This is a genomic window from Mycobacterium sp. NPDC004974, from assembly GCF_053600815.1.
Window position 1 is genome coordinate 1 of the sequence record NZ_JBSGAQ010000008.1, and the last position, 56,328, is coordinate 56,328.

The following is a 56,328-nucleotide window of genomic DNA, read 5'->3' on the forward strand; positions in this document are numbered from 1 at the left end:
GCCGACCTCCAACGGGTCCAAGACAAACTCAACAGCCGGCCCCGACCCACCCTGGACCTCGACACCCCAGCCCAACGCCTCGCCACCCTCCTCAACCAAGCTGCGTAGCCACGTTGCACTAGCCACTTGACTTTGAGCCGCGTTTCACCGCCACCACGTTACGAACGCGGATCTTGTCGGACTGTTATGCCGCAGACGGGCTGCGCTGAGCCCACCACTGAGTGTGCAGGCGCTGGCATACCGGCAGGCGCAGCGCGTCGGCACCGGCGAAGTCGGGCCGCACCGCAACCGCCGCGTATGAACCGGCACCGGCGTCGGGGTCGATGAGGACGCTGGCCATCCCGGCGCCGTTGGCGGCACGCAGGCCCGCTGCCGAGCCCACCATGGCCAACGCATCGTGGCCCGCCACCCCCAGTTCGGCCAGGGCGTGCCGGTACAGCTCGGCCCCGGTTGCGCTCACGTCATCGGTGGTGACGACGGTCTCCACCACGCCGTCGCCGACGAGCTGGCGCACCAGGGGTTCGGCCCAGCGCCGACGGCCTCCGGCAACCACCGCGACCGGCAGGTCGGCCAGGAACGCGTCGTTCACCAGATCCTCCAGACCTGGCCGTGCTGTCAGGCCGGCGTCGAGGATCATCTCGTCGAACATCATGTCCTTGGTCATGCAGATTTCGTCGGCGAGCACTTCAGTGAGCACATCGCACTCCGGGCCGACGCACTGCTTGCGCAGTTCGGCGGTGACCCGCTGGCGTTCGTCGTGCAGTGCGAGGAGCTGCTGATAACGGTCGACGCTCCATTGGATCGGCAGACCGTGCGCAGCGAAGGCGGCGTTGAAGACGACGCGATGCCCCTCCAGGTCGAGGTCCGACAGCGCATCGAGGTCGAAGACCACCGCACGCAGCGGACGGGCACTGACTTCGGTCTGCGGACAGTCCCACCAGAACCGTCCGGCACGCCATGACTTCTCTTGTAGTGAGGGCACCACATGACAGTGGCCCACGTCACATCCGTCGCGCGTCCCCCGTAGGGGGGATTAGAAGAGTTGATGTTGATCTGCTCCGGCCCTCGGTACCCGTCACCACCTCTAGGGTGATGCCATGGCGCCCTCCAATCCGGTGCGCCTTGTGCTGGTCGATGACCATGAGATGGTCATCGAGGGTCTCAAGGCCATGCTTGCTGCGTTCAACGACCGGGTCGAGGTGGTCGGCCAGGCCGTCGGCGCCGAACGGGCACTGAACGTGATCGAGACGCTCAACCCCGACATCGTCTTGTGCGACGTGCGCATGGAGGGCTCCAGCGGGCTGGATCTGTGCCGGGTGCTGCGCGAGCGCGACCCGGACCGCAAGGTGGTGATGTTGTCGGTCTACGACGACGAGCAGTACCTGTTCCAGGCGCTACGCGTGGGAGCCGCCGGGTATCTGCTCAAGAGCATCAGCAGTGACGAGCTCGTACGTCAGCTCGAATTCGCCCACAGCGGCCAGACCGCGATCGATCCGGGTATGGCGGCCCGCGCGGCAGGCACCGCGGCCCGGCTGCAGCGCGACGAGTTCTGGCCCGGCGTACGGCAAGGGCTGACCCAACGCGAAAGCGAGATCCTGTCCTTCGTGGTCACGGGCCTGTCCAACCGCGGGATCGCCAACAAACTGGTGATCGGCGAGGAAACGGTGAAGACCCATCTGCGCTCCATCTACCGCAAGCTCGGGGTCAGCGACCGGGCCGGCGCGGTGGCCACGGCACTACGTGAAGGTATCTACCAGTGACCGCCGGGAAGCCCGAGCGCGAACTCGGCCCCATCGACCTCACCGCCGACCGTGAACTGGCCCTGCTGCGCGAGCTCATCCGGGCGGCGTCGAGCGGCCCGGGTGTGGAGCCGCTGGCCGCCGCGGCGGCCCGGATGATCACCGAGGCCACCGCCACTGACGTGTGCTTCGTGCACGTGCTCGACGATTCGGAACGCGCCCTGACGCTGGCGGGCGCCACGCCGCCCTTCGATGCCGAGATCGGCAAGATCCGGCTGCCGCTCGGGCAGGGCATCTCCGGTTGGGTGGCCAGCCACCGCCAGCCCGTCGTGATCAGCCACGACAAGGAATCCGATCCCCGCTACAAGCCCTTCGAATCGCTGCGCGGGCGCGACTTCACCTCGATGGTGTCGGTCCCGATGGAGACCGGGCCGGGCGGGCTGGTCGGCGTGCTCAACGTGCACACGGTCGATCGCCGCGAGTTCACACCCCGTGACGTGGAGTTGCTGTTGGTGATCGGCCGGCTGATCGCCGGCGCGCTGCACCAGGCCCGGCTGCACCGCCAGCTGGTGGCACGCGAGCGGGCACACGAGAACTTCGTCGAGCAGGTGATCCAGGCGCAGGAGATCGAGCGGCGCCGGTTGGCCGGAGATATTCACGACGGCATCTCCCAGCGGTTGGTGACGCTGTCGTACCGGCTCGACGCCGCCGCCCGCGCGGTCGAGCCTGACATGGTCGCCGAGCAACTGGCGGCCGCACGGGAACTGGTCGCACTGACGCTGCAGGAAGCGCGGGCCGCGATCAGCGGGCTGCGCCCGCCGGTCCTCGACGACCTCGGCTTGTCGGGCGGGCTGGCCAGCCTGGCCCGCTCGATCCCGCGGATCCCGATCGACGTCGACCTCGCCGAGACCCGGGTGCCCGACCATATCGAGCTGGCGCTGTACCGCATCGCCCAGGAATGCCTGCAGAACGTGGTCAAACACGCCGAGGCGGACCGGGCCCGGCTCACCTTCGCCGTCGACGACGGCGTAGCCCGGCTCGAAATCGTCGATGACGGAAAGGGTTTCGACACGTTCGAGCATCCGCTGGGCAGTGACGAGATGGGTGGCTACGGGTTGCTGTCGATGGCGGAGCGGGCCGAGATCGTCGGCGGCCGGCTACACATCCGGTCGCGCCCGGGTGCGGGCACCACGGTGACCGCAACCATCCCGCTACCGGCTGTGATGGAGTAGCCGTCAGCCGTCCTCGCCGAGGTGCACGCGCACGGCGGGCACCGCGCGGGCGATCAGCTCCTCGGTCGATCGCGATGCGATCGGCTCGATCCGCAGGATGTGGCGCAGGTAGGCGATGCCGAGCAGTTGACCCATGGCCAGGTCCACCCGCAGTTCGGCGTCGGCGCCAGTGAGCGCGGTGGCGATCTGCGGGTAGAGCCGCTGCTCGATGAACTGGCGGACCAGTGCGGCCGATTCCTCGTGGGTGGCTGCGCCGCGCAGGATCGCCAACAGGGGCGGACGGGTGTCGGGATGTTCCCACAGCTCGAAGAAGGCCCGGGTGAGGCGTTCGGCCAGGCCGGTGCGACCGTCGTCGAGAATTCGCCCGCTGAACTGCTCGGGGTCGAACGGCCAGCCGACGGTGGCCCGGAACAGCTCGGCCTTGCTGCCGAAATAGTGCCGGATCAGGGCTGGATCCACGGCCGCGGCGGCGGCGATGTCGCGCAGGGAGGTCTTGTCGTAGCCGCCCTCGGCGAACATCCGCCGGGCGGTGGCGACCAGCTCCTCACGGGTGCCGGGCTGACCCGGCCGTCGTCCACGGGGCGGCATAGTCCAGAAATTCTACAGTCGTTGACTTCTTTATCGGGCCAGGTCTACGCTCGAATCATTAATTCCACACCTGAGGAGTTATCTGATGCCCGCTCCGCGATGGGTCGCCTACGCCAACAAGATCGGCCTGAATCAGCTCACCCGGTTCATCGCCCCATGGGCGCCGGGCTGGGCAGTCGTCATCCACCGGGGCCGCAAGTCCGGCCGGACCTTCCGGACACCGTTGTGGGCCTTTCGACGACCGAACGGCTACGTCATCGCCCTGACCTACGGCTCGCAGGCAGACTGGGTGCGCAATGTGCTGGCCGCCGACGGGTGCGAATTGGAGGCCCGCCGCCATCGGTACCGGCTGACCGCGCCCGAGGTCTACCGGGACGAGAACGCCACAGACATGCCCGCGTTCATCAGGTTCATGCTGCGCCGGGTGATCAAGCCCCCCGAGTTCCTCAGCCTGCAGATCGCGGACTAACCGCCGAGCTTCCCGGCGAGCTCGGGGCACTCGTACTTGATCGCCACGGTCACGATCGTCATGAGCGCGGGGGGTGAGATCCTGCTGCCCATCTGGATCAGCGTGTTGACGACATCCTGCTTTGTCTTGTTGAAACTGCTCTCGCCCATGATGCAGGCGAGCATCAGCTGATCACGGATCGCCGAATCGGAACCCTGCAGGCCGCCCGCCCGCACCTCCGCATAGGCCTCAGGTGGCAGTGCCCCCGAACCACCGCCAGGGGTCGCGCTCGGCTTGGGACTCTTTGTGGCAGTTCGCGCGGGTGCCCTCGACGCCGACGTGAACGGTGTGACGTCATCGGGGGCGGTGGCCACCCCGGTAGTCGTGTTACTGCAGGCCGCCATCAACACGACCGCGACGGCACCCAGTGCCGCGCCCACCCGCTTGGCGTTCATCCGCCGCTCCCATCAACTGTGTTCGAGGGTAGTGGGTTCGCACCGGGTGGCCGGGAAACCGGGAGTCAGAAATCCCCGGAGTGTCGGCGCAGCGTCTCGATCGACGCCACCAGGGCCTGGGACTGCTCATCCGACATCCCGACATCGGCGAACACCTGCTCGTTCAGTGTCACCGTGGCGTCCTCGACCGTCGAACGCCCGAGTTTGGTGATCTGCACCAAGGTGGTGCGCCCATCGGTCGGGTGCGGGATGCGCTCCACCAGACCGTTGGCTTCCAGGCGCCGGATGGCGTGCGTGACGCTGGTGACATGCACCTGGAGGCGATCGGAAGCCTTGGTGATCGGCAGTGCACCGGCCCGGCTGAACGCCAGCAGTCGCAACAGCTCGAACCGAGAGAAGCTCAGATCGTACGGCCGCAGTGCAGACTCCACCCGGGCCAGCAGGATCTGGTGGGCGCGCATCACCGACGTCACCGCGACCATGCCGCCGGCCACGTCGCCCCATCCGGCTGCCTCCCAGTTCGCGCGAGCCTGCGCGATGGGGTCACGTTTGTCTGGTGGTGAGGGCACGCCTCTTCTTACCGCATCACCGTGCAGGCGCCGCGCATTCTGCGCCCATCCGGGCGCGCATCGTGGCCTTCAGGCGGCCGCTGTCACCGCACCCAGCACGGCGCAGGTGGATTGCCTCGATCCGATCGTGATCCGCACCCCGCCGTCGGCGTAATGGCGGAGCTGAAGTCCGGTGCCGTCGAACACCTCCGGCCACGACAGGGACCCGCCGGGTAGGTACAGGAAGTTCGCCTGAGCGTCGGTGCTGTAGACCCCGAGCGCGCGCAACCGCGTCTGCAGGTAGCGCCGTTCCGCTGCGATCATCCGGATACGTTGGCGCAACTGATTTTCCGCATCGTATGAGGCGGCGACAGCCACCTGGGCACTGAGCCCGATTCCGAACGGCAACTGCATCTGCCACAGCTGCCGGCCCAGATCGGGGGCACAGAACCCGTAGCCGATCCGCAGCCCGGCCAGGCCGTAGGCCTTCGAAAAGGTGCGCACCACCACGACATTGCCGAACCGGGCCACCAGGCTCGGCCCGTCGATCCGGTGTTCGGCGGTCAAGAACTCCGCATATGCCTCGTCGAGCAGCACGACGGTGTTCTCGGGAAGCCGGGTCAGGAGGCGCTCGATCTCGATGGCCGGTTCGACGGTGCCCGTCGGGTTGTGCGGCCGGCAGACCGCCACGACCCTCGCGTCCTTCCCGGCCTCGGCCATCGCATCCAGATCGTGATGGCCGTGCGCATCGAGCGGAATCGTCACCGTCCGCAACCGCGCCATCTGCGCGAAGATGGGATACCCGTCGAACGTGGGCCCCGCCATCACCATGGTGTCGCCGGGACTGGTCACCGCCTGCAGCACCTGCATGATGACCCCGGTGGCTCCGGCCCCGACGATCACCTGCTCCTCGGCCACTCCGTCGTGATCGGCGATCAGCGATCGCAACCGTTGCGGCAGGAATTCCGGATACCGGTTGGCGGCCTCATCGCACGCGCGCAGCGCTGAGCGAACCGCGGGCAGTGGCGGAAACGGGCATTCGTTGAGCGACAACGCCAACGGGTTGACCGCCTGCGGCAGCGCGCCGACCACGTCGGACAGTGCGGTGCGCGGTGCCACCATCACCCGTTCCCCAGGTCGCCGCCGTTGCCGGCCCGCCCGCCCCACCGCACTGCGGCGGCTCCGGCGAAGTCACCGGCGTGGGCGAAGGCGGCCATCAGCACGGTGTCGCCGGCCTTCACCCGACCGCCGGTGACGGCCCGGTCCAGATTGACGGGAATGCCTGCGGCGAAGAGGTTTCCACATTCGTCAAAGGTGTCGACGTGGCGTTCGGGCGGCAACTCGAGCGCATCGCGCCAGTTGCGGAGGAACACCCGGTTGGGCTGATTCGTGACGAGCAGGTCGATGTCCTTGGGCTGCACACCGATCCGATCGCAGACCGCATACGACACCTCGGGAACCTGTCGGTTGCCGCGGGCCAGCACCTTGGTGATCTTGCTCTCGGTGAAGCCGATGGAGGCCTCTCCCGTGCGGGCCTGCCACCATTTGGCCGGCGGGTCGATTGCCAGGGTCATATCACCCGCGTACTCGCCGTACGTGCGGCATTCGATGTCGAGGATGGGCGAGGAGTCCGACAGCGTCACGAGCGCAACCGCCGCGCCGTCACCGGGGACCGAGGCCTGGGCTTTGCGCCGGACGGTCGGCTGGTCGAACACCGTGCCCGCGGCGTTCTGGGCGATCGCGATCACCGCGGTCCGGCCCTCCCCCGCGCTCAGCAGCGTACGGGCCACCTTGAGCCCGAGCACGAATGCCGCGCAGCCGCCGTTGTGCAGGTCGATCACCCAGTCGGGCTTCATCCCCAGCCGGTGTGCCATGCCGCCGCCGCCACCGTAGAACGGCATGTCGGGCAGCTGGGTGTGGGTTATCAGCACATCAGCCCCGGTGATGACGTCGGAACCGTGCCGCTCGATCAACCCGGCGGCGGCCCGCTCGACCATGTCGATCGCGGTTTCCTCGGGCGCCACATGATGACGGAACCGCGGCGCACGGAACATCACGTTCTCGGCCAGCTCATCGGTTTCGGCGAACCCGGCGTAGTAGTCGGCGCCGAGCGGGTCACCGGGCAGGTAGGTGGACAGATCGATGAGGCTGACGGGAGCTTTCTCAGACATGGCCGGGCCTCACTTCATCCAGGCCGGGGTGACCGGCAGGCCGTTGCGGTGCCGGTATTCGGCGATCGCCTTGAGGTTTCGCAATTCCAGCAGGTGGCCGGGGCCGAACATGTCCCAGAAGTCGCCCACCCAGACCGGTCGCGCCTGCGGCGCGGTCTCCGGGTAGGGGTTCTCGTCGTAGAACGGATGATGGCAATTCGTCCACAGCACAACCGATCCCGGCTTGTCCAAGACCACCTGCGCATCGACGATCCGCATCAGGTAGATCATCCACAGGTGCTTGCCCTGATCCCAGGCGCAGTGGTAGTCCACGGTGAGCGCGTCGCGGTTGGCCACCGTGCGGGTGTAGATCGCGCTGCCCGGGCCCGACGGCCCGGCACCGAGCCGATCATGGGCCAGCCACAACCCGGGCTCCTCGGTCGGGGTGAAACCACGCAGGCTGTACGTCCACTCTTCCAGGCAGCGGGTGTCGGACATGTAGTCGAACAACTCGTCGGGTGGGCACTCGATGTAGTCGTTGACCGTGCAGTACTGACCGAACACCTGGTCATGCGGGTAGACCGACCGCATCATGTCCATGATGATCGGGGTGGCCTGCTCCTTGGGTGAGGTCTCGATCCGGATCAGTCCGTCGAGCGGGGTGCGGGTGGCCCGATGGGCCGTGATGTCTTCAAGCGCGGGCAGTGACATGGGTCCTGTTCTCCTCTGACGTGGAAGGTGTGCTGTCGTTGGGGGTGAGAAATGCTGCGAACGGCGGGATTTCGTCGGCTGAGCATTCGATGCTCAGCACCGATGGGCCGTCGGTGTCCAGTGCCATGCCGAGTGCCTGGGGCAGTTGACGGATCTCGGTGACGTCGTATGCGGGCAGGCCGGGGAACATCGCCGCCAGCCCGGCACCCAGCCGGCTCGGGCCGAACCTGTTGTAGGAGTAGCGATCGTCGTAGAACAGCTGTTCGCGGGTGACGCACATGGCGTGGGCATGGTTGTCGAACAGCACGAACGTGATCGGCAGCCGGTACTGCACCGCAGTGTGAATCTCCATGCCGTGCATGAAGAATGAGCCGTCACCGGCGATCACCGCGGTGCGCCGGTTGGTCACAGCGCCGACCGCAGTGGCCCGGTGGAACGTCATCCCGATGCCCGCGCCGAAGCTGTAGCCCATCCCGCCCATGCCCAGCGCCACCATGAAGCGGCCGTCGCGCCGGGCCGGCAGATAGTGGATGGCCGAGGCCCCGACGTTGCCCGCGTCGACGACGATGTCGGTGCCGTCGGGCAGGGCCTCGTCGAGCACGGCCATCGCGTCGCGGTACCGGATGCCCGGACCGCCATGGGCCGGTGGGCGCAATTCGGTCCGCGGGGCCATGTCCGCCACCCGAAGCTGGGCGGGTCGGCCGGGACCGGACAGCGCCCGGGCCAGCAGCGTCAGCGATACCCGCAGATCATCTGAATGGAGGTGGGTACACGAGAGGTGGGGCACCTGGGCGCCGATCGAGTAGGTCGGTACCGAACCCAGCGCGCCGTCGAGGCCCGTCCGGGCGGTCACCGTCATGCGGGTGCCGACCAGCAGGCACAGTGCGCTCCGCGCTGCGGCAACGGACACCCCGGGATGGCCCATCACGCCGGCCACCCCCAACGAGGAGGACGAGCCGAGCCCGGGGATGCCCGCCACGTCTTTGGCGTCGGGCACCGTGGCCACCTGCGCCCGCAGCGTGGCCCGCAGCCGTTCCAGTTCGGCGCGGGCGTCGTTTCTCGCCACCTGTTCACCGGCGATGATCGTGATCGGGCCGTCGACGCCGCGCAGGGCCTGTTCGAGCACGCCGAGATCGGAATGGCGTGCGGTCGTCCCGGTGGCGCCGGCCCGTCCGTTGCCGGCACCGAGCTCCCCCAGCTCGGCCTGCTGAATGTTCTTGGGCAGTAACAACACCGCGGGTCCACCGGCGCGGGCGGCAGCCAGAGCTTCGGGCAACGCGGTGACGATGTCAGCGGGCGTCAGCACCCTGCGGCAGTACACCGAGACCGCCGAGAACAAGGCGTGCCCGTCCAGGCTGCCGTTGTCCCCACTGGTGTCCTGGAAGGCACCGTGGCCGTCGAGCGTCGTCGGCGCCTGCCCGATCAGGGCCAGCACGGGAACCCGGCTGGCCAGCGATTCCGCCAGCCCGGGCACGGTGTTCAGGCAGCCGCCGCCGGAAGTCGCCGCCACCACGCCGATCCCGGCGCCGCTGCGGCTGTATCCGTCTGCCATTGTGGCAGCGGAGAATTCGTGTTTGGCCAGCACCGCGGTGATGTCGTCACGGAAGTACGCCGCGTCGTAGAGGTCCTCGATGTTGGCACCGTCCACGCCGAAGATGTGTGAGACCCCATTCGCGGCCAGATGGCTGACGATGTGGTCCACCACCCTGTGCGTCTCGACCATGTGTCACCTACTTCCGTGCTCTGCCAGTGACACGACGCGTGGACGGCGTCGGTTCACCGCGAGACGGGATTTGTGCAAACTCCCCGCGATATCGCAGGACATCCCAAGGTGGTAGCCACGCCGAACGTCACGCTGGAGTGTCCCTCGGGTCCGAGGGCCACTCCAGCGTGACGAAGCTGCGCCTGATCCGGTCGGCAGGGCCGGAAGCTCAGAGCTGCTTTTCCAGCAGTACCTTGCCTTCGGGGGACGTAACCAGTTGCACCGCAGCGATATCCGTCATCGGCATCTGGGTATTGCCGCTGGGCAGTGCGGTGGCGCCGGACAGCCCCAGCCACGTCGCGATCTCGTTGTGGCTGCCGTCCCGGCCGATCACCACCATGCCCAGGTTCTGCGGAGGCGTATCCTGCTTGCCCCAGCTGCCGTAACTGCAGGCCATGTCGATCCGGGTGCCCCACGAATAGCTGGTCATCGCGATGCTGGCGTTGATGGGAGTGTCGGAGACCTTGCTCATGGCCAGCATCTGCGAGGTCTGCTGTTCGGTGCCGCTATGCAGGCCGAACACCTCGGGACGGATACCGATCACCACACCGACCGCCAGCAGCGCCGCGGCCAGGCCCACGGCCGCCGTGGTCACCCACCGCGAGCGCCGCCGCCCCCAGCTCACCTTGGCCAGCACGGACTGCAGCACCTCGGGCCGCAGCGGCGGATCGGGCTGTTCTGATTCGAGGGCGAGCACGTCGTCAAGGTCGAGCATGGCCAGCAGCGCGGGCATACCACTCAACTCGGCCACCGAGGAACGGCACCGCCCGCAGCCCTCCAGATGGGCCTCATACTCGCGGCGCTCGCTGCTTTCCAGCGATCCCAGCACGTAGGCCGCATCCCAGGTCCGGTAACGATCGGATTCCACCGGATCAGGAATGTGGGGTACACCGAACTGTGTCATCGTGTCACCCCCATCTCCTGCAAGTTCAGTCGTAACGCGCGTACCGCATAGTGCAGCCGTGATTTCACGGTGCCCTCGGGTATATGCAGATCGTCGGCAATCTGCCCGGTGGTCCAGCCCTGGTAGTACGCCCGGCGGACCACTGCCCGGTGTTCGTCGGACAGTTGGCTCAGCGCTGTGGTCAGCAGTATTCGATCCAAGGCGTTGTCCACTTGGTCGGGGGTCGCAACAGTCCCGGCATGGTCTGCCACCTGTTCCGGGTCGGGCACACCGGTTTCATTCCGAAACCGGGCACTCCGACGCTCATCGATGATCATATTGCGCGCCACGGTGAACAACCAGGCACGTGCTGATCGATCGGTATCGGCGGTGACGTCAGGGTGACGCCACGCACGCAGCAGCGTCTCCTGCACCACGTCCTCGGCCCGGGCACGGTCACCCGTGAGCCGAAGTGCGTAGCGCCATAGCGCGGCAGCATGCTCGTCGTAGAGCACCCGCATCATGGCGGCCTCCGGATCATCCATTCCCTACCTCCGCCTGTGATACGACGTTGGTGGCGATCCGGTTCAATTACTACCTTTGCGCGCGGGCATACACCAGCGCAGGCGCCCGATTCGGGTAGTGATTGCTGGCGCTGATTACCGGGTGAGGATTCGGGGGCCGTCTTCGGTGACGGCGACGGTGTGCTCCCAGTGCGCCGCGCGGGTCCCGTCGGCGGTGACGACAGTCCACTCGTCGTCGAGAATCTTGGTCTCGGTGGTACCCAGGGTGAGCATGGGTTCGATGGCCAGTACCGAGCCGGGCTCCAGGTACGGGCCGCGCCCCGGTGAGCCCTCGTTGGGCAGGAACGGGTCCATGTGCATCTGCCGGCCGATGCCGTGGCCGCCGTAGCCGTCGACGATGCCGTACTTGCGGTCGTGGCGAGCCTCGGCGGCGTGGGTCTCGACCTCGATCGCGTGCGAGACGTCGGTCAGCCGATTTCCTGGCAGCATCGCGGCGATGCCGGCCTCCATGGCCGATTTCGTTGCGGCAGAAAGGGCTTCGTCGGCCGCGATGAGCGCGCCGATTCCGAAGGTGACCGCCGAGTCGCCGTGCCACCCGTCGACGATCGCGCCGCAGTCGATGGACACCAGATCTCCGGCGGCCAGTTTCTCTCCGGCCGACGGAATGCCGTGCACCACACGGTCATTGACGGATGCGCAAATACTGGCCGGGAATCCGTGATAGCCGAGGAACGACGGGGTGCCGCCACCGTCACGGATGACGGACTCGGCGATCTGGTCCAGCTCGAGAGTGGACACGCCCGGGGCGGCGGCAGCGCGGACCGCGCGCAGCGCCGAGGCGACCAGCGCCCCGGCCACGGCCATCGCGTCCAACTCTCCGGCGCTACGCTGCGCAACGACCTTGCGCTTACGCAACCCCGGCAATCTGATCACTTACCCAGTGCGTGCAACGCGCGGGCGAACACCTCGTCGAGGGCACCCACCGCATCCACGGTCTTCAGGTCGTCGCGGTAGTACTCCAGCAGCGGCTCGGTCTCGTCGCGGTAGACCTTCATCCGGTTGCGGATGACCTCGTCGGTGTCGTCGGCGCGACCACGGCCCTTGAGCCGGGTCAGCAGCTCGTCCTCGGACACCTGGAACTCCACCACCGCATCGAGCTTGGTGTTGCGCGCGGCAAGCATGTCCTTGAGCGCACCGGCCTGCTCGACCGATCGGGGGTAGCCGTCGAGGATGAATCCGTCAGCGGCGTCGGCCTGATCGATGCGGTCCTCGACCAGACGGTTGGTCAGCTCAGCGGGCACCAGGTCGCCGGCGTCCAGGTAGCCCTTGGCCTCCAGCCCGAGCGGGGTGCCCTCACCGATGTTCTTGCGGAACAGGTCCCCGGTGGAGATTTGCGGGATGCCGAGCTTCTCGGACAGCTTCTCTGCCTGCGTGCCTTTGCCCGCGCCGGGCGGTCCGAGTAGGACGACTCTCACTTCAGGAACCCTTCGTAGTTACGTTGCATGAGCTGGCTCTCGATCTGTTTGACGGTATCCAAACCGACACCGATCATGATGAGAACCGCGGTTCCGCCGAACGGCAGATTCTGTACCGAGCCGGTGTTTCCGATCTGCAGGAACAGGTTGGGCAGAACGGCGATCGTACCGAGGTAGATCGAGCCGGGCAGGGTGATCCGGCTGAGCACGTACCGCAGGTAGTCCGCGGTCGGCTTTCCGGGCCGGATGCCCGGGATGAATCCGCCGAACTTCTTCATCTCGTCGGCGCGCTCGTCGGGGTTGAAGGTGATCGACACGTAGAAGTACGTGAAGAAGATGATCAGGCCGAAGTAGAGCGCGATGTACACCGGATCCGCCGGGTTGGTCAGATAGTCGGCGACGAACTTGTCCCACCATCCGGTGCCCGGGTTGGAGCTGCCGCTCTGGATCAGCTGCGTGATCAGGTGCGGGATGTAGATCAGCGACGACGCGAAGATCACCGGGATGACACCGGCCTGGTTGACCTTGAGCGGCAGGTAGGTGGAGGTGCCGCCGTACATCTTGCGGCCCACCATGCGCTTGGCGTACTGGACCGGGATGCGGCGCTGGCCCTGCTCGACGAACACCACGCCGACGATGATGGCCAGAGTCGCGGCGACGACGGCGGTGAACACCAGTCCGCCGCGACTCTCCAGGATGGTCTGGCCTTCGGCCGGGATCCGGGCCGCGATGCCGGCGAAGATCAGCAGGGACATGCCGTTGCCGATACCGCGTTCGGTGATCAGCTCGCCCATCCACATCACCAGCGCCGCGCCTGCGGTCAGCACCAGCACGATGACGATCAGACCGAAAATCGAGGTGTCCTGGATGATATCGAGGCTGCAGCCCTGCAACAGCCCGCCGTTGGCGGCGAGCGCCACGATGCTGGTGGCCTGCAGGACGGCCAGCGCGATCGACAGATAACGCGTGTACTGCGTCATCTTGGCCTGACCGGCCTGGCCTTCCTTCTGCAGCTGCTCGAAGCGCGGGATCACCACGACCAACAGCTGCACGATGATGCTCGCGGTGATGTAGGGCATGACGCCCACCGCGAAGACGGTCAGCTGCAGCAGTGCGCCGCCGGAGAACAAGTTGATCAATGAGTAGATCTGCGCCGAATCTCCGCCGCTGACCTGCTCGATGCACTTTTGGACGTTCGGGTAGTTAACCCCCGGAGACGGGATCGACGCGCCGGCCCGGTACAGGATCACCAGGCCCAACGTGAACAGGATCTTGCGTCTGAGGTCGGCCGTCCGCAGTGATGAGATGAAAGCCGAAAGCACTCTTCCTCCTGCGCAGCCGACTTCTCAGCGCGGCGTGCCAAATGGGGCTGGTGGAGCCAGCGTCAATGGTCAAGTCATGTCCGGCCGCCCTGCAGGCGCGCAGCCTGCGAACTCAGCCGTCAAATCAGTCTACGAGAGTAACAGTTGCCTCGGAGACCACCCTGCATGCACCCGCGGCAGCCCACTGCGGCCCGCCCGATCCGTCCGAGATTCCGCCCAACGACGGAGCAGAGCATCTCTTCAGAATCGGAGCGTACAGTCGGCGACAGCTCATTACATCACCTAACTAACACGTTGATTTTCACTGAACAAAAGGGGGATCCATGGCCCGGACTGCTGACGATTCGTGGGATCTGGCGTCGAGCGTTGGAGCCACGGCGACCATGGTCGCAGCAGCGCGTGCGATGGCCACCAATGCCGATGATCCGGTGATCGACGACCCCTTCGCCGCTCCCCTGGTTCGCGCCGTCGGGATGGACTTCTTCTCCCAACTCGCCGACGAGAACTTCACCACCGAGGGACTCGACGAAGAGGCGGCGACCGGCCTGGTCCGGTTCGCCAACGGCATGGCTGCCCGCACCCGCTTCTTCGACGACTTCTTCCTGAGCGCGTGCCGCGCGGGTATCCGGCAAGCAGTGATCCTGGCCGCCGGGCTGGATTCCCGGGCCTACCGGCTGCCATGGCCGGACGGCACCGTCGTGTACGAGGTCGACCAGCCCGAGGTGATCGAGTTCAAGAGCGCCACCCTGGCAGGCCTGGGCGCGGTGCCGACGACCGAGCGCCGGACGGTGGCCATCGACCTTCGCTTCGACTGGCCCTCGGCACTGGCCGAGGCGGGGTTCGACCCGTCGGTGCCGACGGCGTGGATCGCCGAGGGGTTGCTGGGTTACCTGCCGGGCGATGCCCAGGACCGTTTGCTCGACCAGATCACCGCGCTGAGCGCGCCGGGCAGCCGCTTCGGTGTCGAGGGCGTGCCGGCGACCGAGACCAACGACGAGGAGACCATCCGGGCCCGGATGCAGGAGTTCACCGACCGCTGGCGGGCACACGGCCTCGATATGGACCTCAACGAGCTGATCTTCCTCGGCGACCGTGCCGACGTGACGACGTATCTGGAAGGCCACGCGTGGCGGACCACCGGCATCTCGTCGAACGATCTGCTGGTCCGTACCGGCCTGCCACCGGTCGAGGATGAGGCCCACGCGGCATCGGTTCTCTACATCAGCGCCGAGAAGTGAGGTAGGGCAAGCAATGGCACGGTCTGACACCGACAGCTGGGATCTGGCCTCCAGTGTGGGCGCGACGGCGACAATGGTCGCCGCGGCCCGTGCGATCGCCAGCGCCGAACCCGATCCGCTGATCAACGACCCGTACGCCGCGGACCTGGTCCGTGCTGTCGGGGTGGAGTTCTTCACCAAGCTCGTCGACGGCGAGATCGCGCTCGACGGTGAGCTGGCCGCCGGCGCCGAGTTGATGATCGGGATCATGGCGGTGCGAACGAAGTTCTTCGACGACTTCTTCACCGAAGCCGTCGCCGAGGCCGGTATCCGCCAGGCCGTCATCCTGGCCTCGGGTCTGGACTCGCGCGCGTACCGACTGCCCTGGCCGGACGGCACCGTCGTCTACGAGATCGACCAGCCCGAGGTGATCGGCGCGAAGACGGCCACCATGGCCCAGATCGGGGCCACGCCCACAGCCGAACGCCGCACCGTCGCGGTCGACCTACGCGAAGACTGGCCCGCCGCACTGCAGGCGGCCGGCTTCGATCCGGCGGCGCCCAGTGCGTGGAGCGCCGAGGGCCTGCTGGCTTACCTTCCGCCGGAAGCTCAGGACCGGTTGTTCGACAACATCACCGCGCTCAGCGCCCCGGGCAGCAGGTTGGCAACCGAGTTCCATCCCGACATCGCGGCCAACCTGCGCGAGCGTGGCAACGCGATGAGCGAGCAGTGGCGTCAACACGGCCTCGACCTCGACCTGGCCAACCTCTGGTACGACGGCGAGCGCAATTCGGTCGTCGACTACCTCACCGGCAGCGGATGGTCGGTGACCGCACGGCGGCGGCCCGAGTTGTTCGCCGAATACGGGCGCGCCTTCCCTGACGGAGAAGCCGCAGCGCCGCAACGCAATTCACAGGCCATCATCGCGATACGAGGTTAGGACCACCATGACACGCACCGAAGGCGACACCTGGGATCTCGCCACCAGCGTCGGGGCGACTGCTACCGGGGTGGCGGCGTCCCGCGCCCTGGCCACCAAACAACCCGACCCCCTCATCAATGATCCGTACGCCGACGCCCTGGTGCGTGCGGTGGGTCTCGAACACAGCATCCGGCTCGCCGACGGCGAGGCGTGCGTCGAGGGCGATCTGATGCTGGACCGGCAGCGGATGTGCGAGCAGATCGCCGTTCGCACCCGGTTCTTCGATGACTTCTTTCTTGCGGCCGCTGACGCCGGCGTCCGCCAGGCGGTGATCCTGGCCTCCGGGCTGGACACCCGCGCCTACCGGCTGGCCTGGCCTGCCGGCAGCGTGGTGTTCGAGGTGGATCAGCCCGCGGTGCTGGAGTTCAAGTCCCGCACCCTGACCGGACTCGGGGCCGAGCCGGCCGCCGAATTGCACACCGTGCCGGTCGATCTGCGCGACGACTGGCCGAAAGCCCTGCGTGACAACGGCTTCGATCCGCGGATCCCGACCGCCTGGATTGCCGAGGGGCTGCTGATCTATCTTCCCCCCGAAGCCCAGGACCGGCTGCTCGAGAACATCACCGCGCTCAGCGCCCCGGGCAGCCGCCTGGCCACCGAACACATGGACGCCGCCTCGCTCACCGAGAAGTGGTCCGAGCGGGTGACCCAATGGTCCAAGAAGGTCGGGTCCGATGTCGATCTGATGGACCTGTTCTATTCGGGTGAGCGCACCTCGGCCCGCGACCACCTGACCACGCTGGGATGGGACGTCACGGTGCAGCCCACCCGGGCAGCCTACGAGTCCCACGGTTTCGCCTATCCCGAGGAGCTTGCCGATCTGGCCGGTGATTCTGGTTATCTGTCAGCAACACTGAAGACATCGCACTAGACGACCAGGAGGCGCAAGATGGCACGCACCGATGGCGACAGCTGGGATCTGGCCTCCAGCGTCGGCGCAACGGCAACGTTGGTGGCAACCGGGCGGGCGATCGCCAGCCGGGATTCCCATGGGCTGATCGACGATCCGTTCGCCGCTCCATTGGTCCGCGCTGTGGGCATCGAGGTGTTCACCAAGATGGTCGATGGCGAGCTGAGTCTGGATGCGCTGGCCCAGCTCGCGCCGGAGGCCGCCGAGCGGGCCCGGTCCAACATCGACGAAATGGCCGTGCGTACCCGGTTCTTCGACGACTATTTCCTCGCGGCCGGTAAGGCGGGTGTCCGGCAGGCGGTGATCCTGGCCTCCGGTCTGGATTCGCGTGCGTACCGGCTGCCTTGGCCAGCGGGCACCATCGTCTACGAGATCGACCAGCCCGAGGTGATCGAGTTCAAGACCCGCACTCTGGCGGATCTGGGCGCGGAACCGACGGCAGAACGACGCACCGTACCGATCGACCTGCGCGACGACTGGCCGGCCGCCCTGCGGGCAGCGGGATTCGATCCGGCCAAGCCCACGGCGTGGTGTGCCGAGGGGCTTTTGATCTACCTGCCGCCGGAGGCGCAGGACCGGCTGTTCGACAACATCGCCGAACTCAGCGCACCCGGCAGTGCGGTGGCCACCGAGTTCGTGCCCGGGCTCAAGGATTTCGACCCGGAGACGGCCCGTGCCGCCACCGCGACGTTCAGCCAGATCGGTTTGAACATGGACATGCCGTCGCTCATCTACCACGGCGAAAGGCATTCGGCCGCCGACTACCTGACCGCCAAGGGCTGGAAGATGACCGGGGTGGGCCGTTCGGAGCTGTTCGGCCGCCACGGTCTGGCGGTTCCCGACCGTGACCTGAACGACCCGATGGGCGAGATCGTCTACATCAGCGGCACTCTGGACTGAGGAGCGGTCAGACGGCCCGGCCGGCTGCGGTGTACGGCTCCGTGATTGATTCGGCGTCATAACCGACAGGCGGCGGGGCCTCCGGCGTGCCGGGAATCTCGGTGCCGCTGATCGGACACCGCGCGGTCTCGGGGATTCTCACCAGCGCCACCGCACCGATCACGCAGGCCACCATCATGTAGTAGGCCGGTACCAGGTTCTCGCCGGTGAGGCTCACCAGCCAGTCGTTGACCGCGGGCGCGGTGCCCCCGAATATCGACGTCGACACGTTGTAGGCGATCGCGAAGCCCGCGTATCGGACCTGAGTGGGGAACATCGCCGGGAAGGTCGCCGAGATGGTGGCCAGCTGCGGCACGTACAACAGCCCCAGCACCGCGAAACCGATCACCGCACCGACCACGCCGGTGCCCATCAGCAGGAACATCGGCACCCCCGCCACGAACAGCCCGATCAGCGAGAACCACCACATCGGTTTACGCCCAACATGATCGGAGATGTGGCCGGCGAACGGCACGAAGATCATCATCGCCAGCATGCCGATGATGGGCACGACCAGCGACATGTCGGTGGACAGGCCGATGGTGCTCTTCAGGTAGGTGGGCATGTATGTCAACAGGGTGTAGTTGACCACGTTGAGTGCCACCACCAGTCCGCCCAGCCGCAGCACCGGTCCCCAGTACCGCAGCAGCAGATCCTTGAGTTCGGTGGAAGGTTGCGGCTCCCCCTCCCCCGCCTCGGAGAGTTCGCGGAACACCGGGGTCTCAGACAGCCGGGTACGCAGATAGACACCGATCAGCCCCAGTGGAGCGGCGACCAGGAACGGCAATCGCCAACCCCACGAACCCATCTGGTCCTCGGTGAGGATCACCGAGAAGCCCAGCATCATCAACGCGCCCAGCGAGAACCCGGCCAGCGTGCCGAACTCGAGGAAGCTGCCGAGGAATCCGCGTCGACGAGACGGAGCGTACTCGGCCATGAATGTCGCTGCGCCGCCGTACTCCCCGCCGGTGGAGAAGCCCTGGATCATCCGCAGCAGCACCATCAGCACCGGCGCCCAGACACCGATCGCGGCATACGTCGGGACCAAACCGACACACAGGGTGGAACCCGCCATCAACAGAATTGTTATGGCCAGCACCTGTTTTCGGCCGATCCGGTCTCCCAGGGGGCCCCAGACGAATCCGCCGAGTGGACGGACCAGGAAGGACACCGCGAAGGTCATGAGCGCCAGCAGTGTCGCTTGCTTCCCATCGCCGGGAAAGATCGCCGCGGATATGTAGGTCACGCCGTAGGCGTAGATACCGTAGTCGAACCATTCGGTGGCGTTACCGATCGCCGATGCGGCGACGGCACGCCGCTGAACTTCGGGAGGCGTCTCCTCCACGGTGGCCGGTTCTGCCGTTTCCGGCGAATCTGACGTCTTGCCCGTACTGCTCGTGCTGTCCGAGTGCGCGGTGCCCACGGGAACCCTCCTCGTGCCTGACGACACTGCTCCCGTCGGATCACATCTTCGACGTCGGCTGATTCAGATCAACACCGCAGGGCCAGACCGTAGTTTGATTGGCTACCTTCTGCTCCGGAGCCGACGTTACCGCGCCACGCGCCGCGATGCGAATCACCTACCGTCATCGGCGGGTCCGCATCAGAACCGGTAGTCCCCCAGCCATAGCGCGTTGGAACCGGTCACCGTGCGCCCAGCCTGGTCCAGCAAGCCGAGCACCGACTGGCCGAGGAGGTTACCGACGGCCTGCGGCAGCGAGGCCGCGGCAGGTTGCGAGGAAGGCTTGGGCCGCAACATGTCCAGCCAGGACGAACCGGGGTAGTTCAGCACTCGTACCTTGGTGTCCGGATCCAGTCCGGCCAGGACCTTGGCCCGGGTGACCGCGGCACGCAGCCCGCCGAGTTCGTCGACGAGACCGCGCTCCAGGGCATCGGCACCGGTCCATATCCGGCCTCGGGCCACCTCGTCGACCTGCTCCACCGACAGCTTCCGTCCATCTGCCACCCGCGTGATGAAATCGGTGTAGAACAGCTCGGTCTCGGCTTCGACGTGGGCGTGCTGCTCGTCGGTGAACGGCGCGTTGGAAGACCAGGCGTCGGCATTGAGGTTGGTGCGTAAGGAATCCGATCCGACCCCGAGCTTGTCCTTGAGCTCGCGCGAGACCAGCTTGCCGGTGATCACGCCGATGGATCCGGTGATGGTGCCTGCGTTGGCCACAATCTCGTCGGCCGCCATCGATACGTAGTAGCCGCCCGACGCGGCGACCGCACCCATCGAGGCGACGATGGGCTTGCCGCGCTCGCGGGTCCGAACCACCTCGCGCCAAATCGTTTCCGATGCGGTGACCGAGCCGCCGGGGCTGTCCACCCGCAGCACGATCGCCGATACGTCGTCGTCGGCGGCGGCCTCACGAAGGGCCGCGGCGATGGTGTCTCCGCCGGCGCTGGATTTACCAAGCGGCAGCACCTGCGACCCGCCGCGCCCGCTCACGATGGGACCGTGCAGTGTCACCACCGCGATGGCGGGCTTGGACTTGCGGCCCGGTATCTGCGGCGCAGGCACCTTCGGCGACGTCCGCGCATAACGCGAAAGATAAAGTCGCGGTAGGGCATCCGGGTGATTGTCGGCGTCCGCCCCGGCCTCGGTCGGGCCTCCGGAAAGTTCACCGATCCGCGAATAGGCCTCGTCACGGAACCCGATCCGGTCGATCAGGCCGGCGGTGACCGCCTCATCACGCAGCACCGGCGCCGCGTCGGCCAGCGTGTTGATTCTCTCCACGGCCAGCTGCCGTGATTCGGCGATGGCCTGCCACACCTGCGACTGCAGGTTCTCGATCATCCGGCCGTCAGCCTCGCGTTGCGCGTCGGTGTAGCCGGCTTGCGTGAAAATGTTTGCGGCGGACTTGTATTCACCGCGCGCAACGAACTGTGCCTCGATACCTACCTTGTCGAGCGCATCGCGCAGGAACATCGCGTTGGTGGCGAAACCAACCAGGCCGACCGTGCCCGACGGCTGCATCCACACCTCGCGGAACGCCGATGCCAGGTAGTAGGACAGCGTGCCGGGGTAGGTCTCAGCCCAGGCCAACGTGGGCTTGACGGCGCTGAATGCCGCGATGGCGGCACGCAGCTCCTGCACGGGGCCGGGGGCGGCGGCGGGCAGCTGGACGCGCGCGATCAGCCCGGCCACCCGATCGTCCTCGGCGGCACGGTGGATCGCCGCGACGGCCTGCCGCAGAACAAGCGGCCGGCCGCCGCCCGAGATCACGGCCAGCGGGTCGAAACCGGTGGTCTCCGGCGGCATCGACTGCAGGTCCAACTCCAGCACACACCCGTTGGGCACTCCGTTGTGCCGAGCGGTGTCGACGCGCCGGACCAACGTCTTGAGATCGTCCTGGCCGGGCAGCCCTGGGAGAAAAGCGAACATGAACCGAGCCTACCGATCCGCGGATTCTGCGCGCGTCGACGAGAAGTCGCCGGCCACCGGGTCCACCGTCGTACCGTGAGACAGGTGACGTTCTCCATCTCGCTCCCGCAGCTCGATCACGACGGCTTCGACGACACGGGTTTCAAGGCATATCTGGCTCGCGCCGAGGAACTCGGGTTCGAGGGCGGTTGGACGATCGAGCAGACCGTCGGCCCCGCACCGACGATCGCCCCGCTGGAGCTGCTGTCGTATGCCGCGGCGGTCACGACGACGCTGCGGTTGGGCGTGGCGGTCCTGATCACTTCGCTACACGACCCGCTGCAGTTGGCTTCCGCGATCACCGCGGTGGACCGGCTCAGCCACGGCCGCCTCGACGTCGGGGTCGCACCCGGCGGCAGCTTCCGGCAGTTCCCGGCCTTCGGGGTCGACTCCTCGACGTTCATCTCCAGCTTCACCGAGGGCCTGGAGCTGATGAAGGCTGCCTGGTCGGATGAACCCCGGATCACTTTTCACGGCCGGTTCCGTGACGTCGACGACCTGGCCATCAGCCCCAAACCCGTCCAGCGTCCGCACCCGCCGATCTGGTTCGGCGCCAACGCGCCGGCGGCACTGGCGCGGGCGGTGCGCCACGGCGATGCGTTTCTCGGGGCCGGTTCCTCGACCACCGCGGCCTTCGCCGAGGCAGTACGCACGGTGCGCCGGGAGATCGACGAGCAGGGCAAGGATGCGGCGGCCTTCCGGATCGGCAAGCGGGTGTACCTGATCGTCGACGACGACACGGCCCGGGCGCGGGATCGGGTGGACGCGGGCCTGCGGCGGATCTACGGGGACACGTCCTGGCTGGCAGATGTGGCCGTGGCCGGCACCGCGGACGACGTGGTGCGGGGCCTACGCGAGGTTCTCGATGCGGGCGCGCAGACCATCGTGCTCAACCCCACGGGCGCAAGCGTCGCCGAGGACCGCGAGCAGATGGAACGCCTGGCCGCAGATGTGATCCCGCAGCTCACCTAGATCCGTCCACCCCACCGCGAGCGTGGATCATCTGCGAGATTTCGCGGCTTTTCTCGCAGAGGTTCCACGCTCGCCGAACCCATGGCGCTCAACGCAAAAAGCCCCCGCCGAAGCGGGGGCTTTTGTGTCTGCTCGCGCAGAGAAACTACAGTTCGGTGGCCGAACCGCCGGCAGCGGTGATGGCCTCACGGGCGCTACCGCTGAACTTGTTGGCGGTCATGTCGACCTTGACGGCCAGCTTGCCGTCGCCGAGCACCTTCACCAGGCTGTTCTTGCGAACGAGGCCCTTGGCAACCAGCTCGTCGACACCGATGGTGCCGCCCTGCGGGAAGGCCTTGGTGATGTCGCCGACGTTGACGACCTCGTACTCGGTCCGGAAGCGGTTCTTGAAGCCCTTGAGCTTCGGCAGCCGCATGTGGATCGGCATTTGGCCACCCTCGAACGTCGCGGGGACGTTCTTGCGGGCCTTGGTTCCCTTGGTACCACGACCGGCGGTCTTACCCTTGGAGCCTTCACCACGACCCACGCGGGTCTTGGCCTTCTTCTCCCCGGGGGCGGGCCTCAGGTCGTGCAACTTAATGACGCTCATTTGACTTCCTCCACCTCGATGAGGTGATGAACGGCCTTGATCAGACCGCGGGTCTGCGCGTTGTCCTCACGAACCACCGACTGACGAATCTTCTTCAGTCCCAGGGTCCGCAGGCTTTCACGCTGCTTCCAGCGTGCGCCGATGGTTCCGCGCACCTGGGTGATCTTCAGCTCTGCCATGGTTATGCCGATCCCTCACGCGCTGCTGCGGCAGCCAGCGCTTCGCTCTCGCGCCGGGCCTTCAGCATGCCGGCCGGCGCAACGTCCTCGAGGGGCAGACCGCGACGGGCCGCCACCTCTTCGGGACGCTGGATCATCTTCAGCGCGGCAACGGTGGCGTGCACCACGTTGATCGCGTTGTCGCTGCCCAGCGACTTGGCCAGGATGTCGTGCACGCCGGCGCATTCCAGCACCGCGCGAGCCGCACCACCGGCGATCACACCGGTACCGGGGCTGGCGGGGCGCAGCATGACCACACCCGCGGCCGCCTCACCCTGGACCGGGTGGACGATGGTGCCACCGATCAGCGGGACACGGAAGAAGTTCTTGCGAGCTTCCTCGACACCCTTGGCGATGGCGGCCGGAACTTCCTTGGCCTTGCCGTAGCCGACGCCGACCATGCCCTTGCCGTCACCGACGATGACCAGAGCGGTGAAGCTGAAGCGCCGACCACCCTTGACCACCTTGGAGACGCGGTTGATGGTCACCACGCGCTCGATGTAGTTGCTCTTCTCACCGCTGTCGCGGCCACCACGGCCACCGCGGTCGTCGCGGCGGCCGCGGCCACCACGGTTGTCGGAAGCGCCTGGGCCGCCGGCACCAGTTGCCTGCTCGGCCATCATGCAGTCCTCTCGTTGACAGTCATCAGAATTTCAGCCCGCCCTCGCGCGCGGCATCCGCCAGCGCGGCGATCCGGCCGCCATAGGTGTAGCCACCACGGTCGAACACCACGGTGTCGACGCCGGCAGCCTTGGCGCGCTCGGCGATCAGCTGACCGACCCGAACGCTGTGCGCCTTCTTGTCACCCTCGACGGCGCGAACGTCGGCCTCGATCGACGAGGCAGCCGCCAGCGTGACGCCTTCCAGGTCGTCGATGAGCTGGACGTGGATGTGCCGTGCCGAGCGGTTGACCACCAGACGCGGGGTCGCGGCGGTGCCGGAGACCTTCTTGCGGAGCCGGGCGTGCCGACGCAGCCGTGAGTTGCGGCGGGTCTCAGAGATGTTCTGCCCCACCGGCTTGCGGACGGCGGCAGCTTCAGTCTTTGCAGCCATGGTTACTTACCTGTCTTTCCGACCTTGCGGCGGATCTGCTCACCCTCGTAACGCACGCCCTTGCCCTTGTACGGGTCGGGGCGGCGCAGGCGGCGGATGACCGCGGAGATCTGACCGACCTTCTGCTTGTCGATACCTGTGATCGAGAACTTGGTGGGCGTCTCGACGGCGAAGGTGATGCCCTCGGGCGCCTCGATCACCACGGGGTGGCTGTAACCGAGCGCGAACTCCAGGTTGGAACCCTTGAGTGCGACGCGGTAGCCGACGCCGAAGATCTCCATCTTGCGGGTGTAGCCCTCGGTGACACCGGTGACCAGGTTGGCCACCAGGGTGCGGGACAACCCGTGCAGGGAGCGGCTGCGCCGCTCGTCATCGGGACGGCTGACCACGATGGCGCCGTCTTCGTTGCGCTCGACGGTGATCGGCTCGGCGACGTCCAGGGTCAGCGTGCCCTTGGGGCCCTTGACCGAGACGTTGCGGCCGTCAATCGTCACATCGACCCCGGCGGGAACCAGGACCGGCTGCTTACCAATACGCGACATGTCTTCTATCCCCTCACCACACGTAGGCGAGGACTTCGCCGCCCACGCCGCTTCGTGCCGCCTGACGGTCGGTGAGCAGACCCGAGGACGTGGAGATGATCGCCACGCCCAGGCCGCCGAGCACCCGAGGCAGATTGGTGGATTTTGCGTAAACCCGCAGACCGGGCTTGCTCACGCGGCGGAGGCCGGCGATGCTGCGCTCACGGCTGGGGCCGTACTTGAGCGAGACCACCAGGGACTTGCCGACGCGGGCGTCCTCAGTGCGGTAATCGGAGATGTAGCCCTCTTTCTTGAGGATCTCGGCGATGTTCGCCTTGATCTTCGAGTGGGGCAGAGTCACCTCATCGTGGTACGCCGAATTGGCGTTGCGCAGACGTGTCAAAAAGTCTGCGATCGGGTCAGTCATCGTCATGACAACCGGCTCACCTTCCTCGCGGCGGTTCCCTCTTCAGGGCCTTCCGCAACCTGTTTGGATTGGTCTGTGGTCTGCTGCGCTCGCGCGCGGTGCCTGCTGGGTGTTACCAGCTGGACTTCTGCACGCCGGGCAGCTCACCCGCGTGCGCCATCTCGCGCAGGCAGATACGGCACAGCCCGAACTTGCGGTAAACCGAGTGCGGGCGACCGCACTTGTTGCACCGCGTGTACGCGCGAACCGCGAACTTGGGCTTCTTGTTGGCCTTGTAGATCAACGCCTTCTTTGCCATGTGCTCAGTTCTCCTTGAAGGGGAAGCCCAGCGCCTTCAGCAGCGCACGGCCTTCGTCGTCGTTGGTCGCCGAGGTGACCACGGTGATGTCCATGCCGCGGGGACGGTCGATGGAATCGACGTCGATCTCATGGAACATCGACTGCTCGTTGAGGCCGAAGGTGTAGTTACCGGTGCCGTCGAACTGCTTGCCGTTCAGGCCGCGGAAGTCGCGGATACGGGGCAGGGCGATGGAGATCAGCCGGTCCAGGAACTCCCACATCCGGTCGCCGCGCAGCGTGACGCGCGCGCCGATGGGCATGCCCTCACGCAGCTTGAACTGTGCAATGGACTTGCGGGCCTTGCGGATCTCCGGCTTCTGGCCGGTGATCAGGGCCAGATCGGCAACCGCGCCGTTGATCAGCTTGGCGTCGCGGGCGGCGTCGCCGACGCCCATGTTGACGACAACCTTGACGACGCCCGGGATCTGCATGACGTTGTCGAACTCGAACTGCTTGTTCAGCGACTCACGGATCTCTTCGCGGTAGCGCTGCTTGAGCCGAGGCTGAACCTTCTCAGGTGCGGTCATCAGATGTCCTTGCCATTGGTCTTGGCGATGCGGACCTTCTTGCCGGTCTCTTCATCGACGCGGTAACCCACACGAGTCGGCTTGCCGTCGGAATCGACGACCATCACGTTGGACACGTGGATCGCGGCTTCCTGGGTGACGATGCCGCCCGACGATGCGCCGCGCTCGTTCTGTGACTGCGCGGTGTGCTTCTTGATCCGGTTGACGCCCTCGACCAGGATCTTGTCGCGGGTCGGGTAGGCCTCGATGACCTTGCCCTTCGCGCCCTTGTCCTTACCCGAGACCACCAGCACGGTGTCGCCCTTGTGGACCTTCATTTACAAAACCTCCGGAGCCAGCGAGACGATCTTCATGAACTTCTTCTCGCGCAGTTCGCGACCGACCGGCCCGAAGATGCGGGTGCCGCGGGGGTCGTTGTCGGCCTTGATGATGACGGCGGCGTTCTCGTCGAACTTGATGTAGCTGCCGTCGGCGCGGCGGCGCTCCTTGACGGTGCGCACCACGACGGCCTTGACGACATCGCCACGCTTGACGTTGCCGCCCGGGATGGCGTCCTTGACGGTCGCGACGATGATGTCGCCGATACCGGCATAGCGTCGCGATGAGCCACCGAGCACGCGGATGCACAAGATTTCCTTGGCGCCCGTGTTGTCGGCGACCTTCAACCGCGATTCCTGCTGAATCACTCGATCTCCTGACCTGGATTTGTATGCACGCCAGATACCGACCTGGACGTGCGCGGTCTTTGTTTCCGAAGGGCACGCAGAGCTGACTCAAAACAGCAGTCAACCGAGGTCTGCCCAAGGCAACCCCTACATAGTAGGTGAGCACGGCGAATGCGCCAAATCGCGGCACTTTACCCGTCGAGCGTGGGTCCTGGCCTCAGCTCACCACGCAGCGAAACCCGATGTGCGTCGTCGAGCTGTCCTGCGACTGCGGTGACCGCGCTGCTGGACGGTACCGGTGACAGTACTCCGGTGCACATAGGTGCGAACCACCCTTGAGCACCTGGTTAACGGTCGGATCCGCCACCAACTCCGGCGTCGCCGGCCGGGCGGATCCCGCAGGTGGGCAGCACGCCGGGGCGTCGGCCGCCAACCGGTGCTGCCCCATGAACCGCGTCGTGGTCCACTCCCACACGTTGCCGATCATGTCGAGAAGGCCGAATGCGTTCGCCGGGAAGCTGCCGACCGGCGACGTGCCGTGCCAGCCGAGCGCGCCGTCGTTGCGATACGGGAACCGGCCCTGCCACGTATTGGCCATGAGCGTTCCACCGGGAGTCACCTCGTCGCCCCAGGCGTAGATCCCCTCGACTCCCCCACGCGCCGCGTACTCCCACTCCGCCTCGGTGGGGAGCCGGCGCCCGGCCCAGGCCGCGTAGGCCGCGGCGTCGGGATAGGCCACCTGGACGACGGGGTGCTCGGGGGCGGCAGCGTCGCGATCGGGCCCGAACGGGTGGCGCCAGTCGGCGCCGGGCGCCCAGTCCCACCACTGCCGCCAGTCCCGCAGGTCGACGGGGCCATCGGCAGGCCTGAACACCAGCGCCCCGGGCACCAGATCGGCCTCGTCCACCCCGGGATACAGCGCCGGGTCCATCGGCCGTTCGGCGATCGTGACGTACCCGGTGGCCTCGACGAACGCGCCGAACTGGGCGGTGGTGACCGGACACTTCTCGATGGCGAATGCCCCGACGGTCACGGAGTGGACCGGGGCCTCCTCGGGGTAGAACGCCGTCGAACCCATCTGGAAGGCCCCGCCCGGCAGTTCGATGAGTTCGGTGACCACGGCACCGAGGCTAGTCGGGCCCGGCATCGGCCGATTCAGCCAGGCATCGTGATTCCGAAGTCGGCCAGCATCGCCGTCCTGGCTTCGTCGAATCCCGGCGTTTCACTCGGGGCTTCGAGGCGCACGACGGCCAGGAAAGCCCCCTGATTGGTCCACACGTGAACGATCCGGTCGGCGTATTCGATGCCCTTTCCGGGCCGCTCCGCCAGGGTGCCCATCAGCTTCTGCCCGCTGTACCCGCACAGGTCACCGGGGAGCACGCTGACACTGTTGATCGGGTACTTCGCGACGCGGTCGCCGGCGTACTGCTCAAAATCTGCCCGGGCGGTCCGCGTCGTCGGGGTGAGCGTGATCTCGGCGGTCATCCCTGCCGGGCCGGTCAGCCGTACCGCTGCCGCATGCGGTGTCACCTCGGTGAACCCTTCGGGCACGGCGACGGTGAGCGTCGGCGAGCCGGGCGCCTGGCTCCCGGCGGTGAGGGTCGGGCCGGCCGGGGGCGGGCAGGTGACCTCGCCGGCGGCCAGCACCCTTGTGGTGGTCGGCTCGACGCCGTAAGCAGGCACGGCGAACTCCGACGGCCGTTCCCGCTGAGGTGTTGTCACGGGAAGCGTCGTGACAGGCCCCGCCGAGGTCGTGGTGGGAGCGAGCGGATCCGCGATGTCGACGCCGCCCCCGCAGCCCGACAATGCCAGCAGCGTCAACGCACCGGCGCCCACTCTGATCGCGTTCACTCTCATCGACAGCCCTCAGTCCTTGGAGAACGCGACGGCGAGTTCCCGCTCGAGGTCCTGATATGGCTCGCCCGACAAGTCCACGGTGACCTGCCCGATGGTGCCGCCGGTGAAGGCGAACGGAGCCCGGTATTGCTGCGACACCGCCGATCCCGTGTTGCGGCCGATGCAGATACCGCCCCCGGCGAGCGCGAACATGCCGGGGTGCGTTTGCATTCCGTCCAGCGTGGCCACCGCGGCATCGTCGACGTACAGGGTGGTGTCCCCGAGTGGGGTATGGCTGCCCTCGACGGTGCCGGTGCGCTGGTACTGCACACCGAAGATGTGCCGTCCCAATGGGATCGGATCCGGCGAGACCAGTGACTGCTCGTGCTCACCGAGGAAGTTGTAGACGTAGTGCAACCGCCCGTCGGCGAGGAACAGCACGTGACCGCCGTGTGCGCCGCCCTGCTTGAACAAGACGCCTTGCGCGTCGGCGCCGTCCGCGGTGACATCGGCGAGCACGGTGAACGACTGCCCGCGCAGTTCGGCGGCCGCGCCCAGGCCGACTTCCGCGGTGTTCGGGTAGTAGGTGTAGCGCGACCGCTCGCCGACCAGGTAGGGCCGCCACCGGGTCATCGTCTCGAGGATGTTCAGGTCGGCCAGCGGCAGCCCGTTGTACTTGTCAGCTTCGCTGAACCACAGCTCCTTGAGTTCGGCGAGTTTATCCGGATGTTCAGCGGCCAGATCGTGGCATTGACTCCGGTCGGCTTCGATGTGGAAGAGCTCCCAGCGGTCGGCATCGAAGTGGGACCAGCCCGACGGGGTGGCCGCATGGACGGTGTTGGCGAACCAGCCTCTGTGCCAGATTCCGCGGGTGCCGAGCATGGTGTAGAACTGGGTCTCCTTGCCCGTCGGCGCGTCCGGATTGTCCAGGGCCACCTTGAAGCTCATACCGTCCAGCGGCTTCTGCGGAACCCCGCGCACGCTCGCGGGCGGGGTGATGTCAAGCAGGTCGTAGATCGTCGGGGTGATGTCGCAGACGTTGATGTAGTTGTCGCGCACCGCACCGTGGGCACCGATGCCGTTGGGCCAGGAGATGATTGCGGTGTCGGCGATTCCACCCTCATGCGAGGCGTAGCGCTTGAACAGCTTGTAGGGCGTGTTGAACGCCATCGCCCACCCGATCGGGTAGTGGTTGTAGGTCTCCGGCGAGCCCAACCGGTCGATGAACCTGAGCCCTTCCTCGGCGGTGTCGATATAGCCGTTGAAGAACTTCGTTTCGTTGACCGACCCGTTCGGCCCACCCTCGCCGCTGGCCCCGTTGTCGGAGATCACCACGATGATCGTGTTGTCGAGCTGTCCTGTCTCCTCCAGGAAGTCCAGCACCCGGCCGATCTGGGCATCGGTGTAGGACAGGAACCCGGCGAACACTTCGGCCATCCGGGCGAACAGCCGCTTCTCATCGGCCGACAACGATTCCCACGGCCGGACGGTGTCCTGCGGGGGCCACGATTCACCGTTGGGCCCCTTGACATCCGCGTAGGGGTTGACCGGTGACAGCTCCGTGTCGGGCGGCACGATACCCAGCCGTTTCTGATTCTCCAGCACGACGTTGCGGTAGGCCTCGTAGCCCATGTCGAACCGCCCGGCATACCGGTCGGCCCACTCTTTGAACACATGGTGCGGGGCATGGCCGGCTCCTGGGCACAGGTAGGTGAACCAGGGTTTGTCGGGGGCGATCATCTTGGCGTCGCGGATGAACTCGATGGTCTTGTCGGCCAGGTCCTGCGACAGGTGATAGCCCTCCTCGGGCGTCGCCGGTGGTTCGACCGGATGGTTGTCGTACACCAGGTCCGGATACCACTGATCGGTCTCGCCGCCCATGAAGCCGTAGAACCGTTCGAAACCGCGCGAGCACGGCCAATGACGTTTGGTGGCAGCAAGATTGGATTCTTCCAACGGAGTCAGGTGCCACTTGCCGACGCAGTATGTGTTGTAACCGTTCTCGGCGAGGACCTCCGGGAGCAGGGCGGTCTCGTACGGAATCCGGCCGTTGCAGTTCGGGAATCCGTCGGTGAACTCCTCGATGGTGGCCATCCCGACCGTGGTGGCGTTACGTCCGGTGAGCAGTGAGGCGCGGGTGGGCGAGCACAGCGCCGTGGTGTGGAACTGTGACAGCCGAACTCCGCGTTCGGCGATGCGGCTCATCGCGGGCATGTCCACCAAGCCACCGAAACAGTCCCAGGTGGCGATACCGGTGTCGTCCCACACCAGGTACAGGACGTTGGGGGCATTCTCGACGGCGGTGGGTGCCGCGTAGGGCCCCCAGTCCGGTTCGGAATCCCTGATGTCCAGTTCGATCTTGCCGTTGAACTCGGTTGCCATGGCGACCTCACTCCGGTAGGCGATTCAGCACCGGTAAGACTGATCGCGGAGGAGATTACACCTGCTCGCCGGCGTTTACCGGGGAAATTGACGTTGCCGGCGGGTAATGTCCCGCATCCGGTTGATCGCTGAGACCCCTTAGCGGACCGGCCATCCGAGCCACGACCGGGGAGCCCACGGCCAGGGTGGCCAGCACCGCCGACACCACGACGGCACCGGATGCACCGTGCGCGTCGGCTGCCACGCCGGCGAGGGCCGTACCCGCGGCCCCGCCCACGAGTGCCGCACTGTTGAGCCAACCGAACGCCTCTGCCGCCGAATGTTCTTCGATCTCGCGCGACACCATGAGATACAGCGCGGACATCGCCGGGGCGAAACCCAATCCGGACACGAACAATGCGCAGAACTGCAGGAGCAGATTGTCGACGAGGCCGAACACGCCCGTCCCGGCGGCCACGATTCCCAGCGCCGCCACGAGGCCGGCGAGCCCGAATCGCCGGTGTCCGAACGCCAAGCCGCCGACCAGGGACCCCACACTTGCCACCGCGATCGCCAGACCGGCGGTGACACCGGTGCGTCCGAGGGCGGCAACGACGCCGACTTCCAGTGCCATGAACGACGCGACGAGCGCGAGGCTCGCGACCATCGCGAGGATGACCGCACGGTTGGCGACCACCCGGCCGAATGCAGACGCGCCACTGCCCCTCTGGGGCCGAAGGTGCCTGGCGCTCAGCAGAAACCATCCCGTGCCGGCAACGGTGACGCTCGCGGACACCACCAACGGGATGGCGGTCGACAGCGTCGAGGCCAGGAAGGTCGTGGCCACCGGGCCGACAACCCAGATCAGTTCCTGCGCAGTGGTATCGAACGCGAACAACGCGCGGACCCCGTCGCTGGGCACCAGCTGTGGGTAGAGCGCCCGAACCACCGGCATCAGCGGCGGCACGGATGCGCCGACGAGCACCCCGAGCATCAGCAGCAGCGGCTCAGAGGCACCGGCGAACGCCAGCGCCAGCATGGCGGCGCCGTTCGTCAGGGCCGCAATGATCAGGATCATCGTCATGGCTCGCCCGGCGAGGCGCGCGGTCACGGGCATCGCCAGCGCTTCCCCGATGCAGACGCATGCCACAGCAGCACCGGCCAGTGCGTAAGACCCGGTCTTGGACTGGACGTGAAGGAGGATCGCCAGGTTGAGCATGCCCAACGGCAGGCGGGCGAACAACTGGGAAGCAGTCACGTTCAGCACGCCCGGGGTCCGGAGCACGTCGCGATACACCCGCATGACCCTCTTCTCCATGTGACTCGACCGACGTGACCCGGACTTACTATACCGTCCAGACGGTATAGTTCCACCGTGTTGTCGTAAGCTCTCGGAATGGCTTCGTCGCGGGACCGCATCCTCGACGCCTACGAGGACGTACTAGCCGTCGAAGGCGAGCGCTACGCCACCCTCGACGCGGTGGCCGCCAAAGCGGGCGTGTCGAAAGGCGGTCTGCTCTACCACTTTCCGTCCAAGGACCGTCTCGCCGCCGCATTGTGCGACCGACTTCTGACGCTGGCGGCCGAGGATGTGCAAGCGATGCTGACAGCCGCGGAGGGGCCTGCCCGCTACTACATCCGGTCCTCGCACTACGCGGGCACGCCGCTCGATCGGACCCTGGTGGCGGTGTCCCGGTTGCAGCAGGCGGGTGACAGTCACGCGCGGACGGTCATCGAGACCGTCTCGGCGGATTGGCTGAACGTCCTGCACGACGCACTCGGCGATCTCGACGTGGCCCGCGCGGTGAAGCTCATGGGCGACGGGCTGTACTACAGCGCGCTGCACCGCGCACTCGGCGGCCACGTCGTGGAGGCCGGCCAGGACGACGGCTTGCTGGCAGTGATCGATCGGATCACTGCCACCTCAGACCCCGCTCAGTGACGGCGGCTGGGCCCGGGTGCGCGCCGCCTGTCGACCCATCCACCACTGCAGCAGCAGGAGCGGAAGCGTCCAGCCCAGCCAGGCGCCCATACCCGCGACCACCCAGAGATACTTCTCCTCGCTCCCGCCGAAGACGCTGTCGCGCAACGGCTCGAAACCCAGGTACAGCACCGGCGCCCAGATCCTGTTGGTGATGATCGACATCGTCAGCGTCGCACTGCGCAGCATCTGGCGTCGATGTGCGCCGAACCGGCGCTGCCGCCCCGCAACGAAGCCGTCGACGGTGAACCAGAGCCACAGCACCCCGAGAGCGACGTCACTGGCCCGCACTATCGGGCCGAACGGCGTCGCCGCCCCGATCACCACGGCGCAGACGGCCGCCGGGATCGCCGTCGCCACATAGACGCGTCCGATACGCCGGTGCAGAACCGGGTGACGATGCCGCAGGCCCGGCCAGATCTGCGCCACCGCGCACACCATCGCAGTGCTCGCGAAGAGAACGTGCCCGACCAGCAGCGGATAGTGCAGCCCGAAGGTGGACTGCACCCGGGTGCCGCCGGTCAGATACGGCGGTATCGAGTACGCCAGAAACACCACGACGATCACCGCGAGCGCCGTGGCCGGCCGACTGGAGCGCCTAATTGCGTATGGCATACGCAAAAGGGTATGCCATACGCATCCGGCTGTCACTGATTACGCTGATCCTCAATGACCGGCCCCGATACCCCGCTCCCCCGCGCGTTACGCCTGCTCTGGCAACCGGACCCGGCGCCGCGCCGGTCGCGGGGCCTTACCCGGGATGCGATCGTCACGGCAGCCGTCGAACTGGCCGACTCCGACGGGCTCGCCGCCCTGTCGATGGCACGGCTGGCCGAGCGACTCGGGTGCGGCACCATGTCCCTCTACCGGCACGTGGCCAACAAAGACGAGCTGGTGACGTTCATGCTCGCCACCGGACCCGGCCCGCCGCCGACGACGCCCGAGGGCTCGGATTGGCGTGGCGCACTATCGAATTGGGCTCATGAGCTGTGGGGCGTCTACCACCGCCATCCATGGATCCTGCAGACGGCGTCGACCGGCCTGCCCGCCGATCCCGGCCAGCTGGCCTGGCTGGACGCCGGCTTGGCCACCCTGTCGGGCACGGGACTGACCGAGCGCGAGAAGCTCACCGCGGTCATCGCAGTGCTGATTTTCACGCGGGGCTCGGCGGCGTTGGCCGTCGAAGCCCGCGATGTGGATGACCGCGAGTACCCCGGGCTCCTGCGCCGCCTGGTGACCTCGGCCCGGTTCCCCGCACTGGCAGCCGCGATCGAAAGCGGGGTGTTCGACCAACCCGACGATGACCCGATGACCGAATTCCGTTCCGGCCTGGACCAACTGCTCGACGGCATCGCCGCCAAGGCGGGGTGAGCGTGGGCGTCTACCGCCGGTAGGACTCCAGGCGCGCGGCAATACCGTCGAGTAGAAGGTCCAAAGCCGACTCGCACGCGCTCTGCCGCATCGACTCGTCGAGCAACCGACTGGTGGCGGCGATGTTCGGATGCGTCTGGGCGGGTAACCGCGCATAGGTGTCGCGCCACGTGTCTTCGTCGCGCTGCTGATGCTCGGTGGGCAGGGCTTCGAAGGCGGCATCGAGTGCCGCGAACCCCAGCATCTGATCGACGAAGGCGTGATATACCTCGACGGCTTCCCGGTCCGGAAATCCGGCCGACCGCAGGATCCCCAAAACCGTTTCGATGACCTGGATTTCGTGGTCGCTCCCGGTCACCCGGCTAGCCGCCAGGACCCCGGCCTGCGGGTGCTCAAGGTAGACGCGGTGGATGCGCAAACCGAGATCCCGCATGTCCTCTCGCCAGCGACCGGTCGGCTCCCAGCCCTCGACGACACGTCGCAGGAGTTCGTCGGTGATGGCCAGCACCACGTCCTCAATACCGGGGAAGTAGCGGTACAGCGCGGTCGGGTCGGCCCCGAGCGCCGTACCGAGGCGCCTGACGGTCAGGCCGACCGCACCGTGATGTTGCAGCACTCGCAACGCAGCGTCGACGATCAGCTGCTCGGACAGCACCACGCCATGCTTCGTCTGTCTCCGTCGCTGCCGCGGAGATTGCGACTTCAAGGTTCGACCCATCCGCCTTGCCTTCCGGTGCTTACGTCAACACCCTTGACCCATTTTGCGGCGCTCCTGTGTCATGGCGCACAACGAATTGTGATCTGGGCCCAGGTCACAACCGGTGCGCCGGCCGATCGGCCAACGCCCACCGAATCAGATCGACACGAGGAGACAGCTGATGCCTGCTGCGCCGGCGACCATCGTATTCACCGGAGGCCCGGTCTTGACGATGGATGCCGCGCGATCTCGGGTGGGCGCCGTCGCGGTCACCGGAAATCGGATCACCGCAGTCGGAAACGGCGCCCGGGAGCTGATCGGACCCGACACCGAGGTCGTCGACCTGGCCGGCAGGCTGCTCATCCCCGGCTTCCAGGATGCCCACGTCCACCCGGTGGCAGCAGGCGTCGAGCGCATGACATGCGACCTGCTCGACTGCGACGACGCCGCCTCGACCCTGGCGGCCATCGGCGCGTACGCCGCGGCGCAGCCGGACCGGGACTGGATCACCGGCGGCGGTTGGTCCCTGGACGCCTTCGACGGCGGCATCCCCACCGCCCGGATGCTCGATTCCGTGGTTGCCGACCGCCCGGCGTACCTGCCCAACCGCGATCATCACGGAGCGTGGGTGAACTCCCTGGCCCTGCGGATCGCCGGGATCACCGACGACACCCCCGATCCGCCCGGCGGACGTATCGAACGCGACGCCGACGGAGTTGCGACCGGCATGCTGCAGGAAGCCGCGATGGACCTGGTCGCGGCATTCGTGCCGCGCCCTACGGAGGACCAGCTGTACCGGGCTCTGCTGAACGCACAGAGCCATCTGCACTCGCTGGGCATCACCGCGTGGCAGGACGCGATGCTGGGCAAGTACGCCGCCGTGCCGGATGCCGAGAAGGCGTACCGCCGTGCCGTCGACGAGCGGACCCTGACCGTCCGGGTCGCGGCGGCACAGTGGTGGGAACGCGACCGGGGCGCCGAACAGATCCCGGAGATGGTCGAACGCCGAGAGGCATTGCGGCACGGACGCCTGTCCGCCAACACGGTCAAGGTCATGATCGACGGGATCGCCGAGAACCAGACGGCCGCCCTGCTGGAGCCTTATCTGGACCGGTGCGGTTGCTGCACGAGCAACGCCGGTATCAGCTTCGTGGACCCGAAAGCCTTGCAACAGTATGTTGTAGAGCTCGACGCACTCGGATTCCAGGTGCATTTCCATGCGCTCGGCGACCGCGCGGTCCGCGAGGCTCTCGATGCGGTCGAGGCGGCCCGGCGTGCCAACGGTTTTCGCGACACCCGACCCCACCTGGCACACCTGCAGGTGGTCGATCCGGACGACATTCCGCGGTTCCGCACCCTGGGTGCGACGGCGAACATGCAACCGCTGTGGGCCTGCTACGAACCGCAGATGGACGAGCTCACCATTCCCTTCCTGGGCGAGCAGCGAGCCCGCCAGCAGTACCCGTTCGGGGACCTGCTGCGAGCCGGCGCGGTACTCGCCGCCGGCAGCGACTGGCCGGTCAGCAGCGCCGATCCGATGGAGGGTATCCACGTCGCGGTCAACCGCCTGGCGCCCGGCACGTCGGAGCGCCGGGTCTTCCTCCCCGAGCAGCGCATCGACCTCACTGCTGCGATCGCGGCATACACAGCAGGGTCGGCCTACGTGAACCACCTCGACGACACCGGGGTGATCCGACCTGGCTATCTCGCCGATCTCGTTGTTCTCGACCGGGATCCGTTCGCACTACCGGCCGAGGAGATCGCACAGACCCGTGTGGCGCGAACGTACGTCGACGGCGAACTCGTCTACAGCGACACCGTCCCGGCACCGACCACCCGGTGACCACCCGCCCCAACGATCGAAGGAACCGGCATGACCGAAGCCAGCCTCGCCGAGGCACCGGCGCGAGCACAAAAGCCCGAAACCGCAATACAATTGCGCAAGATCACCAAGCAGTTCGGGGGCGCAACGGCGGTCGGTGGCGTCGACCTCGACATCCGGGCAGGAGAGTTCCTGTCGCTGCTGGGACCGTCCGGCTGCGGCAAGACGACGCTGCTGCGGATGATCGCGGGGTTCGAGGAGCCGGACGACGGGGACATCCTGCTCGACGGCTCGTCGATCGTCGGACTGCCGGCGAACAAGCGACCGGTCAACACCGTGTTCCAGTCCTACGCATTGTTCCCGCACATGACCGTCGCGGAGAACGTCGCCTACGGGCTGCGTCAGCAACGTACCCCGAAAGCCGAGATCGGCCGCAGGGTCGGCGACGCGCTGCGGCTGGCCAGGATGGAGAGCTTCGCCGATCGCAATCCGAAGAAACTCTCCGGCGGACAGCAGCAGCGGGTGGCGCTGGCGCGGGCGCTGGTGAACCGGCCCAAGGTGCTGCTGCTCGACGAACCGATGTCGGCCCTCGATCGCAAGCTGCGCGAAGAAATGCAGGTGGAACTCAAGCTGATTCAACTACAGCTGGGCATCACCTTCGTGTTCGTCACGCATGACCAGGAGGAAGCGCTGTCGATGAGTGACCGGGTGGTGGTCATGCGCGACGGCGCCATCCAGCAGATCGGCACCCCAGCCGAGATCTACAAATCACCCGCGAACTCGTTCGTCGCCGGGTTCATCGGGAAGCAGAACTTCCTCAATTGCATGGTCTCCGGCCCGGATACGCTCACCGGACCTGACTTCACGATCCGGCCCGACCACGCCACGATGGACGGTCATGCCACCGGCAAGCCGGTGATCGCGGTGGTGCGGGCCGAGTCCATCTCGGTGAGCCCCGCCGTGGGCGAAACCCCGATCAACGCGGTCGACGGCATTCTGGCCAACGTCTCCTTCCTCGGAGAGACGGTCCAATACGTGGTGAAGACCGACTCCGGGTTGGAGCTGCTGTCCCGGATGCCGGCGGGCAGTGCCCAACACCTGGAGCTGCACTCAGCCGTCCGATGCAGCTGGGACGGCGACCCGGTGCACGTCTTCGCGGCGGCTCCGTCGAATATCGCGACGGCTGGGTGAATCAGGTGGACAGACTACGAATCCTGGCCTCCCCCAGCGATGCCCGGCGAATCACCAGGCGCAGCCTGCTCGCCGGATTCGCCGTGGCGGGAGCCGGTCTGGCGATGTCCGGCTGTTCGAAGGGCGGCGTGCCGTCCCCGGCTGCGGACGGACAGATGGAGGACAAACTCAACATCTACTCGTGGGGCGACTACGACGACCCGGACAACCTGGCGGAATTCGGCCGGCGCGGTATCACCGTCCAGGTCGACAACTTCGGCTCCAATGAGGAACTCGTCGCCAAGCTCGGCGCGGCCCGGGGCACCAGCGGTTATGACATCGTCGTTCCGACCGGCAGTTACGTCCCCATGATGGCGCACGCCGGCCTACTGGAGAAGCTGGACCATTCGTACCTGCCCAACCTCGCCAACGTCGAACCCATCTATCGGCACCAGCCCTGGGACCGGAACAACGAGTACGCGGTGTGCAAGAACTGGGGCACAACAGGATTCGTCTACGACACGCGAGTGATCGACCGCGAGCTGACGTCGTGGCGCGACTTTCTCGACGCTGCACAGAACGAAGCGCGGGGCAAGACCACGGTGCTGGAGGATCCGTGGGAGGTGTGCGCAATCTATTTCGCGGCCAACGGCATCAACCCGAACACCACCGACGGACGCGATCTGGACGCATGTGAGCAATACATGGTCGACAAGATCGCGCCGACAATCTCGGCATTCGTGTCCCAGGTGTCAGCGCAACTGGCGCAGCGGCAATTCGCCCTGATGCACGCGTTCAACGGTGACGTGCGCCTGGCCCTGCTCGAAGACAACGATCCGGACCGCTGGCGTTTCGTGTTCCCGACCCCCACCGCCAACCTGTGGATGGACACGTGGGCCATAGCCAAGGGCGCCAAGCACCCCGACGCCGCCCACGCATTCATCAACTACATGCTCGAACCCGAGATCGGCATGAAGGAGATGGAGTACATCGGCTACCCGACCGGATTGACCGGCCAGCGGGACCTGGCTGAGCAGAACGAGGTTGAGATGACGGATCTGATCTATCCCCCGAAGGCGACACTCGACCGGTTGACCCCCGGCGAAGTCACCGAGGCCACGCCCCGGCTCGTGAAGATCCTGAACCGCATGCAGGCCGGAGCCGCGGCATGAGAAAGCTCTCCGCTGGAACGAGATCGACTGCCACGCTGTCCTTCCCACTGTGGGCGTATCTGGTCTTCTTCTTCCTGATTCCGACCACACTGATCGGCTGGTACAGCTTCGGGTACAAGCCCGACATCTACACCGCACGGTCCAACGACCGGCTGTCGTTCGACCGCTACGTCGAAGCCACCGACGCGACATTCCTGAGCACGTTCTTGAACACCCTGCGCATCGCCGGCCTCGGAACCCTGATCTGCCTGGCGGTCGGCCTGCCGTTCGCGTACTGGCTGGCAGTCAAGGTCGCTCCGCGCTGGCGCGCAATGCTGCTGGCCTTGGTGCTGATCCCATTCTGGACGAACTTCCTGGTTCGCACCCTGGGCTGGCAGATCATGCTCTCCCCAGAGGGTTTCGTCTCCGGTGCACTGAACAAGCTGGGCTTGATGGACGGCCCGCTGTCGGTGCTCTACACCCAGACCGCGGTGCAGATCGGGGTGGTCTACAACTATCTCCCCCTGATGATCATGCCGCTGTACGTCGCGCTGGAGCGGTCGGAGGCAAGCATGCGCGAGGCCAGTCACGACCTCGGCGCGGGCCGTCTGCGAACGTTCCTCGACGTGACGGTCCCGACCGCGCTGCCCGGCATCGCGGCCGGCTGCTTGCTGGTGTTCATCCCGCTGATGGGCGACTACATCACGGCGTCGGTACTCGGTGGCGCGCAGGGAAACATGGTCGGCCAGTTGGTCGCAGCGCAGTTCAACGTCGCCCAGAACTGGGCGCTGGGATCGGCCATGTCGATCGTCCTGATGACCTTCATCCTCGTCACCGTGGCTGCCGTCGGCCTCGTCGCCCTCACCGTCAAGACCCTCATCAAGCGGTCGCGCCGCGTCACCATTCCTGAAGGGGCACAAGCATGACCGAAACACTCGAGCGTCCCGCACCCGAGGTCGCGGCGGCGCCGCGCAGGCGCCGATCCCGGGATCTGATCGCTCTTGGCCTGCGGGTCTGGGGCATCGTGGTATACGCGTTCCTGTTTCTGCCGATCATCGTGATCGTCGCGTATTCGTTCAATACCGGCCGAATTCTCGCTGCGTGGCAGGGATTCGGGTTCAGCGCCTACACGAGCGCGTTCGACAACATCATGATCAAGAACTCGGTGCTCACCTCGCTGCAGGCCGCGGTCGGGGCCGCGGTGCTGTCCACGATCCTCGGCACGCTGGGCGGATTGGCGCTGGCCCGGTCCCGCAACGGCAATCGCTGGGCGACGGCACTGACCGCCATCCTCGCGGTCACCCTGGTCACACCCGAAGTGGTGACCGGCATTTCGTTGCTGCCCTGGTTCGTGACCCTGGGCACCGACGCCGGCTTCCTGCCGATGAACAACGGCTTGATCCGCCTGGTCATCTCCCACACAGTCATGTCGGTAGCCGTGGTGACATTCATCATCCGGGCGCGGATGCAGGGCACCGATCTACGACTTGAGGAGGCCGCAGCAGACCTGTACGCCGGCAAGTGGAACGCATTCCGTCAGATCACGCTGCCACTGGCCTTCCCCGCGATCCTGGCCGGCGCCCTGATGTCGTTCACACTGAGCCTGGACAACACCATCGTGTCGAGCTTCGTCCAGCTTCCCGGCTCAACACCGTGGCCGGTGTACATCTTCTCGTCACTGAAGGTGGGTCTTCGGCCTGAGGTGGCTGCGGTGTCGACCTTGATGCTGGTGCTCACGCTGATCGCGCTCGGCGCCGTGGCGTTTGTGCTCCGCCGCAGCGGCGCTGGTTCACAAGAGATCGCCCAGACCCTGGCCGGGGGCTGACGCGGTCGGAAGGCCGATCGTGCGGCACTGTCGCGAACGCGCATCCCCGGACGGCGCTTTCAGCCGGTCACACCGGCCCCTTGCAAAGATGGAGATGTCTGGGCTTCGAGGTACTTGTGCCGAGGATTGCGGTCAGTATGTGGCCGCAATCCTCGGTGTAGAGCTCAACACAGCACGCTGACACAGACATTCGTCAGAGCGTGAAAGGCCCGCGACCGGCTTCGCTCGGCCGACGTCCGTTCCGGACCTAGGCGATGTACACCTTCCGCAGCGTCTCGCGCACCGTCCACGTGGTGTGTTGCCCCTCGTACAGGCGAACGAGGCTGCCTGGACGCAGATCGATCGCCGGGGAACCGTCGTCGAACGCGACGGTCCCGTCACCGCTGAGAACGACGAACACCTCGTCGGCCTCCACATCGCGGGACACCCCGGGCGTGTGTTCCCAGACCCCGATGGTCACGTCCGACAACTCGGTCAGGTCTCGATGCGCCGTCGTCGGCGCCCCGTCCACCACCAGCTCGTCGGCGAGCGGTGTGTGGTCGAGCGCCAACGCGGCGGCGTCGACGGCATTGCCGGGCAGCGCTGCGTTCTCGCTCATGAATCGAACCCCAGCCCGACGGCATCGAGCGCCTTGAGCAGGACGTTGCGGCGCCCCTCACGGTGGTCGGCCCGGTCCAGCGCCCAGCGGGTGGCCTGAATCCCGGCCGATGCCAACGGTTCCGGCGGGAATGGCAGCGGCATCGACTTGACCATGTCGACTTCGGTGCGCGCCGTCGGTTTACCGGCGAAACGGTCGAGCATGACCTCGGCGGCGAACCGCGTGGCCGCGACGCCGAGCCCGGTGAACCCGGCGGCGTATCCGACCCGGTCTCCGTACGCGGAGCCGAAGAACGCGCAGAATCGCGTCGAGGTGTCGATCACGCCGGCCCAGCGATGGGTGAAGTTGACATCCTCGAGTTGTGGGAACGTCGTGAAGAAGTGGCCGGCGATCCGGCGGTAGGTGGCATCGCGGTCCTCGTACTCAGGCCGGATCTGCCCGCCGAAGTGGTAGACAGCGTCGTACCCGCCCCACAGGATGCGGTTGTCTTTCGACAACCGGTAGTAGTGGAACTGGTTCGACATGTCGCTGATGCCCTGCCGGTTGGTCCAGCCGATTTCGGCCAGCTGGGCATCGGTCAGCGGTTCGGTCATCAAGGCGTAGTCGTAGACCGGCACCGTGTGGTAGCGGTACCGCTTCAACAGCGACGGAAAGCCGTTGGTCGCCAAGATCACTCGGTCGGCCTGCACCGACACCCGCTCGGTACGGACCGAGAGTGGCCCGCGGAGCCGGCCGCGCCCGAGACCGAGCACCTTGCTGTTCTCGTAGATTTCCACACCGAGTTCAGTTGCGGCACGGGCGAGTTCGCTCGCCAGCTTGGCGGGGTGAACCATCGCGGTGGTGTCCTTCGACCACACTCCGGCCAGGTACGTCGGGGAGTTGACCTCGGCGCGGATCGCCTGCTGGTCGAGGTAGACCTGGCCCGGCTGCACGGCGGCGGAGGCCAGTTCGGCGGCCTGGTACGGCTCGAGCGCGACCGCGAGCGAACCGGTCCGTTCGAAGTCACAATCAAGGCCCAGTGAGTCGACGGTGTTCTCGATGCCGTCGAGGTTCTCCAACCCGAGCCGGTCGAGGACATCCATCTCATCGGGCCAGCGGTTGCGGCCGTTCTGCTCACCGTGGGTGAGCGACGCTTCGACGAAGCCGCCGTTGCGGCCCGAGGCCGCCCAGCCGATCGTCTGGCCCTCGATCAGGGCAACCCGGATACCGGGATCCCGTTGCTTTGCCAGCAGCGCCGACCACAGGCCGGTGTAGCCGCCGCCGACCACCACCAGGTCGTACCGGGAGGACACCTTGGTCAGCCCCGGGTAGCCGGGCTGAGCAGGTACGTCATCGAGCCAGAAGGGCTGAAGGGTGGCGTTGGCCAGCGAACGGTCGACGAGGCTGGCGGCGGGAGCGTTTCGTTCGAAAACGGTTTGCACGGGTATCTTCCTAGACGGTGGTGTACCACCAGTAAGAAGTATTTCCCGCACTACCTCAAGGGTGTTGACGTAAGCGCCCGCATACCCGCGCCAGGCCTGCGCACTGGCCGGTCGTGCTATTTTCTGACCATGCGGCCAGAAAATAGTTCGGACGGCCAACGCGGGTCGTTCATCGAGGAGGCCAGGCGGCGGCAGATCATCGCCGCCGCCGTCGAGGTGCTCGCCGAAAGCGGTTACGCCGTCACATCGCTGGCCAGGATCGCGAAGCGCGCGGGCATTTCCAAAGGTGTCATCTCCTACCACTTCGCAGGCAAGGACGATCTCATGACACAGGTCGTCATCCAGCTGTTCGTGTCCGGCGCGGAGTACATGTCGCCGCTCATCGAGGCAGCGCAGGGCTCACGGAATCGCCTGCGCGCCTATATCGAATCCAACCTCGCCTTCATCGATGCGAACAAGGCATTTGTGGCCGCAATGTCCGAAGTCGTGCTGAATCTGCGCGGTGACGACGGGGCGCTGAAATTCGTCAGCACCACCGGGGAGGGCGAGATCATCGCCCCGTTGGTCGCGCTCCTCGAGGAGGGCCAACTCCTTGGCGAATTCGGCGAGTTCGACCCGACCATCACGGCCAAGCTCATCCGCGACAGCATCGATGGCATCGCCGGCCGGGCCGTACGCGAGCCCGACTTCGATGTACGCGCATACATTTCCGCGCTGACCCGACTTTTCGACCTGGCCACGACCACGTCCGGTGCGCGATGACGGCCACCGCACTGACCCCGGATCAACTCGACTCGCAGAGAGCACCGTTCGCGACTGCCGGGGTCGCCGCCATCGCCGCCGCCGGGTCGATCGCCCTGCTGGTCTTCCTCGGTCGCTACGGGTACTTCGGCGACGAGCTGTACTTCGTGTCAGCAGGACGGCGGCTAGCGGCAGGCTACGCCGATCAAGGTCCACTGCTGCCGCTGATCGCCCACCTCATGAACACTCTGGCGCCCGGTTCGCTGTTCGCCCTGCGACTCCCCGCGGTGATCGCCACCGCGGCAGCGATCGTTCTCAGCGCACTGATCGCCCGCGAGTTGGGCGGCGAGCGCGGCGCACAGCTGCTGGCCGCTGCCGGTTACGCGACCTCGCCTTTTCTCTTGGTGCAGGGCGGCCAGCTGTCCACCAACGCCATCGACATCCCACTGTGGGTGCTGATCACCTGGCTGCTGGTGCGCTGGGTGCGAACCCGCCACGACACCCTGCTGGTGTGGGCGGCGGTTGCCACCGCGATCGACCTCCAGATCAAATGGCTCATCCCGTTCCTTTGGATCTGCGTCGGTATCGGCGCACTGCTCGCCGGACCACGAGACCTTCTGACCCGCAAGGCATTGTGGATCAGTGCTGCGGGCGTCCTGGCGACCGTCGTACCAATGCTGGTCTGGCAAGCACGAAACGGTTGGCCGCAACTCGAGATGGGTGCGGTGATCGCCGCCGAGAATAGTTTCGTCGGCGGCCGGTTGACATTCCTGCCGTTGGCATTGTTCATCGCCGGGATATGGGGCGGTGTATTGCTGCTGTGCGGCACGTGGGCGTTGTTGTGTACCGACCGGCTCCGTGAATACCGTTTCCTCGGCGTCGCGACAGTGATGGTGTTCGCGGTGTTCATCGCCCTCGGTGGCCGGCCGTACTACGTCGCCGGGTTGTACGGGTTGGTCATGGCGGCGGGCGCGGTGTGGCTGACTCGCAGACCGCTGGGGCGCTGGATGCGAGCCGCCGTCGCGATGGCCATCGCCCTGTCCACGGCCTTGGCAGGCTGGGCCCTGCCCTGGGAGTCAGAACGCGATATCGCACCCGCGTCGGCCGACGATGCGCTGGCGGTGTTGTTCTACGGCAAGTTCGGCTGGCCCGAACTTGCCCAAGCTACGGTGGCGGCCTACCGGACCCTCACCCCGCAGGAGCGCATCAACGCTGTGGTCATCGCCGAATCATATTGGCAGGCAAGCGCACTGGACATATACGGAAAGGACGACCTTCCGGCAGTGTTCAGCCCGAGCCGCGGCTGGTGGTACTTCGGCACTCCGCCGGACTCGGCGACCACGGTGTTGTACGTCGACCAGAAGCACGACACGGTCCGCGGCCTGTGCACCGACGTACAGCCGCTGGACACGGTCGATGCGCGTCTGGGCTATCCCGGGATCACCCGCGATGTGACGATCTGGAAATGCACCGGACCGCGCGAAGCCTGGTCGCAGGCCTGGCCGTCGCTGCGGCGACTCTAAATCCCAGGCCCGCGCAGCAGGTGCGGGATCAGCACCCGCGTATCGGGTACGAACGGCCAGTCCGGGTCGGCCAGATGCGTTGCGAGCTGCTCTTCGGTCCACCACCAGCCGTCGGCGATCTCCTCGGGCTGGTGGCGGATCGGGCCGTCCCAGCGCACCTCGTAGGCAAACAAGTGACAGCGCATGGGTTTTCCGGCCCACCGCCCATCCCAAGCCACGGAAGCCAGCGCCGTCAGAGGTGGGCCGCTGACGCCGAGTTCCTCGGCCAGTTCCCGGGTTGCGGCCTGCGCGGGCGTCTCCCCAGGGTCGACGACGCCGCCGGCCAGACAGTCGTGCATGCCGGCGAACACCGCCTTGGTCATGGTGCGCCGGTGAACGTAGATGCGCGTCCCGTCCAGAGAACGCACCAGCACTCCGGCGCTGGCGTGCCACAGGCCCTCGGCGTAGACACGTGAACGTGGCGCCGCGCCAACTACATTGCCGTCGGCGTCGTGCTCCGCGACGAGTTCATCGGTCACGCCGTCACGTTACCGGCCGGCACACCATTGGTCGGCTACGGCGTGACGATGTTGAACCAGAACGGGAACGTGTCCATCAGCCCGATGAACTCGCTGACCGAATCCCGGTTTCCGTCGACGGTGACCTTCTTCTGGTTGATGCCGTCGTCGAGTTTGAGCTTGCCCATCTGGATCTGGTTCATCGTCTCCTTGGACAGCGTGAGGCTCGCGTTGGCATCGCCGACCTTGCCCGGTGCATAGTTCAGCACGCCGTTCTCGACGATCAGGGTGTAATCCTTCTTCAGGTCGTCGAACGTGACGTTGAGCTTGATGTTCTTGCCCGCGGCCTTCGGGCCGTTCAGTCGCACTCCCAGGTAATCGAACATCATCTCGGGCGGCATCGCCTCGATGGTGTCGGGGCTGGCGGTGTCGGTGCCGCCGGACGTCGGCACCCCGTTGCGCAGTTCGTAGGCGCCCTGCAGATAGACCGAGCGCCACGGACCTGATTCGGCCTGGTAACCCATCTGCTCGTAGCTGTCGGCCAGCAGGTTCTTGCCGTTCACGCTGTCAGGGTTGGCGAACACCACCTGCTTGAGGACCATCGCGGTCCAGCGGTAGTTGCCGGCGTCGAAGTCCTTCTTCGCCTTGTCCATGATGGCGTCCTCACCGCCCATGTACTCGACGTATTTCTTGGCGGCGTCCGCCGGCGGCAGATCGTCGAGGTCGGACGGGTTGCCGTCATACCAGCCCATGTACCGCTGATAGACCGCCCGAGAGTTGTGCTTGAGCGTGCCGTAGTAGCCGCGGTCAGGCCAGAAATTGCCGAGTTCCGGCGGAAACTGGATCTCCTCGGCGATCTCAGATCCGACAAGCCCCTGGTTCGTCATCCGCACCGACTGGTCGTGCATGTACTTGTACATGTCGCGCTGCTTTTTCCAGTAGTCGATGATCTTCGCGTTGCCCCACATCGGCCAGTGGTGGCTCTGGAACTTCACCTCAGTGTTCGGGCCGTAGGTCCTGATCGTGTCGTCGAGGAACTTCGCCCAGATCCGGGCATCGCGCACCTGGGCACCGCGCAGGGTCAGCAGGTTGTGCATGGTGTTGGTGGTGTTCTCCGCCATCCACATGGCCTTGAACTGTGGGAAGAAGGTGTTCATCTCAGTCGGCGCCTCGGTGCCCGGCGTCATCTGGAACTCCATGTCCACACCGTCGATGGTCAGCTTCGTACCCGTGGTGCTGATGATGTCGGTCGGGATGATCAGGGTGGGCACGCCCGTCGACACTGTCATGCCCAGGCCACCGTTGACGCCGCCCTCGGCATTACGGGGCAGCAGCACACCGTACATATAGATGGCGCGCCGTGACATGGCATTGCCGGCGATGACGTTCTCGCTCACGGCATCCTCGACGAATGCTTGCGGAGCAATGATTTTCACCTTGCCGGAGTCGACATCCGCCTGATTCACGATGCCCCGGACGCCGCCGTAGTGGTCGACGTGGGAGTGGCTGTGGACGACTGCCAGCACCGGCCTGGCACCCAGGTGCTGATTGGCGAGGTCCAGCGCCGCCTTGGCGGTCTCGGGTGAGATCGCTGTGTCGATCACGATCCAGCCGGTATCGCCCTGGACGAACGTGACATTCGAGAGGTCGTAACCACGCACTTGATAGATGCGATCGGCCACCTTGAACAGGCCGTACTCCATGCACAACTGCGCGTTGCGCCACAGGCTCGGGTTGACGGTGTCCGGCGCCGGCTTGTCGTCGGCGATGTACTTCTTGTACTCCTCCAGGTCCCAGACCACATCGCCGTCGGCGTTCTTGATCGTCAACGTTTCCGGCCGCCCGACGAGGTTCCGTTGTGCGTCCTCGAAGTCGCCGCGCTCGTTGAACGGCAAGCTGTCGAGCACTTTCTTGTTCGCCGCCTTCGTCGCCTCGGTGGCGCCTTTGACACTGTTGTCGGTGTTCAATCCCCCACTGCCGCCGGATGATCCACCGCTGGCCTTGTCGTCGCATGCGGCGATCAGCGTGGTCGCGACACCCGCCGCGGCCAGTCCGCCCAGCACCCTGCGCCGGGGCAGCCGCGCACGCAATTCGTTAGGCTTATCGGCTTGATATGACTTCGAATTGGGATCCATGCAGGTAACTTATGCCGCCGAATCACATCATTCGAGTGCAATTCACCCGAGCGACCCAACTCAATACGGGAGCACGTTCACTACCGGCGCATTGCCGGAAAACCGAATCTTGCAGCAACCAAATGAGTGTCGGATTCCTCAGCCCGGATCATCGTGAAGGCTCGGCGCAGATCTCTTACTCAAATTGGCGAAGTAGCATCGCCACCGATGTGGGCGGACGGCGTCAGACGGTCCACCAATTCTCGCCGTCGGAGACCACATCCACCGCCTTGCCATCGGCAAGCATGAGTTCGGGATCCCCGTCGATCGCCTGCCCTTTGGCCGCACTGAGTTTCGCGTCGGCGCCGGAGATGTTCTTGACCGTGTAGCGGCAGGTGTTGTGCAGGGCAGAGGGCAGCTTGGCTTTCGAGGCTCCCGCGGCGAGTAGATAGACATACTCGGTGTCGGGCGAAGTCTCGAGCGTGCCGGCTGCCGACAACGTGACAACGGCGCGCCGCGCCGACGGCGTCAGATTTCCCGACGTGTTGCCCGCAATCCCGACGTTGCGCCCCTCGGCTCGCACCGGCGCGACACTGTATCCGTTGTTGTCCCACTGGTTTCCCGAAATCGCGATGTCATCGACGTACCGGGCGTCCACGGCGTAGCTCCAGCCGGCACCCTCGTCGGTATTGGCGATGAAGTTGCCGGTGATGTTGAAGCCCTTGGTGTGGTGGTCGGCGTCGACGGAATAGATGCCGATGGCGGGATACTCGTTCGGCGCACCCTTACCGCCGTTCGTGATGTTGTTACCGACAATCGCCACTTGTTCGTCATCGGTCTGGAGCCACGACGGCATCGTGAAGACGATGGCTTCTTTCCGCGCGCCCTCGCAGATGTTGCCGATGATCGTCAGCTGCTTGTTGCCCCTCAGCTCGATGTTGTTCTGCGGGGCCCCGTCGAGGTGGTTGGCCAGAATGCGCACCGGCCCTGCCTCGATCGACAGGTTGGGGCCCGTCGACCCGATGTTGTTGTTCACGATCCACGAATCGAAGAACCGATATGTGGTGTAGATGCCGTAGCCCGTGCTCTGTTCGATGAAATTGTCGTCGATCCAATTCAGCAGACCCTCGGTGTTCGCGTTGAGCCGCATGCCGTAATCGGTCCAGCCCACGATCCAACAGTGCCTGACATAGCTTTTGTCCAAGTCGACGTCGAATCCCGGTGATCCCTGAAAGTTCGCATCTATCTTGAGGTTTTCGACCCGGCTTTCGATCCAGCGTCCGCTGATCGGCGCGACATCGGCAGTCACCCGCAATCGAGCAGCACGTTCTCCCGCGCCGAGCAGGCAGATGTGGGCGAAGCCATCGTCACCGTTCCCGATCGAATTCGACAATGCATATTCACCTGGCGGGAACCACACGGTGCCGCCACCCGCGTCAGCCGCTTCCTTGACAGCGCTCAACACCGCCGCATGATCGTCGGTTGTTCCGTCCCCGGTGGCGCCATGCGACGTCACATCGATCACAGACATGGTGCCCAATCTATTGCGGATGTCGGCCGTTCCAGTTGGGTATTCGCCAGACCTCACCCGCACCTCGATGAAAAGATGGAGGCTGCCCGCCCACCAGTCGCGGATCACCCGGTAGGGGACGTTCGATGGTTCGAGTCACTGTTCTGCTGTCGGTTGCGCTCGCCGTTCTCACGGCGTGTGGTGGCAGCTCTCCGACCCGGGGCTCGGCCGGAGAGCCGGACAGCGCCGGCCACGTCGTCTCCGAGGCGCCCCTGGACAACCTGGTGCCGGCGCTGCGCGAGGCGAGCGCGGAGGCCAAGATCATGACGTACGCCTCGCGCAACGGTGTCAACGATGCGGTCTCACACGTGACGGGAACAGTGTTCGTACCCAAGGGCAACCCGCCGGCGGGCGGTTTTCCGGTGGTGGCACTCGGACACTCGGGCACCGGGACGGCGGCGGACTGTGCACCCTCGCTGTCGCCTGACCTGCGCGGCGAGGCGGCGACTGTGGTGGCGCTGCTGAACTCGGGTTACGTGGTCACTGTCCCCGACTACCAGGGGCTGGGAAAGCCGGCCAAACCGGATGATTACGACTTCCATCCGTATCTGGACTCGACCACGGCCGGCTACAACGTGATCGATGCGGTACGGGCGGCTCGGACCATCGTGCCGAACACCTCCACATCCTGGGCGGCACTGGGTGCTCGCGAAGGTGGACAAGCCGCCTGGGCCGCAAACGAACTCATCGAAAACTACGGCTACGACCTCAAGCTGGTCGCCACTGCGTCTCTGGCGCCGATGGCGAATATCGACGCCCTCGCGGACGCCGCGATGGCCGGCACGCTGAACACCGATCAGAAGCTGGCCTATGTCGCCTACCTCTCCGCGTTGAAAGACCAGTACTACTACGACATCGAACTCGACGACTACCGACGTGGTGCCGCCCAGGAGAATTGGGACGCCCTGCTCAGCTGCAACGACGGCGCGCAACGAAAGTCACTGGCAGACAAACTGAGCGCCGATGATCTGCGCCCTGCCGACCCTGAAGCGCTGAAGACGCTGCGCGGCTACATCCAGAAGACGAACCTGCCGCAAGGGCCCACAAAGGCGCCGATGTATGTCATCTATGCCGGGAAGGACTCCGTGATCCCGGCCGCTTCGACGGAGCGGGCGCTCACCGAGGCCTGCAAGATGGGTGACGGCATCCAGATCGCCTTCTGGCCCGACGCGACCCGCGAACAGCCCGATCCCGTCGCGGCGTTGGGCTGGCTCAACGATCGGATGAAATCGGTTCCGGCAGCCAATGACTGCGCAGCGTTCGGCGCAGCCCACCCTTGATGATCGGCTATCTCGCGCCAACCCGCTCGTTCACCCGGTAGAGCCGCCAATCCGGCTGGCCGTCACCGTCATTGGGAATCTCCAGCTCCAGTGTGGCCACCTCGGCACCCGTGTCGTACAACGTCGGATAGCGCACATTGAGCGCATCCGATGTGCCGCGCCCGGTCGCCGGGACTGCCAGCAGATATCTGACCCCGTTGGCGGTCGGATCATTGAGCAACTCGGTGAAATCCGGGTCCGACGGGATCACGAAGACCCGCGGCCGGCTCGACGCAGCCAGGACGCCGAACCCGTATACCGTGTCGGTGATCACCGAGCTGTCGGGCAGATCGAGGTTCTCCAGGTACTGGGCGATCTGCCGCTCGGTTTTGAACGTCCGGGCGATCTGGTGCTCGATGGCCTTACGCTCGGTCACGTTGTAGGGATCCGGATTCAGCACCGCACCGAGTCCGTATTCCTGCGGCGCGTATTTCGGTTGGGCCATACCGAGCATCGTCACCGGGATACCGATGGCGACCGTCGCGGCAACGGCAACATACGGCGCGGCAGACCTGGGTTTGACCGGTTCGGCGGTCGGAGCCGGCGGCGCATACCTGCCTCGGCGCGTCGGCGTCCTGAAGACCCCGTCCGGAACGCCGAGCATCGCCATGGTCACGCACAGCGGTATCGCGATGATGAAGAACCGCAGGAACGGGAACGTCGATCCCGATGCGTAGCTGTACGACTGGAACACCAGCACCGCACCGAACAATGCGAGGGGCACGACCAACATCTGCCAGTTCGGCCGCCCCCACCGTTGCATCACCGCCCACAACGCCAGCGGCAGCATGGTCGGCGCCAGCAGCATTATGCAGACCGCCGCGAACATCAGGCCGTCGAACAGATTCGGCGCGGTCTGCCCGGATTGCTCAAGGATCGCCGTGTTGCCGTACTGCGAGGTGAACTGCGCGAACGCCTCACCGGTGATCAGCCAGCCGGCGGCCGCCCAGCCGAGGAACGCCAGAAAGCCAGGACCGCTGACGATCAACATGTCCAGAAAGGCGCGCCGCAACCGGGGCGGCGATTTGGCCCGAAGATACGTCGTGATGGCCACCAGGAACCCGGCCGCCGCTACGCAGGCCGCCGCGTCATACCGGGTGAGGTAGGCCAACCCCATCGCGATGCCGCCCGCGGCGATGAGATGGTGCACATCGTCGTCGACCATCCACAAGATGAGCCGGCGCACCGCCCATGTCATGAAGAAGATGAACGGCGCTTCGCTCATCCCATTGGACCCGTAGAAGATGATCATCGGGTTGAGCGCGAACAACAGGGTGAGGGTCACCGAATATGCCCGGGGCAGACCACGATCGGTGCCCATACTCAGCATCTGCACCGCGGCGCCGGCCATGAAGGTCGCCGACATGATCGTGCCGGCGAACGCCCGGCCGGCGATATCCGGCCACACCGCGCCCAGCGCAACGGCCGGAATCTGCACCATGGCGGCCACCGGGGTGAAGATGAACCCGAGGGCAGCCAGGTGCGGATCGCGGCTGAACAGCACCGACTGGGTGGCCACGACACGTGACAACGTGTCGCCCATGATGAACCCGTTCTGGACCTGCAACCAGTGTCCGACTGCAAGGTAGACGAAGAGCATGGCGACGAAGATCGTCAGCTTCAGCCTGAAATCCGACCGTCCGGCCGCCGCTGACATCACGCCGAGGAGGCCATCTGCTCGTGGGCAGCCTTGTCTTCCGGACGCTCGGCCAGCCCGTGAAAGGTCTTCTCCCAGAACGACGGCTGCCTGATCATCTGGTAGGCGCCCTTGGCGGCTGCGATGCTCATCATCAGCCAGAACAGCGGAACGCTGAGCGCGGCGAGCAGCAGATCGGATCGATCGTCCTCGCGCAGGGCGATCATGTTCATGTACATGACCGTGAAGTTGCCGATGATCATCGCGATCAGGGCCGGGAAATAGATCAGCGGCGGGAACACCGAGCCGACGACGGCCGGCTGCCCCAGGAACCACAACACGGTGATGAACCAGAACAGCAGGTTCAGGACTGCGATGATCGGGGTTCCGGCCAGCACCAGGTTGAACCGGACAAAACTGCGTAATCCCAACGTGCGGTACAACTTCACTGGCTCGCGGGTGTGTACCAGCCAGGTCTGCAGATAGCCCTTGTACCACCGGGAGCGCTGGCGGATCCAGTTGATGACGTCACTGTTCGCCTCTTCGAGCGTGTAGGAGTCGATCACTGCGGTGTGATAACCGTTCGAGGCGATGCGCAGGCCGAGGTCGGCATCTTCGGTGACGTTGAAAGGATCCCAGGCGCCGATTCTCCGCAGGATGTCACGGCGGAGGTGATTGGAGGTGCCGCCCAATGGAATCGGTGAGGTGCTCACCATCATGCCGGGCAGCAGATAACCGAACCACAGCGCGTACTCGGCCGTGAACCAGGCCGTCAGCAGATTCTGGTGGCCGTTGTGGTACACCAACTTGGCCTGCACACATGCCACGTTGTCGGGTAGGTCGCGGAAGGCCGCCACCACCCGGCGCAGCTGCAGCGGCTCGGGCAGGTCTTCCGCGTCGAAGATCGTGACGATGTCGCCAGTGGCGAAATGCAGACCGTAGTTGCACGCCTTGGGTTTGGTGCGCGGTTCGGCGGGCGGCACCAAAAGGATGGTGATGACGTCGGATTCGCCACAGGCCGTCGCGGCGTCGATCGTTATCTGGTCATCGGCTTCCAGCAGCAACAGAACCTGAAGCCGATCTCTCGGGTACTCCAGCGCATCCATGGCCGCGATGAGGTCTGCGACCACTTCCGGCTCGTTGTAGGCAGGCACCAGGATCGTGTACGCCGGGAGATCCTCATCGGGAATCGCGCGCGCCACATCGTCGGGGATCACGATGGGACGCGACGCCAACCCGCGCTTGAAGATCAACACCCGGTCGCCGAGGGTCAAAAGATAAGCCAGCGTGCACAGCCCGATGAGCGTCACCGTTGTTTGCAGGGGTCGCCAGATCCCGAAGGCGATCACAATCACCAGTAGGGCCACCAGGACGGGCTTCTGCCAACCGATCAACGGTTTGGACGCCGAATGAACAGGATCATCCTCACGCAGACCGTTGATCGCCCGATTGAGTGCGTAATCGCGCTGCTCGGCGGTGACGGTCTCGGGGTCGAATGTCTCGTCGAAAGTCATTGACCGGCACCCTTCACGAACTGTGCCGCCACCAGGGCGCGGCCGAATTCGGTGAGCAGCTCGGCATCCTTGTACGCCGGCCTGCGCTGCACCAACACCGAATTGCCGCGGAACAGCACGGTGAAGAGGTTTCGCAGCGTGGAAACCAAACCGCGTTGTGGATTGGGGAACGGCGCGTCGGGCAGATGGTTGTCCACCGCGAAGATGTCGATGACCTGGTCCTCATTCTGGTCGCCCCAGGCGAAACGCAGTACGTCCCAGCTCACCAGCAGCCGGTCGTCGATCGCCGAGAAGAGCTCCCCCGTCACCCCGTAGCCGAGATCGACCGGTCGTGGCGTGCTGAGGCGGGTCCCCGTGGTGTCGTAGAGCACCTGCCCGGGATATGCGTCGAACGAGAACGGCAACTCGCTGACGATGCTGTCCACCATGAGGTTTCGCCGTGCCGACAGTTTGTCGAACCGCGGATCGCCGACGTCCGCGGTCATCCGCTGGCGGATGAGGACGGCTTCGTCGCCGTAGTACCGTTTCACCCCGGTGTACTGCTGCTCACCGGTGATCGTCCAGCCAGGGGGTGCCTCCAGTCGCATGCCGGGTGCCAGATCGTACGGCGCGCTGCGGCTGAGCAGCGTGGCACTGCGCTGCTGCGGCAACGGCATGAACGAGATGGCGACCGCGACCGCGACCACCAGTGGAATTGCGGTCCAGATCTGTTTGGCGGCAAGTGGTTCGATCTTGCGGTCGAGCAGCTTCTTCGGTTGGCCGCGGCGCGTGTACAGGCGGGCCGCAATGCCCACCGCGAGGATCGAGGCGAGCGACGGAATCAACTGATAGACGATCACCGGCACGTGCGGCCACAGTTTGTCGATCACGTAGAGGATCGCGAAACCGAATACGAACGCGACGAGCGCGCCGACCACCGCGCGCTTGCGGGTACGGCCCACCGCGATCGCGGTGGCCGCCGCGGCGATCAACAGGGTCCCTACGCCTGCGGCGAAGTTGCCGCCGCCCAGCATGATGACGACCACTTGGTACGGCAACGGGCATATCAGCGACAACAGCACCCACGGCCACGCGAACCGGGCCACTGGCCGCACCCCGAACAGCACCAGGGCGCTGCTGACCATGAACAGCCAGAGCGCCAACAGGTCCAGCCGCATCAAGTGGAAGAACTCCGAGTAGCGCTTCAGCAGGACACCCTGCACCATCAGCGCCAGACCCAGCCCGATCACCCCGACGATGATGTCGGTCTGCCGGTCATGGATCGGCAGTTCCGTGCGGCGCCGGAAGTTCACCCCCAATGCTGCGAGAGCGGCCGCGATCGGGACCATCCAGACATAACCGATGAGACCACCCTCCAGGGTGGTCTCGACCAGGTTGCGCAGACTCGCACGGAATGCCACGAACGTGAGCACGGCGATGAGCGCCCAACGCGACACCAGCCGGACAGTCGGAGGTAGACCGAACCACCACTGCGCCAGCCGGTCCCAATCGCGCCGGGTGCCCTGCAGCGTTGTCGTCACGACTGTCCCCGGGACCGCCGCCCACGCAGTGCGACCAGCCCGGCCCCGAGTGCCGCGAGTATCACGACCCCGGCACCGACCCACAGCCGTACCGACTTGTGGCCGGTTGCGGTCGCACTTTCCGGTTGGGCAGCAGGAGTGGTCAGGGTGAAGGGGTCGCGCCCCGGCATCGCAAGAACGGCGGTGCCGGACAAGCCCGACCACCGCGGCACATCGGCCCCCAACCAGCCCAGCAGCCGGTCCAGCTCCCCGGGAGCCTGGCTGGAGGTGGCGATCAGCACCGAGCGCCCACCCGTGTAGACGGTCTGCAGTGATCCGAAGCCCACCTTCGGATCGAGGGTCAGAGTGGAGGATCTACCCGATCCGTCGACGTTCTCGACGGTGATCAGACCGTCGGAATTCACCGCGACGGGTAGTGCGATCCGATCGTCGTTCCAGCCGTCGGCACTGATCAGCAACGCGGGGTTGGGCGAAGCGACAGCGTCGGCCAACGAACGTACCTCGGCGTCGAAGGGACGTGAGCTCAGGCGCTGCAGCCCCGTCAGGATCTGCACCGCACGGCGCAGGTTGGCGAACCCCGGGTCCATCCCGACCTCCAGCCGCGGCATAAAAGCCTGCGGTAACGACTGGAAGCCCGTCGGGACAGGAGGTTTGGCCAGTTTGCTCTCCACCGGTGTTTCACCGTCGATGGTCAAAGTGATCGGCTGAAACTCGCCGCATCGACCGGTGTTGCCTGCCGCGTCGATCGCGATATCCACATTGGTGTAGCGCTGAAGGAGCCAATCCGGCACGTCGACCCATCGGTCGATCCGGCCGTTCGCCTCGGTCGGCCAACGGTCGATCGTCTGCCCACCGATGCTGACGACCACCTGGCCGGCGATGCTGGCAGGCAACGGGGTGTAGGAACCCTGCAGATGGACCCGGACATCGCGGACCGTCCGGCCCAGCCGGGTCTGATCCAACGGAACCGTGACACGGGGGTTGACCAGGGCCGTGGCATTGACGCCGGGCTGGCCGAGCTGACGGATCGTGGTGTGG

General features: G+C 66.0%; 58 protein-coding genes (1 of these 58 only partly in view). 18 read left to right on the plus strand and 40 right to left on the minus strand.

The features are described from left to right. Positions 1–184 precede the first annotated feature (184 nt). Positions 185–982, minus strand: coding sequence for an HAD family hydrolase (locus tag ACWEFV_RS18680; RefSeq protein WP_450071243.1), 798 nt, complete (start codon positions 980–982; stop codon positions 185–187). 115 nt (positions 983–1,097) lie between these two features. On the opposite strand from ACWEFV_RS18680, the gene ACWEFV_RS18685 reads away from it, so the two are divergent. Both ACWEFV_RS18685 and ACWEFV_RS18690 read left to right on the plus strand, forming a co-directional pair. After that, positions 1,098–1,760, plus strand: coding sequence for a response regulator (locus tag ACWEFV_RS18685; protein ID WP_450071244.1), 663 nt, complete (start codon positions 1,098–1,100; stop codon positions 1,758–1,760). Between the two features lie 32 nt (positions 1,761–1,792). Beyond that, entirely contained in the window at positions 1,793–2,971 is a 1,179-nt protein-coding gene (locus tag ACWEFV_RS18690; RefSeq protein WP_135459876.1) for a GAF domain-containing sensor histidine kinase, read from the plus strand. 3 nt (positions 2,972–2,974) lie between these two features. On the opposite strand, the gene ACWEFV_RS18695 is transcribed toward ACWEFV_RS18690, so the two are convergent. Further along, entirely contained in the window at positions 2,975–3,559 is a 585-nt protein-coding gene (locus ACWEFV_RS18695) for a TetR/AcrR family transcriptional regulator (RefSeq protein ID WP_450071245.1), read from the minus strand. 85 nt (positions 3,560–3,644) lie between these two features. Here ACWEFV_RS18695 and ACWEFV_RS18700 point away from each other — a divergent pair, with 85 nt between their 5' ends. Then, positions 3,645–4,028, plus strand: coding sequence for a nitroreductase family deazaflavin-dependent oxidoreductase (locus ACWEFV_RS18700; RefSeq protein WP_450071246.1), 384 nt, complete (start codon positions 3,645–3,647; stop codon positions 4,026–4,028). Here ACWEFV_RS18700 and ACWEFV_RS18705 read toward each other — a convergent pair. The 11 genes from ACWEFV_RS18705 to secY all read right to left on the minus strand — a co-directional run bounded on the left by ACWEFV_RS18705 (position 4,025) and on the right by secY (position 13,837). Next, positions 4,025–4,462, minus strand: a complete 438-nt coding sequence (locus tag ACWEFV_RS18705) for a hypothetical protein (protein WP_135452914.1) — start codon at positions 4,460–4,462, stop codon at positions 4,025–4,027. The genes ACWEFV_RS18700 and ACWEFV_RS18705 overlap by 4 nt on opposite strands. Positions 4,463–4,527: 65 nt before the next feature. After that, a complete protein-coding gene (locus ACWEFV_RS18710; RefSeq protein WP_135452913.1) occupies positions 4,528–5,031 on the minus strand; it encodes a MarR family transcriptional regulator in 504 nt (167 codons plus the stop codon). Between the two features lie 69 nt (positions 5,032–5,100). After that, positions 5,101–6,132, minus strand: a complete 1,032-nt coding sequence (locus tag ACWEFV_RS18715) for a pyridoxal phosphate-dependent aminotransferase (protein ID WP_135452912.1) — start codon at positions 6,130–6,132, stop codon at positions 5,101–5,103. Continuing rightward, positions 6,132–7,181, minus strand: coding sequence for a 3-oxoacyl-ACP synthase III family protein (locus tag ACWEFV_RS18720; protein WP_135452911.1), 1,050 nt, complete (start codon positions 7,179–7,181; stop codon positions 6,132–6,134). The genes ACWEFV_RS18715 and ACWEFV_RS18720 overlap by 1 nt, the downstream gene beginning before the upstream one ends. A gap of 9 nt (positions 7,182–7,190) precedes the next feature. Further along, positions 7,191–7,871, minus strand: coding sequence for an SRPBCC family protein (locus ACWEFV_RS18725; RefSeq protein ID WP_135452910.1), 681 nt, complete (start codon positions 7,869–7,871; stop codon positions 7,191–7,193). Beyond that, positions 7,852–9,594, minus strand: a complete 1,743-nt coding sequence (locus ACWEFV_RS18730; protein ID WP_450071247.1) for a thiamine pyrophosphate-binding protein — start codon at positions 9,592–9,594, stop codon at positions 7,852–7,854. The genes ACWEFV_RS18725 and ACWEFV_RS18730 overlap by 20 nt, the downstream gene beginning before the upstream one ends. A gap of 208 nt (positions 9,595–9,802) precedes the next feature. Next, the gene (locus tag ACWEFV_RS18735) at positions 9,803–10,537 is read right to left on the minus strand and encodes an anti-sigma factor family protein (RefSeq protein WP_450071248.1); all 735 of its coding nucleotides are present in this window, start codon (positions 10,535–10,537) and stop codon (positions 9,803–9,805) included. Next, positions 10,534–11,061 (minus strand): sigma-70 family RNA polymerase sigma factor, encoded by a 528-nt coding sequence (locus ACWEFV_RS18740; protein WP_135452908.1) that lies wholly within the window; start codon positions 11,059–11,061, stop codon positions 10,534–10,536. Before ACWEFV_RS18740 ends, ACWEFV_RS18735 begins: the two co-directional genes overlap by 4 nt. Before the next feature lie 114 nt (positions 11,062–11,175). After that, entirely contained in the window at positions 11,176–11,973 is a 798-nt protein-coding gene (gene map, locus ACWEFV_RS18745; protein ID WP_135452907.1) for a type I methionyl aminopeptidase, read from the minus strand. Beyond that, a complete protein-coding gene (locus ACWEFV_RS18750) occupies positions 11,970–12,515 on the minus strand; it encodes an adenylate kinase (protein ID WP_135452906.1) in 546 nt (181 codons plus the stop codon). The genes map and ACWEFV_RS18750 overlap by 4 nt, the downstream gene beginning before the upstream one ends. Beyond that, a complete protein-coding gene (secY, locus tag ACWEFV_RS18755; RefSeq protein WP_135452905.1) occupies positions 12,512–13,837 on the minus strand; it encodes a preprotein translocase subunit SecY in 1,326 nt (441 codons plus the stop codon). The genes ACWEFV_RS18750 and secY overlap by 4 nt, the downstream gene beginning before the upstream one ends. A gap of 323 nt (positions 13,838–14,160) precedes the next feature. Between secY and ACWEFV_RS18760 the strand changes: the two genes are divergently transcribed. The 4 genes from ACWEFV_RS18760 to ACWEFV_RS18775 are packed head-to-tail and all read left to right on the plus strand — an operon-like array spanning position 14,161 to position 17,846. Then, entirely contained in the window at positions 14,161–15,075 is a 915-nt protein-coding gene (locus ACWEFV_RS18760; RefSeq protein ID WP_450071249.1) for a class I SAM-dependent methyltransferase, read from the plus strand. A 13-nt stretch (positions 15,076–15,088) separates the two neighbouring features. Then, a complete protein-coding gene (locus ACWEFV_RS18765) occupies positions 15,089–15,994 on the plus strand; it encodes a class I SAM-dependent methyltransferase (protein ID WP_450071250.1) in 906 nt (301 codons plus the stop codon). A 7-nt stretch (positions 15,995–16,001) separates the two neighbouring features. Beyond that, a complete protein-coding gene (locus ACWEFV_RS18770; RefSeq protein ID WP_450071251.1) occupies positions 16,002–16,907 on the plus strand; it encodes a class I SAM-dependent methyltransferase in 906 nt (301 codons plus the stop codon). An 18-nt stretch (positions 16,908–16,925) separates the two neighbouring features. Then, complete coding sequence (locus tag ACWEFV_RS18775; RefSeq protein ID WP_450071252.1) at positions 16,926–17,846, plus strand: class I SAM-dependent methyltransferase; 921 nt, start codon at positions 16,926–16,928, stop codon at positions 17,844–17,846. Positions 17,847–17,853: 7 nt separating this feature from the next. On the opposite strand, the gene ACWEFV_RS18780 is transcribed toward ACWEFV_RS18775, so the two are convergent. Further along, positions 17,854–19,230, minus strand: a complete 1,377-nt coding sequence (locus tag ACWEFV_RS18780; RefSeq protein WP_450071412.1) for an MFS transporter — start codon at positions 19,228–19,230, stop codon at positions 17,854–17,856. A gap of 258 nt (positions 19,231–19,488) precedes the next feature. Beyond that, complete coding sequence (gene sppA, locus ACWEFV_RS18785; protein ID WP_450071253.1) at positions 19,489–21,273, minus strand: signal peptide peptidase SppA; 1,785 nt, start codon at positions 21,271–21,273, stop codon at positions 19,489–19,491. Positions 21,274–21,357: 84 nt separating this feature from the next. Here sppA and ACWEFV_RS18790 point away from each other — a divergent pair, with 84 nt between their 5' ends. Then, positions 21,358–22,284 (plus strand): LLM class flavin-dependent oxidoreductase, encoded by a 927-nt coding sequence (locus ACWEFV_RS18790; RefSeq protein WP_450071254.1) that lies wholly within the window; start codon positions 21,358–21,360, stop codon positions 22,282–22,284. 145 nt (positions 22,285–22,429) lie between these two features. Here the strand turns inward: ACWEFV_RS18790 and rplO are convergent, their stop codons facing one another. The 14 genes from rplO to ACWEFV_RS18860 all read right to left on the minus strand — a co-directional run bounded on the left by rplO (position 22,430) and on the right by ACWEFV_RS18860 (position 32,123). Continuing rightward, a complete protein-coding gene (gene rplO, locus ACWEFV_RS18795) occupies positions 22,430–22,873 on the minus strand; it encodes a 50S ribosomal protein L15 (protein WP_450071255.1) in 444 nt (147 codons plus the stop codon). Continuing rightward, the gene (rpmD, locus tag ACWEFV_RS18800; RefSeq protein WP_044516182.1) at positions 22,870–23,052 is read right to left on the minus strand and encodes a 50S ribosomal protein L30; all 183 of its coding nucleotides are present in this window, start codon (positions 23,050–23,052) and stop codon (positions 22,870–22,872) included. Before rpmD ends, rplO begins: the two co-directional genes overlap by 4 nt. A gap of 2 nt (positions 23,053–23,054) precedes the next feature. Next, positions 23,055–23,711 (minus strand): 30S ribosomal protein S5, encoded by a 657-nt coding sequence (gene rpsE / locus ACWEFV_RS18805; RefSeq protein ID WP_135452898.1) that lies wholly within the window; start codon positions 23,709–23,711, stop codon positions 23,055–23,057. 25 nt (positions 23,712–23,736) lie between these two features. Next, positions 23,737–24,144: a 50S ribosomal protein L18 gene (gene rplR / locus ACWEFV_RS18810; protein ID WP_135452897.1), complete on the minus strand. Its 408-nt coding sequence runs from the start codon at positions 24,142–24,144 to the stop codon at positions 23,737–23,739. Positions 24,145–24,146: 2 nt separating this feature from the next. Continuing rightward, positions 24,147–24,686, minus strand: a complete 540-nt coding sequence (gene rplF, locus ACWEFV_RS18815) for a 50S ribosomal protein L6 (protein WP_044516177.1) — start codon at positions 24,684–24,686, stop codon at positions 24,147–24,149. Between the two features lie 13 nt (positions 24,687–24,699). Continuing rightward, the gene (gene rpsH, locus ACWEFV_RS18820) at positions 24,700–25,098 is read right to left on the minus strand and encodes a 30S ribosomal protein S8 (RefSeq protein WP_029106887.1); all 399 of its coding nucleotides are present in this window, start codon (positions 25,096–25,098) and stop codon (positions 24,700–24,702) included. Between the two features lie 106 nt (positions 25,099–25,204). Further along, positions 25,205–25,390, minus strand: a complete 186-nt coding sequence (locus tag ACWEFV_RS18825; protein ID WP_135452896.1) for a type Z 30S ribosomal protein S14 — start codon at positions 25,388–25,390, stop codon at positions 25,205–25,207. A gap of 4 nt (positions 25,391–25,394) precedes the next feature. Continuing rightward, positions 25,395–25,958, minus strand: a complete 564-nt coding sequence (gene rplE / locus ACWEFV_RS18830; RefSeq protein WP_044516174.1) for a 50S ribosomal protein L5 — start codon at positions 25,956–25,958, stop codon at positions 25,395–25,397. After that, positions 25,958–26,275, minus strand: a complete 318-nt coding sequence (gene rplX / locus ACWEFV_RS18835) for a 50S ribosomal protein L24 (RefSeq protein ID WP_135452895.1) — start codon at positions 26,273–26,275, stop codon at positions 25,958–25,960. Before rplX ends, rplE begins: the two co-directional genes overlap by 1 nt. Then, the gene (gene rplN / locus ACWEFV_RS18840; RefSeq protein WP_029106885.1) at positions 26,276–26,644 is read right to left on the minus strand and encodes a 50S ribosomal protein L14; all 369 of its coding nucleotides are present in this window, start codon (positions 26,642–26,644) and stop codon (positions 26,276–26,278) included. 196 nt (positions 26,645–26,840) lie between these two features. After that, on the minus strand, positions 26,841–27,743 hold the full coding sequence (locus ACWEFV_RS18845; protein ID WP_450071256.1) for a formylglycine-generating enzyme family protein: 903 nt from the start codon (positions 27,741–27,743) through the stop codon (positions 26,841–26,843). Positions 27,744–27,778: 35 nt separating this feature from the next. Beyond that, positions 27,779–28,480, minus strand: coding sequence for a hypothetical protein (locus ACWEFV_RS18850; protein ID WP_286174676.1), 702 nt, complete (start codon positions 28,478–28,480; stop codon positions 27,779–27,781). 9 nt (positions 28,481–28,489) lie between these two features. Next, positions 28,490–30,841, minus strand: coding sequence for an arylsulfatase (locus ACWEFV_RS18855; protein ID WP_450071257.1), 2,352 nt, complete (start codon positions 30,839–30,841; stop codon positions 28,490–28,492). A gap of 55 nt (positions 30,842–30,896) precedes the next feature. After that, a complete protein-coding gene (locus ACWEFV_RS18860) occupies positions 30,897–32,123 on the minus strand; it encodes an MFS transporter (protein ID WP_450071258.1) in 1,227 nt (408 codons plus the stop codon). Between the two features lie 93 nt (positions 32,124–32,216). On the opposite strand from ACWEFV_RS18860, the gene ACWEFV_RS18865 reads away from it, so the two are divergent. Further along, the gene (locus tag ACWEFV_RS18865) at positions 32,217–32,762 is read left to right on the plus strand and encodes a TetR/AcrR family transcriptional regulator (protein ID WP_450071259.1); all 546 of its coding nucleotides are present in this window, start codon (positions 32,217–32,219) and stop codon (positions 32,760–32,762) included. Here the strand turns inward: ACWEFV_RS18865 and ACWEFV_RS18870 are convergent. Further along, positions 32,745–33,416, minus strand: a complete 672-nt coding sequence (locus ACWEFV_RS18870; RefSeq protein WP_450071260.1) for a DUF2306 domain-containing protein — start codon at positions 33,414–33,416, stop codon at positions 32,745–32,747. The genes ACWEFV_RS18865 and ACWEFV_RS18870 overlap by 18 nt on opposite strands. 54 nt (positions 33,417–33,470) lie before the next feature. On the opposite strand from ACWEFV_RS18870, the gene ACWEFV_RS18875 reads away from it, so the two are divergent. Further along, the gene (locus ACWEFV_RS18875) at positions 33,471–34,172 is read left to right on the plus strand and encodes a TetR/AcrR family transcriptional regulator (protein WP_450071261.1); all 702 of its coding nucleotides are present in this window, start codon (positions 33,471–33,473) and stop codon (positions 34,170–34,172) included. A gap of 10 nt (positions 34,173–34,182) precedes the next feature. On the opposite strand, the gene ACWEFV_RS18880 is transcribed toward ACWEFV_RS18875, so the two are convergent. Further along, positions 34,183–34,827, minus strand: a complete 645-nt coding sequence (locus ACWEFV_RS18880; RefSeq protein ID WP_450071262.1) for a TetR/AcrR family transcriptional regulator — start codon at positions 34,825–34,827, stop codon at positions 34,183–34,185. A 223-nt stretch (positions 34,828–35,050) separates the two neighbouring features. Here ACWEFV_RS18880 and ACWEFV_RS18885 point away from each other — a divergent pair, with 223 nt between their 5' ends. From ACWEFV_RS18885 to ACWEFV_RS18905, 5 genes are read left to right on the plus strand one after another with little or no spacing between them, the layout of a single operon-like run. After that, on the plus strand, positions 35,051–36,712 hold the full coding sequence (locus tag ACWEFV_RS18885; protein ID WP_450071263.1) for an amidohydrolase: 1,662 nt from the start codon (positions 35,051–35,053) through the stop codon (positions 36,710–36,712). Between the two features lie 30 nt (positions 36,713–36,742). Next, positions 36,743–37,882: an ABC transporter ATP-binding protein gene (locus ACWEFV_RS18890; protein WP_450071264.1), complete on the plus strand. Its 1,140-nt coding sequence runs from the start codon at positions 36,743–36,745 to the stop codon at positions 37,880–37,882. 5 nt (positions 37,883–37,887) lie between these two features. Then, positions 37,888–39,033: a polyamine ABC transporter substrate-binding protein gene (locus ACWEFV_RS18895; protein ID WP_450071265.1), complete on the plus strand. Its 1,146-nt coding sequence runs from the start codon at positions 37,888–37,890 to the stop codon at positions 39,031–39,033. Beyond that, the gene (locus ACWEFV_RS18900; protein ID WP_135452886.1) at positions 39,030–39,938 is read left to right on the plus strand and encodes an ABC transporter permease; all 909 of its coding nucleotides are present in this window, start codon (positions 39,030–39,032) and stop codon (positions 39,936–39,938) included. Before ACWEFV_RS18895 ends, ACWEFV_RS18900 begins: the two co-directional genes overlap by 4 nt. Beyond that, complete coding sequence (locus tag ACWEFV_RS18905) at positions 39,935–40,837, plus strand: ABC transporter permease (RefSeq protein ID WP_450071266.1); 903 nt, start codon at positions 39,935–39,937, stop codon at positions 40,835–40,837. The genes ACWEFV_RS18900 and ACWEFV_RS18905 overlap by 4 nt, the downstream gene beginning before the upstream one ends. A gap of 247 nt (positions 40,838–41,084) precedes the next feature. Here ACWEFV_RS18905 and ACWEFV_RS18910 read toward each other — a convergent pair whose 3' ends face one another. Together ACWEFV_RS18910 and ACWEFV_RS18915 are read right to left on the minus strand one after the other, a co-directional pair. Then, positions 41,085–41,435: a cupin domain-containing protein gene (locus tag ACWEFV_RS18910; RefSeq protein WP_450071267.1), complete on the minus strand. Its 351-nt coding sequence runs from the start codon at positions 41,433–41,435 to the stop codon at positions 41,085–41,087. After that, on the minus strand, positions 41,432–42,856 hold the full coding sequence (locus tag ACWEFV_RS18915; protein ID WP_450071268.1) for an NAD(P)/FAD-dependent oxidoreductase: 1,425 nt from the start codon (positions 42,854–42,856) through the stop codon (positions 41,432–41,434). Before ACWEFV_RS18915 ends, ACWEFV_RS18910 begins: the two co-directional genes overlap by 4 nt. Positions 42,857–42,985: 129 nt before the next feature. On the opposite strand from ACWEFV_RS18915, the gene ACWEFV_RS18920 reads away from it, so the two are divergent. Both ACWEFV_RS18920 and ACWEFV_RS18925 read left to right on the plus strand, forming a co-directional pair. Next, positions 42,986–43,618, plus strand: a complete 633-nt coding sequence (locus ACWEFV_RS18920) for a TetR/AcrR family transcriptional regulator (RefSeq protein ID WP_450071269.1) — start codon at positions 42,986–42,988, stop codon at positions 43,616–43,618. Continuing rightward, on the plus strand, positions 43,615–45,120 hold the full coding sequence (locus ACWEFV_RS18925; protein WP_450071270.1) for an ArnT family glycosyltransferase: 1,506 nt from the start codon (positions 43,615–43,617) through the stop codon (positions 45,118–45,120). The genes ACWEFV_RS18920 and ACWEFV_RS18925 overlap by 4 nt, the downstream gene beginning before the upstream one ends. Here the strand turns inward: ACWEFV_RS18925 and ACWEFV_RS18930 are convergent. The 3 genes from ACWEFV_RS18930 to ACWEFV_RS18940 all read right to left on the minus strand — a co-directional run bounded on the left by ACWEFV_RS18930 (position 45,117) and on the right by ACWEFV_RS18940 (position 49,262). Continuing rightward, positions 45,117–45,638, minus strand: coding sequence for an NUDIX domain-containing protein (locus tag ACWEFV_RS18930; protein WP_450071271.1), 522 nt, complete (start codon positions 45,636–45,638; stop codon positions 45,117–45,119). The genes ACWEFV_RS18925 and ACWEFV_RS18930 overlap by 4 nt on opposite strands. Positions 45,639–45,673: 35 nt before the next feature. Beyond that, positions 45,674–47,752 (minus strand): alkyl/aryl-sulfatase, encoded by a 2,079-nt coding sequence (locus tag ACWEFV_RS18935; RefSeq protein WP_450071272.1) that lies wholly within the window; start codon positions 47,750–47,752, stop codon positions 45,674–45,676. Positions 47,753–47,975: 223 nt separating this feature from the next. After that, entirely contained in the window at positions 47,976–49,262 is a 1,287-nt protein-coding gene (locus ACWEFV_RS18940) for a glycosyl hydrolase family 28-related protein (protein ID WP_450071273.1), read from the minus strand. 125 nt (positions 49,263–49,387) lie between these two features. Between ACWEFV_RS18940 and ACWEFV_RS18945 the strand changes: the two genes are divergently transcribed. Further along, on the plus strand, positions 49,388–50,581 hold the full coding sequence (locus ACWEFV_RS18945; protein ID WP_450071274.1) for a lipase family protein: 1,194 nt from the start codon (positions 49,388–49,390) through the stop codon (positions 50,579–50,581). A 7-nt stretch (positions 50,582–50,588) separates the two neighbouring features. Here the strand turns inward: ACWEFV_RS18945 and ACWEFV_RS18950 are convergent, their stop codons facing one another. The 4 genes in view from ACWEFV_RS18950 to ACWEFV_RS18965 are tightly spaced (each overlapping or abutting the next) and all read right to left on the minus strand, a layout consistent with a single transcriptional unit that may run on beyond the window. Then, positions 50,589–52,277 (minus strand): ArnT family glycosyltransferase, encoded by a 1,689-nt coding sequence (locus ACWEFV_RS18950; RefSeq protein ID WP_450071275.1) that lies wholly within the window; start codon positions 52,275–52,277, stop codon positions 50,589–50,591. Continuing rightward, a complete protein-coding gene (locus ACWEFV_RS18955) occupies positions 52,277–53,770 on the minus strand; it encodes a glycosyltransferase (protein ID WP_450071276.1) in 1,494 nt (497 codons plus the stop codon). The genes ACWEFV_RS18950 and ACWEFV_RS18955 overlap by 1 nt, the downstream gene beginning before the upstream one ends. After that, positions 53,767–55,290 (minus strand): hypothetical protein, encoded by a 1,524-nt coding sequence (locus tag ACWEFV_RS18960; RefSeq protein ID WP_450071277.1) that lies wholly within the window; start codon positions 55,288–55,290, stop codon positions 53,767–53,769. Before ACWEFV_RS18960 ends, ACWEFV_RS18955 begins: the two co-directional genes overlap by 4 nt. Continuing rightward, positions 55,287–56,328, minus strand: partial view of a hypothetical protein gene (locus tag ACWEFV_RS18965; RefSeq protein ID WP_450071278.1) — the 3' portion only. It continues 896 nt past the right edge of the window; only the last 1,042 of its 1,938 coding nucleotides appear in the window; the start codon falls outside the window, past its right edge; the stop codon is at positions 55,287–55,289. The genes ACWEFV_RS18960 and ACWEFV_RS18965 overlap by 4 nt, the downstream gene beginning before the upstream one ends.

Bases quoted from the DNA above. Each gene is read 5' to 3' on its own strand.
- ACWEFV_RS18905 (WP_450071266.1), top strand. From the start codon at position 39,935: ATGACCGAAACACTCGAGCGTCCCGCACCCGAGGTCGCGGCGGCGCCG.
- rplX (WP_135452895.1), bottom strand. From the start codon at position 26,275: ATGAAGGTCCACAAGGGCGACACCGTGCTGGTGGTCTCGGGTAAGGAC.
- ACWEFV_RS18950 (WP_450071275.1), bottom strand. From the start codon at position 52,277: ATGTCAGCGGCGGCCGGACGGTCGGATTTCAGGCTGAAGCTGACGATC.
- ACWEFV_RS18775 (WP_450071252.1), top strand. From the start codon at position 16,926: ATGGCACGCACCGATGGCGACAGCTGGGATCTGGCCTCCAGCGTCGGC.
- ACWEFV_RS18885 (WP_450071263.1), top strand. From the start codon at position 35,051: ATGCCTGCTGCGCCGGCGACCATCGTATTCACCGGAGGCCCGGTCTTG.
- ACWEFV_RS18700 (WP_450071246.1), top strand. From the start codon at position 3,645: ATGCCCGCTCCGCGATGGGTCGCCTACGCCAACAAGATCGGCCTGAAT.
- ACWEFV_RS18855 (WP_450071257.1), bottom strand. From the start codon at position 30,841: ATGGCAACCGAGTTCAACGGCAAGATCGAACTGGACATCAGGGATTCC.
- rplO (WP_450071255.1), bottom strand. From the start codon at position 22,873: ATGAGCGTCATTAAGTTGCACGACCTGAGGCCCGCCCCCGGGGAGAAG.
- rplF (WP_044516177.1), bottom strand. From the start codon at position 24,686: ATGTCGCGTATTGGTAAGCAGCCGGTCCTGGTTCCCGCCGGGGTCGAT.
- ACWEFV_RS18935 (WP_450071272.1), bottom strand. From the start codon at position 47,752: ATGGATCCCAATTCGAAGTCATATCAAGCCGATAAGCCTAACGAATTG.
- ACWEFV_RS18890 (WP_450071264.1), top strand. From the start codon at position 36,743: ATGACCGAAGCCAGCCTCGCCGAGGCACCGGCGCGAGCACAAAAGCCC.
- rplR (WP_135452897.1), bottom strand. From the start codon at position 24,144: ATGGCTGCAAAGACTGAAGCTGCCGCCGTCCGCAAGCCGGTGGGGCAG.
- ACWEFV_RS18760 (WP_450071249.1), top strand. From the start codon at position 14,161: ATGGCCCGGACTGCTGACGATTCGTGGGATCTGGCGTCGAGCGTTGGA.
- rpsH (WP_029106887.1), bottom strand. From the start codon at position 25,098: ATGACGATGACTGACCCGATCGCAGACTTTTTGACACGTCTGCGCAAC.
- rpsE (WP_135452898.1), bottom strand. From the start codon at position 23,711: ATGGCCGAGCAGGCAACTGGTGCCGGCGGCCCAGGCGCTTCCGACAAC.
- ACWEFV_RS18735 (WP_450071248.1), bottom strand. From the start codon at position 10,537: ATGACACAGTTCGGTGTACCCCACATTCCTGATCCGGTGGAATCCGAT.
- ACWEFV_RS18875 (WP_450071261.1), top strand. From the start codon at position 33,471: ATGACCGGCCCCGATACCCCGCTCCCCCGCGCGTTACGCCTGCTCTGG.
- rpmD (WP_044516182.1), bottom strand. From the start codon at position 23,052: ATGGCAGAGCTGAAGATCACCCAGGTGCGCGGAACCATCGGCGCACGC.
- ACWEFV_RS18900 (WP_135452886.1), top strand. From the start codon at position 39,030: ATGAGAAAGCTCTCCGCTGGAACGAGATCGACTGCCACGCTGTCCTTC.
- ACWEFV_RS18945 (WP_450071274.1), top strand. From the start codon at position 49,388: ATGGTTCGAGTCACTGTTCTGCTGTCGGTTGCGCTCGCCGTTCTCACG.
- ACWEFV_RS18955 (WP_450071276.1), bottom strand. From the start codon at position 53,770: ATGACTTTCGACGAGACATTCGACCCCGAGACCGTCACCGCCGAGCAG.
- ACWEFV_RS18940 (WP_450071273.1), bottom strand. From the start codon at position 49,262: ATGTCTGTGATCGATGTGACGTCGCATGGCGCCACCGGGGACGGAACA.
- ACWEFV_RS18685 (WP_450071244.1), top strand. From the start codon at position 1,098: ATGGCGCCCTCCAATCCGGTGCGCCTTGTGCTGGTCGATGACCATGAG.
- rplE (WP_044516174.1), bottom strand. From the start codon at position 25,958: ATGACCGCACCTGAGAAGGTTCAGCCTCGGCTCAAGCAGCGCTACCGC.
- ACWEFV_RS18865 (WP_450071259.1), top strand. From the start codon at position 32,217: ATGGCTTCGTCGCGGGACCGCATCCTCGACGCCTACGAGGACGTACTA.
- ACWEFV_RS18765 (WP_450071250.1), top strand. From the start codon at position 15,089: ATGGCACGGTCTGACACCGACAGCTGGGATCTGGCCTCCAGTGTGGGC.
- sppA (WP_450071253.1), bottom strand. From the start codon at position 21,273: ATGTTCGCTTTTCTCCCAGGGCTGCCCGGCCAGGACGATCTCAAGACG.
- ACWEFV_RS18725 (WP_135452910.1), bottom strand. From the start codon at position 7,871: ATGTCACTGCCCGCGCTTGAAGACATCACGGCCCATCGGGCCACCCGC.
- ACWEFV_RS18920 (WP_450071269.1), top strand. From the start codon at position 42,986: ATGCGGCCAGAAAATAGTTCGGACGGCCAACGCGGGTCGTTCATCGAG.
- ACWEFV_RS18850 (WP_286174676.1), bottom strand. From the start codon at position 28,480: ATGAGAGTGAACGCGATCAGAGTGGGCGCCGGTGCGTTGACGCTGCTG.
- ACWEFV_RS18720 (WP_135452911.1), bottom strand. From the start codon at position 7,181: ATGTCTGAGAAAGCTCCCGTCAGCCTCATCGATCTGTCCACCTACCTG.
- ACWEFV_RS18910 (WP_450071267.1), bottom strand. From the start codon at position 41,435: ATGAGCGAGAACGCAGCGCTGCCCGGCAATGCCGTCGACGCCGCCGCG.
- ACWEFV_RS18705 (WP_135452914.1), bottom strand. From the start codon at position 4,462: ATGAACGCCAAGCGGGTGGGCGCGGCACTGGGTGCCGTCGCGGTCGTG.
- ACWEFV_RS18860 (WP_450071258.1), bottom strand. From the start codon at position 32,123: ATGCGGGTGTATCGCGACGTGCTCCGGACCCCGGGCGTGCTGAACGTG.
- ACWEFV_RS18770 (WP_450071251.1), top strand. From the start codon at position 16,002: ATGACACGCACCGAAGGCGACACCTGGGATCTCGCCACCAGCGTCGGG.
- ACWEFV_RS18740 (WP_135452908.1), bottom strand. From the start codon at position 11,061: ATGGATGATCCGGAGGCCGCCATGATGCGGGTGCTCTACGACGAGCAT.
- ACWEFV_RS18825 (WP_135452896.1), bottom strand. From the start codon at position 25,390: ATGGCAAAGAAGGCGTTGATCTACAAGGCCAACAAGAAGCCCAAGTTC.
- ACWEFV_RS18695 (WP_450071245.1), bottom strand. From the start codon at position 3,559: ATGCCGCCCCGTGGACGACGGCCGGGTCAGCCCGGCACCCGTGAGGAG.
- ACWEFV_RS18870 (WP_450071260.1), bottom strand. From the start codon at position 33,416: ATGCCATACGCAATTAGGCGCTCCAGTCGGCCGGCCACGGCGCTCGCG.
- ACWEFV_RS18730 (WP_450071247.1), bottom strand. From the start codon at position 9,594: ATGGTCGAGACGCACAGGGTGGTGGACCACATCGTCAGCCATCTGGCC.
- ACWEFV_RS18715 (WP_135452912.1), bottom strand. From the start codon at position 6,132: ATGGTGGCACCGCGCACCGCACTGTCCGACGTGGTCGGCGCGCTGCCG.
- ACWEFV_RS18925 (WP_450071270.1), top strand. From the start codon at position 43,615: ATGACGGCCACCGCACTGACCCCGGATCAACTCGACTCGCAGAGAGCA.